59 protein-coding genes (2 of these 59 cut by a window edge) are annotated in these 57,671 nt (G+C 41.3%); 29 read left to right on the forward strand and 30 right to left on the reverse strand.

The genetic code is table 11. The features are described 5' to 3' along the window. From ACL9RF_RS14185 to ACL9RF_RS14225, 9 genes are all read left to right on the forward strand, one after another. Positions 1–505 carry the 3' portion of an MgtC/SapB family protein gene (locus tag ACL9RF_RS14185; protein WP_422801292.1) on the forward strand. It extends 197 nt beyond the left edge of the window, so 505 of the gene's 702 nt are visible here — the last part of the coding sequence; its start codon lies beyond the left edge, outside the window; the stop codon is at positions 503–505. Positions 506–559: 54 nt separating this feature from the next. Then, positions 560–3,262, forward strand: a complete 2,703-nt coding sequence (gene mgtA, locus ACL9RF_RS14190; RefSeq protein WP_422801293.1) for a magnesium-translocating P-type ATPase — start codon at positions 560–562, stop codon at positions 3,260–3,262. A gap of 130 nt (positions 3,263–3,392) precedes the next feature. Beyond that, a complete protein-coding gene (locus ACL9RF_RS14195; RefSeq protein WP_422801294.1) occupies positions 3,393–4,529 on the forward strand; it encodes an efflux RND transporter periplasmic adaptor subunit in 1,137 nt (378 codons plus the stop codon). Positions 4,530–4,563: 34 nt separating this feature from the next. Then, complete coding sequence (locus ACL9RF_RS14200; protein WP_422801295.1) at positions 4,564–7,674, forward strand: efflux RND transporter permease subunit; 3,111 nt, start codon at positions 4,564–4,566, stop codon at positions 7,672–7,674. Beyond that, entirely contained in the window at positions 7,661–8,959 is a 1,299-nt protein-coding gene (locus ACL9RF_RS14205) for a TolC family protein (RefSeq protein ID WP_422801296.1), read from the forward strand. Before ACL9RF_RS14200 ends, ACL9RF_RS14205 begins: the two co-directional genes overlap by 14 nt. 11 nt (positions 8,960–8,970) lie before the next feature. Then, entirely contained in the window at positions 8,971–9,705 is a 735-nt protein-coding gene (locus ACL9RF_RS14210; RefSeq protein WP_422801297.1) for an outer membrane beta-barrel protein, read from the forward strand. Between the two features lie 227 nt (positions 9,706–9,932). Then, entirely contained in the window at positions 9,933–10,991 is a 1,059-nt protein-coding gene (locus ACL9RF_RS14215) for a sensor histidine kinase (RefSeq protein ID WP_422801298.1), read from the forward strand. Continuing rightward, positions 10,972–11,742, forward strand: coding sequence for a LytR/AlgR family response regulator transcription factor (locus ACL9RF_RS14220; protein ID WP_422801299.1), 771 nt, complete (start codon positions 10,972–10,974; stop codon positions 11,740–11,742). The genes ACL9RF_RS14215 and ACL9RF_RS14220 overlap by 20 nt, the downstream gene beginning before the upstream one ends. Positions 11,743–12,081: 339 nt before the next feature. Further along, a complete protein-coding gene (locus tag ACL9RF_RS14225; protein WP_422801300.1) occupies positions 12,082–12,327 on the forward strand; it encodes a hypothetical protein in 246 nt (81 codons plus the stop codon). A 30-nt stretch (positions 12,328–12,357) separates the two neighbouring features. Here the strand turns inward: ACL9RF_RS14225 and ACL9RF_RS14230 are convergent, their stop codons facing one another. The 3 genes from ACL9RF_RS14230 to ACL9RF_RS14240 form a co-directional block, all read right to left on the reverse strand. Further along, on the reverse strand, positions 12,358–12,822 hold the full coding sequence (locus tag ACL9RF_RS14230; protein ID WP_422801301.1) for a hypothetical protein: 465 nt from the start codon (positions 12,820–12,822) through the stop codon (positions 12,358–12,360). 3 nt (positions 12,823–12,825) lie between these two features. Then, the gene (locus ACL9RF_RS14235; protein ID WP_422801302.1) at positions 12,826–13,386 is read right to left on the reverse strand and encodes a hypothetical protein; all 561 of its coding nucleotides are present in this window, start codon (positions 13,384–13,386) and stop codon (positions 12,826–12,828) included. Positions 13,387–13,644: 258 nt separating this feature from the next. Continuing rightward, the gene (locus tag ACL9RF_RS14240) at positions 13,645–14,514 is read right to left on the reverse strand and encodes an SDR family oxidoreductase (RefSeq protein ID WP_422801303.1); all 870 of its coding nucleotides are present in this window, start codon (positions 14,512–14,514) and stop codon (positions 13,645–13,647) included. 144 nt (positions 14,515–14,658) lie between these two features. Between ACL9RF_RS14240 and ACL9RF_RS14245 the strand changes: the two genes are divergently transcribed. Both ACL9RF_RS14245 and ybaK read left to right on the forward strand, forming a co-directional pair. After that, positions 14,659–15,012: a winged helix-turn-helix transcriptional regulator gene (locus ACL9RF_RS14245; protein ID WP_422801304.1), complete on the forward strand. Its 354-nt coding sequence runs from the start codon at positions 14,659–14,661 to the stop codon at positions 15,010–15,012. A 2-nt stretch (positions 15,013–15,014) separates the two neighbouring features. Further along, the gene (gene ybaK, locus ACL9RF_RS14250; RefSeq protein WP_422801305.1) at positions 15,015–15,488 is read left to right on the forward strand and encodes a Cys-tRNA(Pro) deacylase; all 474 of its coding nucleotides are present in this window, start codon (positions 15,015–15,017) and stop codon (positions 15,486–15,488) included. A gap of 15 nt (positions 15,489–15,503) precedes the next feature. Here ybaK and ACL9RF_RS14255 read toward each other — a convergent pair whose 3' ends face one another. Continuing rightward, positions 15,504–15,974: a DUF6097 family protein gene (locus ACL9RF_RS14255; RefSeq protein WP_422801306.1), complete on the reverse strand. Its 471-nt coding sequence runs from the start codon at positions 15,972–15,974 to the stop codon at positions 15,504–15,506. Between the two features lie 205 nt (positions 15,975–16,179). On the opposite strand from ACL9RF_RS14255, the gene ACL9RF_RS14260 reads away from it, so the two are divergent. Beyond that, positions 16,180–16,968, forward strand: a complete 789-nt coding sequence (locus tag ACL9RF_RS14260; RefSeq protein ID WP_422801307.1) for a hypothetical protein — start codon at positions 16,180–16,182, stop codon at positions 16,966–16,968. Positions 16,969–17,001: 33 nt separating this feature from the next. Here the strand turns inward: ACL9RF_RS14260 and ACL9RF_RS14265 are convergent, their stop codons facing one another. The 4 genes from ACL9RF_RS14265 to ACL9RF_RS14280 all read right to left on the reverse strand — a co-directional run bounded on the left by ACL9RF_RS14265 (position 17,002) and on the right by ACL9RF_RS14280 (position 21,012). After that, positions 17,002–17,469, reverse strand: a complete 468-nt coding sequence (locus ACL9RF_RS14265; RefSeq protein WP_422801308.1) for a hypothetical protein — start codon at positions 17,467–17,469, stop codon at positions 17,002–17,004. A 113-nt stretch (positions 17,470–17,582) separates the two neighbouring features. Further along, positions 17,583–17,804 (reverse strand): hypothetical protein, encoded by a 222-nt coding sequence (locus ACL9RF_RS14270; protein ID WP_422801309.1) that lies wholly within the window; start codon positions 17,802–17,804, stop codon positions 17,583–17,585. A gap of 328 nt (positions 17,805–18,132) precedes the next feature. Further along, the gene (locus ACL9RF_RS14275) at positions 18,133–18,762 is read right to left on the reverse strand and encodes a response regulator (protein ID WP_422801310.1); all 630 of its coding nucleotides are present in this window, start codon (positions 18,760–18,762) and stop codon (positions 18,133–18,135) included. 3 nt (positions 18,763–18,765) lie between these two features. After that, positions 18,766–21,012, reverse strand: a complete 2,247-nt coding sequence (locus ACL9RF_RS14280) for an ATP-binding protein (RefSeq protein ID WP_422801311.1) — start codon at positions 21,010–21,012, stop codon at positions 18,766–18,768. Between the two features lie 286 nt (positions 21,013–21,298). Here ACL9RF_RS14280 and ACL9RF_RS14285 point away from each other — a divergent pair, with 286 nt between their 5' ends. The 3 genes from ACL9RF_RS14285 to ACL9RF_RS14295 are packed head-to-tail and all read left to right on the forward strand — an operon-like array spanning position 21,299 to position 23,184. Next, positions 21,299–21,949: a FadR/GntR family transcriptional regulator gene (locus ACL9RF_RS14285; protein WP_422801312.1), complete on the forward strand. Its 651-nt coding sequence runs from the start codon at positions 21,299–21,301 to the stop codon at positions 21,947–21,949. 2 nt (positions 21,950–21,951) lie between these two features. Continuing rightward, a complete protein-coding gene (locus ACL9RF_RS14290) occupies positions 21,952–22,785 on the forward strand; it encodes a sulfite exporter TauE/SafE family protein (protein WP_422801313.1) in 834 nt (277 codons plus the stop codon). A 6-nt stretch (positions 22,786–22,791) separates the two neighbouring features. After that, positions 22,792–23,184, forward strand: a complete 393-nt coding sequence (locus ACL9RF_RS14295) for a DUF1634 domain-containing protein (RefSeq protein ID WP_422801314.1) — start codon at positions 22,792–22,794, stop codon at positions 23,182–23,184. Positions 23,185–23,301: 117 nt separating this feature from the next. Here the strand turns inward: ACL9RF_RS14295 and ACL9RF_RS14300 are convergent, their stop codons facing one another. The 4 genes from ACL9RF_RS14300 to ACL9RF_RS14315 form a co-directional block, all read right to left on the reverse strand. Then, positions 23,302–23,946, reverse strand: a complete 645-nt coding sequence (locus tag ACL9RF_RS14300; RefSeq protein ID WP_422801315.1) for an OB-fold nucleic acid binding domain-containing protein — start codon at positions 23,944–23,946, stop codon at positions 23,302–23,304. 187 nt (positions 23,947–24,133) lie between these two features. Continuing rightward, positions 24,134–24,508 (reverse strand): DUF1304 domain-containing protein, encoded by a 375-nt coding sequence (locus ACL9RF_RS14305; protein WP_422801316.1) that lies wholly within the window; start codon positions 24,506–24,508, stop codon positions 24,134–24,136. A 57-nt stretch (positions 24,509–24,565) separates the two neighbouring features. Next, positions 24,566–25,018 (reverse strand): GNAT family N-acetyltransferase, encoded by a 453-nt coding sequence (locus ACL9RF_RS14310; protein ID WP_422801317.1) that lies wholly within the window; start codon positions 25,016–25,018, stop codon positions 24,566–24,568. Positions 25,019–25,215: 197 nt separating this feature from the next. After that, positions 25,216–26,418 carry a CynX/NimT family MFS transporter gene (locus ACL9RF_RS14315; protein WP_422801318.1) on the reverse strand — a complete coding sequence of 401 codons (1,203 nt, stop codon included), beginning with the start codon at positions 26,416–26,418 and terminating at the stop codon, positions 25,216–25,218. Positions 26,419–26,477: 59 nt separating this feature from the next. Between ACL9RF_RS14315 and ACL9RF_RS14320 the strand changes: the two genes are divergently transcribed. Then, positions 26,478–27,269: a helix-turn-helix domain-containing protein gene (locus ACL9RF_RS14320; RefSeq protein ID WP_422801319.1), complete on the forward strand. Its 792-nt coding sequence runs from the start codon at positions 26,478–26,480 to the stop codon at positions 27,267–27,269. 3 nt (positions 27,270–27,272) lie between these two features. On the opposite strand, the gene ACL9RF_RS14325 is transcribed toward ACL9RF_RS14320, so the two are convergent. Next, positions 27,273–27,743 (reverse strand): Lrp/AsnC family transcriptional regulator, encoded by a 471-nt coding sequence (locus tag ACL9RF_RS14325; RefSeq protein WP_422801320.1) that lies wholly within the window; start codon positions 27,741–27,743, stop codon positions 27,273–27,275. Between the two features lie 150 nt (positions 27,744–27,893). On the opposite strand from ACL9RF_RS14325, the gene ACL9RF_RS14330 reads away from it, so the two are divergent. After that, positions 27,894–29,264, forward strand: a complete 1,371-nt coding sequence (locus tag ACL9RF_RS14330; RefSeq protein ID WP_422801321.1) for an MFS transporter — start codon at positions 27,894–27,896, stop codon at positions 29,262–29,264. 81 nt (positions 29,265–29,345) lie between these two features. Here ACL9RF_RS14330 and ACL9RF_RS14335 read toward each other — a convergent pair whose 3' ends face one another. Further along, on the reverse strand, positions 29,346–30,452 hold the full coding sequence (locus tag ACL9RF_RS14335) for a DNA alkylation repair protein (RefSeq protein ID WP_422801322.1): 1,107 nt from the start codon (positions 30,450–30,452) through the stop codon (positions 29,346–29,348). A gap of 229 nt (positions 30,453–30,681) precedes the next feature. Here ACL9RF_RS14335 and ACL9RF_RS14340 point away from each other — a divergent pair, with 229 nt between their 5' ends. The 6 genes from ACL9RF_RS14340 to ACL9RF_RS14365 all read left to right on the forward strand — a co-directional run bounded on the left by ACL9RF_RS14340 (position 30,682) and on the right by ACL9RF_RS14365 (position 35,001). Further along, positions 30,682–31,569: an AraC family transcriptional regulator gene (locus tag ACL9RF_RS14340; RefSeq protein ID WP_422801323.1), complete on the forward strand. Its 888-nt coding sequence runs from the start codon at positions 30,682–30,684 to the stop codon at positions 31,567–31,569. 125 nt (positions 31,570–31,694) lie between these two features. Then, positions 31,695–32,141: a VOC family protein gene (locus ACL9RF_RS14345; protein WP_422801324.1), complete on the forward strand. Its 447-nt coding sequence runs from the start codon at positions 31,695–31,697 to the stop codon at positions 32,139–32,141. Between the two features lie 69 nt (positions 32,142–32,210). Beyond that, positions 32,211–32,549 carry a YnfA family protein gene (locus ACL9RF_RS14350; RefSeq protein ID WP_422801325.1) on the forward strand — a complete coding sequence of 113 codons (339 nt, stop codon included), beginning with the start codon at positions 32,211–32,213 and terminating at the stop codon, positions 32,547–32,549. A gap of 17 nt (positions 32,550–32,566) precedes the next feature. Further along, positions 32,567–33,046 carry a GNAT family N-acetyltransferase gene (locus ACL9RF_RS14355; protein WP_422801326.1) on the forward strand — a complete coding sequence of 160 codons (480 nt, stop codon included), beginning with the start codon at positions 32,567–32,569 and terminating at the stop codon, positions 33,044–33,046. A gap of 21 nt (positions 33,047–33,067) precedes the next feature. Further along, entirely contained in the window at positions 33,068–33,979 is a 912-nt protein-coding gene (locus ACL9RF_RS14360; RefSeq protein ID WP_422801327.1) for an NAD(P)/FAD-dependent oxidoreductase, read from the forward strand. Between the two features lie 95 nt (positions 33,980–34,074). After that, positions 34,075–35,001: an NAD-dependent epimerase/dehydratase family protein gene (locus tag ACL9RF_RS14365; protein ID WP_422801328.1), complete on the forward strand. Its 927-nt coding sequence runs from the start codon at positions 34,075–34,077 to the stop codon at positions 34,999–35,001. 11 nt (positions 35,002–35,012) lie between these two features. On the opposite strand, the gene ACL9RF_RS14370 is transcribed toward ACL9RF_RS14365, so the two are convergent. From ACL9RF_RS14370 to ACL9RF_RS14390, 5 genes are read right to left on the reverse strand one after another with little or no spacing between them, the layout of a single operon-like run. Beyond that, positions 35,013–35,441 carry a DUF2147 domain-containing protein gene (locus tag ACL9RF_RS14370; protein ID WP_422801329.1) on the reverse strand — a complete coding sequence of 143 codons (429 nt, stop codon included), beginning with the start codon at positions 35,439–35,441 and terminating at the stop codon, positions 35,013–35,015. Positions 35,442–35,454: 13 nt separating this feature from the next. After that, positions 35,455–38,502, reverse strand: a complete 3,048-nt coding sequence (locus ACL9RF_RS14375; protein ID WP_422801330.1) for an efflux RND transporter permease subunit — start codon at positions 38,500–38,502, stop codon at positions 35,455–35,457. 4 nt (positions 38,503–38,506) lie between these two features. Then, positions 38,507–39,565, reverse strand: coding sequence for an efflux RND transporter periplasmic adaptor subunit (locus ACL9RF_RS14380; protein WP_422801331.1), 1,059 nt, complete (start codon positions 39,563–39,565; stop codon positions 38,507–38,509). Positions 39,566–39,581: 16 nt separating this feature from the next. After that, positions 39,582–40,943: a TolC family protein gene (locus ACL9RF_RS14385; RefSeq protein WP_422801332.1), complete on the reverse strand. Its 1,362-nt coding sequence runs from the start codon at positions 40,941–40,943 to the stop codon at positions 39,582–39,584. Positions 40,944–40,981: 38 nt separating this feature from the next. Then, a complete protein-coding gene (locus ACL9RF_RS14390; protein WP_422801333.1) occupies positions 40,982–41,620 on the reverse strand; it encodes a TetR/AcrR family transcriptional regulator in 639 nt (212 codons plus the stop codon). 406 nt (positions 41,621–42,026) lie between these two features. Between ACL9RF_RS14390 and ACL9RF_RS14395 the strand changes: the two genes are divergently transcribed. Then, positions 42,027–43,040 (forward strand): hypothetical protein, encoded by a 1,014-nt coding sequence (locus tag ACL9RF_RS14395; protein WP_422801334.1) that lies wholly within the window; start codon positions 42,027–42,029, stop codon positions 43,038–43,040. Positions 43,041–43,204: 164 nt separating this feature from the next. Here the strand turns inward: ACL9RF_RS14395 and ACL9RF_RS14400 are convergent, their stop codons facing one another. The 9 genes from ACL9RF_RS14400 to ACL9RF_RS14440 all read right to left on the reverse strand — a co-directional run bounded on the left by ACL9RF_RS14400 (position 43,205) and on the right by ACL9RF_RS14440 (position 53,478). Next, a complete protein-coding gene (locus tag ACL9RF_RS14400; protein WP_422801335.1) occupies positions 43,205–43,888 on the reverse strand; it encodes a hypothetical protein in 684 nt (227 codons plus the stop codon). Positions 43,889–43,897: 9 nt separating this feature from the next. Beyond that, positions 43,898–45,733, reverse strand: coding sequence for a phospholipase effector Tle1 domain-containing protein (locus ACL9RF_RS14405; RefSeq protein ID WP_422801336.1), 1,836 nt, complete (start codon positions 45,731–45,733; stop codon positions 43,898–43,900). Positions 45,734–45,738: 5 nt separating this feature from the next. Next, positions 45,739–47,031, reverse strand: a complete 1,293-nt coding sequence (locus ACL9RF_RS14410; protein ID WP_422801337.1) for a DUF2931 family protein — start codon at positions 47,029–47,031, stop codon at positions 45,739–45,741. 349 nt (positions 47,032–47,380) lie between these two features. Beyond that, complete coding sequence (locus ACL9RF_RS14415; RefSeq protein ID WP_422801338.1) at positions 47,381–48,673, reverse strand: DUF2931 family protein; 1,293 nt, start codon at positions 48,671–48,673, stop codon at positions 47,381–47,383. A 368-nt stretch (positions 48,674–49,041) separates the two neighbouring features. Next, on the reverse strand, positions 49,042–49,527 hold the full coding sequence (locus ACL9RF_RS14420) for a hypothetical protein (RefSeq protein WP_422801339.1): 486 nt from the start codon (positions 49,525–49,527) through the stop codon (positions 49,042–49,044). A 54-nt stretch (positions 49,528–49,581) separates the two neighbouring features. Next, positions 49,582–49,995 (reverse strand): Dabb family protein, encoded by a 414-nt coding sequence (locus ACL9RF_RS14425; protein WP_422801340.1) that lies wholly within the window; start codon positions 49,993–49,995, stop codon positions 49,582–49,584. Positions 49,996–50,003: 8 nt separating this feature from the next. Next, positions 50,004–51,329, reverse strand: a complete 1,326-nt coding sequence (locus tag ACL9RF_RS14430; RefSeq protein WP_422801341.1) for a hypothetical protein — start codon at positions 51,327–51,329, stop codon at positions 50,004–50,006. Positions 51,330–51,427: 98 nt separating this feature from the next. Continuing rightward, positions 51,428–52,801, reverse strand: coding sequence for an ATP-binding protein (locus ACL9RF_RS14435; RefSeq protein WP_422801342.1), 1,374 nt, complete (start codon positions 52,799–52,801; stop codon positions 51,428–51,430). After that, the gene (locus tag ACL9RF_RS14440; RefSeq protein ID WP_422801343.1) at positions 52,798–53,478 is read right to left on the reverse strand and encodes a response regulator transcription factor; all 681 of its coding nucleotides are present in this window, start codon (positions 53,476–53,478) and stop codon (positions 52,798–52,800) included. The genes ACL9RF_RS14435 and ACL9RF_RS14440 overlap by 4 nt, the downstream gene beginning before the upstream one ends. Positions 53,479–53,594: 116 nt before the next feature. On the opposite strand from ACL9RF_RS14440, the gene ACL9RF_RS14445 reads away from it, so the two are divergent. The 5 genes from ACL9RF_RS14445 (at position 53,595) to ACL9RF_RS14465 (ending at position 56,597) form a co-directional block, all read left to right on the forward strand. Further along, complete coding sequence (locus ACL9RF_RS14445) at positions 53,595–54,143, forward strand: DNA-3-methyladenine glycosylase I (RefSeq protein WP_422801344.1); 549 nt, start codon at positions 53,595–53,597, stop codon at positions 54,141–54,143. Between the two features lie 51 nt (positions 54,144–54,194). After that, positions 54,195–54,905 (forward strand): helix-turn-helix transcriptional regulator, encoded by a 711-nt coding sequence (locus tag ACL9RF_RS14450; RefSeq protein ID WP_422801345.1) that lies wholly within the window; start codon positions 54,195–54,197, stop codon positions 54,903–54,905. Positions 54,906–55,125: 220 nt separating this feature from the next. Next, positions 55,126–55,584, forward strand: a complete 459-nt coding sequence (locus ACL9RF_RS14455; RefSeq protein WP_422801346.1) for a GyrI-like domain-containing protein — start codon at positions 55,126–55,128, stop codon at positions 55,582–55,584. Positions 55,585–55,587: 3 nt separating this feature from the next. Next, positions 55,588–56,121, forward strand: coding sequence for a dihydrofolate reductase family protein (locus ACL9RF_RS14460; protein ID WP_422801347.1), 534 nt, complete (start codon positions 55,588–55,590; stop codon positions 56,119–56,121). Positions 56,122–56,216: 95 nt separating this feature from the next. Further along, positions 56,217–56,597, forward strand: coding sequence for a VOC family protein (locus tag ACL9RF_RS14465; RefSeq protein WP_422801348.1), 381 nt, complete (start codon positions 56,217–56,219; stop codon positions 56,595–56,597). 109 nt (positions 56,598–56,706) lie between these two features. Here the strand turns inward: ACL9RF_RS14465 and ACL9RF_RS14470 are convergent, their stop codons facing one another. After that, positions 56,707–57,444 carry a dienelactone hydrolase family protein gene (locus ACL9RF_RS14470; RefSeq protein WP_422801349.1) on the reverse strand — a complete coding sequence of 246 codons (738 nt, stop codon included), beginning with the start codon at positions 57,442–57,444 and terminating at the stop codon, positions 56,707–56,709. Between the two features lie 168 nt (positions 57,445–57,612). Next, positions 57,613–57,671, reverse strand: the final stretch of a protein-coding gene (locus ACL9RF_RS14475; RefSeq protein ID WP_422801350.1) for a carboxypeptidase-like regulatory domain-containing protein. 2,614 nt of this gene lie beyond the right edge of the window; the window shows 59 of its 2,673 coding nt (coding positions 2,615–2,673); its start codon lies off the right edge, out of view; its stop codon occupies positions 57,613–57,615.

Consider the following 57,671-nt stretch of genomic DNA (forward strand, 5'->3'; position numbering starts at 1 on the left):
TAGTGGTATAGGCTTTTTAGGTGCTGGTGTTATTATGAAAGATGGCCCCTCTGTGAAAGGCTTAAATACTGCAGCAACAATTTGGTGCTCCGCAGCTGTCGGCGCCCTATCGGGAATGGGGCTTTTTCAAGAGGCTTTTATCCTTACAGGTTTCATAACATTTACGCATTTTATTCTGCGCCCTTTGGGCACCTATATCCATCAGCAAACATTCGACAAGACGAATGCCGCCACAGATTACCGCTTAGTATTAGTATGTAAAATAGAGGTCGAAAACCATATTCGGGTGTCATTATTACATATGTTGGAGGTAGAGGACAAAATTTTACTGCAGTCTTTAGCGAGCGACGATAACTTAGATAAAACACAAGTGACCATTTCTGCGTTGATAAAGAGTGTGTCTCCTCAAGATAGTCTGATTGAACGTATAGCTAGCAGACTAACTTTAGATGAAAATGTTACTAAGGTTAGCTGGGAAATTGTCGCTACGCAGTCGGAAATGTAAAAAAACCAAGTATTACCAAGAAAGCTGGATCGCAAACTTAAAAATATTGATCTTATGTTGAGGTTAAGAAAAAATATCAAAAACCCATTTCACAACAGCATCAGTTCGGGTGTAAATGATGCTAACGTAACAAAATTACGTAATGTGGCCAAGCTTGACAAAAGATTGACCTACGCCCTTTTGGAAAGTAATGAAGAGGGACTATCGGAATGGACTGCCCAAGATCGCAGGCAAAAATATGGCCCCAATGAGGTGCAATACCAAAAGGCATCTAGCTGGTATATGCAGCTTTTACAGGCTTTTGTAAACCCTTTTATATTTATCCTTTTAACGATTGCTGTTATTTCCTTTATGCTGGATGTCGCCTTGGTAACAGCGGAGGAACGGGATTATAAAACGGTAATGGTGGTATCTATAATGGTATTAGTTAGTGCGCTACTTCGTTTTACACAGGAGTATCGTAGCAACCGTGCGGCCGAAAAATTAAAAGGTATGGTAAAAACTACCGCTACCGTACAGCGCAAATCCAAAGGTAAAATGGAGCTGCCTATTGCCGAGCTTGTTCCCGGGGATACCATCTTCTTGTCGGCAGGAGATATGGTTCCTGCCGACTGCCGGGTATTACATAGCAAGGATTTATTTATCAGCGAGAGTATGCTTACCGGTGAAGCCCTGCCTGTAGAAAAATCGTTCTTGCCCTTGCGCGATACGGATAACCTGCAACCGCTGGCGCTGAACAACCTTTGCTTTATGGGTACCAATGTCGTTTCTGGATCTGCTACCGCTATTGTTATCGCGACAGGTAACGACACTTATTTTGGCAATATCAGCAAAAGTATTACCAAAGATCGTCCGGAAACAAATTTCGATAAGGGGATCAATAAAATCAGTTACCTATTAATCCGCTATATGTTGGTTATGGTGCCGATTATCTTTTTGGTAAATGGGCTGCTGAAACAGGATTGGCTCGAAGCTTTGCTTTTTGCTATTGCAGTGACGGTAGGACTAACGCCGGAAATGTTGCCTATGATTGTTACGGCTAATTTAGCCAAGGGCGCTGTAAATATGAGTAAACGTAAGGTAATCGTAAAGCGACTGAATTCCATTCAAAATATTGGTGCTATGGATATCTTATGTACCGATAAAACAGGAACGTTAACCTTAGATAAAATTGTTTTGGAGAAGCACCTTAATGTTTTCGGACAGGAGGATGATGAGGTACTAAAATGGGCGTATCTTAATAGTTTTCATCAAACAGGATTAAAAAACTTGATGGACAAAGCGGTATTAGAGCATTTTGAACTCGACGACTACCTGAAAGTTGATGAGAAGTATATTAAGGTGGATGAAATACCATTCGATTTTGAACGTCGCCGAATGTCGGTAATCTTAAAAATGCAGAATGGCAAACATTTGCTGATCTGTAAAGGTGCCGTGGAAGAAATGCTTGAGCTTTGTAGTAGTAGCTTTTTGCCTGGAGAAAACCGCTATGTTCATCTTGAAAACGATCAAACGGTAAAAATGGACGACCGTATGCGCCAGATTGTATTGGATACCTCAAAAAAAATGAACGCTGAGGGTCTCCGTGTTTTAATCGTGGCAATACGTGAGTTTGATGCGGCTCACCCGCTTACCTACAGTCTGGCTGATGAAAATAACCTTACCTTAACGGGGTTTATTGGTTTCTTAGATCCTGCAAAACCTTCGGCAAAACCCGCTATACAAGCGCTGCAAAATCTTGGCGTGGGTATTAAGGTGGTTACCGGCGACAATGAAATTGTAACGCAGAAGATATGTAATGATGTGGGTATTCCGGTGCAGGACATCGTAAACGGCAACGAGCTGGAGCATATGTCGGAAGAAGAACTCTTAAACTGCATCGACCGTGTATCGGTATTTGCCAAACTCAATCCGCTGCAAAAAGTTCGCGTAGTGGAGGCCTTACGCAGTAAGGGCCATACCGTAGGGTTTATGGGCGATGGCATAAACGATGCTGCAGCGCTAAAAGCTTCTGATGTCGGCATTAGTGTAGATACAGCTGTAGATATCGCTAAAGAGAGTGCGGATATTATTCTGCTGGAGAAGGATCTTATGGTGCTGCGTAAGGGCGTGATTTATGGCCGTAGAACTTTCGGTAATATTATAAAATATATTAAAATGACGGCCAGCAGCAATTTTGGAAACATGTTTAGCATGTTGGGGGCGAGTGCATTTTTGCCTTTCTTACCGATGTTACCGGTACATCTTTTAATACAGAATTTATTGTATGATATCTCACAAATCGCTATACCTTGGGATAAAATGGATGAGGAATTCCTGGCCAAACCTAAAAAATGGGATGCTTCTTCGGTATCGCGATTCATGTTATACATAGGCCCCATAAGCTCCATTTTCGACTTTGCAACCTTTGCGCTCTTGTACTTTGTATTCAAAGCAAATACGGTAGAGCATCAGGCGCTGTTCCAAACGGGTTGGTTTGTGGAGGGCTTGCTATCACAGACCTTAATTATACATATGATACGTACCCGTAAAATACCTTTTGTACAGAGCTGGGCCGCCGCTCCGGTGCTGGCGTTAACCTCGCTCATTATGCTGATCGGCATCTTGATTCCGTTTTCACCCTTTGCGGCAGCATTGAAAATGGAACCTCTTCCGCTGGCATTTTTCCCTTGGTTAGTTGCTATTCTCGTGGGCTATTGCTGGATGACACAAGGGGTGAAAAACTGGTTTATAAAACGGTTCCATACTTGGCTATAAATGCACCAACAGCATGGTAACCCCAGCCTATTAGATCGGCAACAGCTGGGGTTGCTATTTTTTGATAAACAGACCTTGGTTTACTGCTTACAGCCTGCTGGCTGCAGCTGATATTATTAATATTTTTATTATGAATAACAAAATCTACAAACAACAAATTCGACAGCTTTTTGCATGTGCAACAGCGCTACTGGTTTTAGTATGCTCCTGCCATGCGCCAGCGCCAGAAACAGAGATCCCCTCGTATACGTTTAAGGATAGCATTATTACCCTCGCCGATAGTAGTCCTATCGTATCTAAGATACATGTACACCCGGTAGAAGAGAAGTCTTTCTCGCAACAGTTGGTAACGGCAGGTATTGTCAAAACTATACCGAATAGCTATGCGGAAATTGCACCTCCCTTTGCGGGGCGTGTCTTACGCTCCTTTATAAAACTTGGACAGACGGTGCAAATCGGAACGCCGATTTTTGAGATGAGCTCGCCAGCTTATTTCGCCGCACAGAAAGAGTATGCCGATGCACAACAGGAGTATAAACAGGCTGAACTTAACTGGCGCCGACAACAGGACCTGATCAAGCATGGTGTTGGGGTGCAGCGGGAGCTGGAGGAAGCGGAAACGCTTTTTCAAATGCAAAAAGCGGCTTTATCTAATGCCAGTGCGGCCTTAAAAATATTTCAGGTTGACCCGAAGCAGGTGCAACTGGGGCAACCGCTGATTATCCGCTCGCCCATAGCTGGGGAGATTGTAACCAACAATATTGTAATCGGCCAATATGTCAAAGAGGATGCGGATGCTTTAGCTGTCGTTGCCGAACTTTCTAAGGTTTGGATCGCAGGGCAGGTTAAAGAAAAGGATCTGCCACGACTTGCTGGCCTCTTGGAGGTGCAAATACAGGTGCCGGCATTTCCGAATGAACAAATTAAAGGTCAGATTTTCCATATTAACGAGAACGTCGATGAGGATACCCGTAGTGTGGAGGTGCTCGTAGCCTGTGAAAATAATAAGCGGGTATTGCGCCCCGGAATGTATGTGTCTTCTATCTTCGGGAGCCAGCCTAAAAATACGCTGTTAATACCAACAAAAGCCATTATGCAGAAAGATAATACGCAGTATGTGTTTGTGCAGGTGGGCGATAAAAAATTTAAAAAACGAATCGTTACAACCGACGGCACGCACAATGACATGTCTATTATCGAATCTGGCTTGAAGGCTGGAGAACATATCGTTAGTGACGGAGCAACGCTATTATTACAGGCTTTATAAAAGGGCCTCTTTCGAACACTTTAAGACATAAGAAATGAACAATATCATAAAATTATGCCTACAGAAGCGCTGGGTAATGGTTACCTTGTTTTTACTACTCGCCTTCTTTGGCTTTTATTCATGGAAACAGCTTTCTGTGGAGGCTTACCCGGATATTGCGGATGTTACCTCGCAGGTGGTAACGCAGATTCCTGGCCTTGCTGCAGAGGAGGTTGAGCAGCAGATTACGGTTCCGTTGGAACGCGCTATAAATGGCTTGCCGGGTATGCATGTGATGCGTAGTAAAAGTACATTTGGCCTTTCCATGATTACCCTGGTATTTCAGGATGGGGTCGACGATTACTGGGCGCGTATGCGTATTCAGGAGCGCTTGGATGAAATCGACTTGCCCTATAATGCTAAACCGGGGCTGGACCCCTTAACCTCTCCCATTGGCGAAATTTACCGCTATATTATCGAAGGTGACCAACATGACCTGCGGGCCTTAACGGATTTACAGAATTTTACAATTATTCCGCGCATAAAACAGGTGTCGGGTGTGGCGGATGTCACTAACTTCGGCGGTATTACCACACAATTTCAGATTGAAATTGACCCTTTAAAGTTAGAACAGTACCAGCTCACGCTAAGCGATGTTATCGCCACTGTGGAGGAGAATAATGTGAATGCCGGTGGTAGTGTCTTAACGCGTGGCGACCTTGGTTATGTGGTTCGGGGTATTGGTCTGATCAAAAATTTGAAGGACCTCGAAAAAATTGTCGTGAAAAGCGAAAAGGGTGTTCCTATCTTCTTGAATGATCTTGGAAAAATAAAATATGGTAGCCTGGAGCGTAAAGGTGTTTTGGGTTATACCGATAGGAATCGTAACTATTCGGAAAGCATTGAAGGGATTGTTCTTTTGTTGAAAGGACAAAACCCGTCGGCCGTATTGGAGGGGATAAAGGAGGCTGTAGATGAGCTGAATAACGGTGGTTTGCCTCCTGGTGTGAAGATTCATACTTTCTTAGACCGTACAGATCTGGTAAATACCACTTTAACAACGGTGTCTCATACTCTTATGGAGGGAATGGGTTTGGTTATTATCGTGCTTATTGTCTTCCTTGGCAGCTGGCGTGGTGCTTTATTGGTTGCCATTACCATTCCGCTATCTTTACTTACGGCCTTTATATTAATGCATTTCACCGATATCCCCGCCAATCTTTTATCCTTAGGGGCCATAGATTTTGGAATTATTGTCGATGGTGCCATCGTTATGTTGGAAACGATCCTTAAAGAACGTGAGGAGGATCCGCTCAGGGAGTTTCAGGAAAAAACTATTGCCATACGTGCTGCGGAGGTTGCAAAGCCTATTTTCTTTGCTACGCTTATTATTATCACAGCGTACCTTCCTTTATTTGCTTTTGAACGCGTAGAAAAGAAATTGTTTACACCAATGGCATTTACCATAGGTTATGCCTTGTTTGGCGCCCTTGCGGCGGCGCTTTTGCTAATACCGGGGTTAGCCTTTGTTATTTACCGTAAACCGCAGAAGATATTCCACAACAAATGGCTGGAAAAATTGGGCCATGCTTACCACAACCGTATTGAGCGTATTATGCGGAAGCCCAAGCAGATTTTTATGCCTATTATTTTGGTGCTAACGGCAACGGGTTTTTTAACGCATTTTGTGGGTAAGGATTTCTTGCCGCCTTTGGATGAAGGATCTATCTGGCTGCAGGTACAGTTGCCTCCTGGGATATCGGTAGAAAAGTCGAAGGAACTTAGCGATACACTGCGCAACCGCACCATGCGGCATGCGGAAGTAACGTATATCATGGTGCAGGCGGGTAGAAACGACGACGGAACGGACCCTTGGACTGCCTCTCACTTTGAGGTGTCTGTGGGCATAAAACCGTATAAGGAATGGCCGCGTGGTAAAAAGAAACAGGACTTAATTGAGGAGCTTGCAAAAGAGTATGATGATCTGCCGGGCTTTACTGTTGGGTTTTCACAGCCTATGATTGATGGCGTAATGGACAAAATTTCTGGCGCACATAGTGAGCTGGTTGTTAAGGTGTATGGGGATGACTTTAAGGAAACACGACGTATTGCTGAGGAGGTGCTTTCAACACTGAAAACGGTGCCTGGGGCCGTAGACTTAGCCATCGACCAGGAACCTCCGTTGCCGCAGTTGCAGATTCATGCTGACCGTGATAAAATTGCGCAGTATGGCCTTAATGTATCGGATGTTGCCCAGTTAATCGAGGTCGCAATTGGTGGTAAGGCTATCTCGCAAATTTTTATCGATAATAAGGTGTATGATATTAACTGCCGTTTTATTGAAGATCGTAGAAATAGTCCGGAAAAAATTGCTAACCTCATGCTGACATCGAGCTCGGGTGCCAAAATTCCGCTGTCGCAGGTTGCGGAGGTGCAGTTAAATACGGGCGAGAGTACCATTACGCGGGAGATGAACAAACGCCACCTTACCGTAAAGCTAAATGTGCGTAACCGTGATTTACAATCTTTACTGACGGAGGCGCAGCAGAAAATTGAAAAACAGGTGAGATATGACCACGAAAAATATACTATTAAATGGGGGGGGCAGTTTGAAAACCAAAATAGAGCGTATTCGAGACTTGCGTTTATTGTGCCGCTCGCACTGGCGATTATGTTTATCTTGCTGTATGCTGCGTTTGGATCATTTAGACAGGCTGCACTGCTGATTAGTATTGTTCCACTGGCTTTATTTGGTGGTATGCTGGCCTTAAATATCCGTGGCATGACGTTGAATGTCTCCTCAGCAGTAGGTTTTATCGCTTTATTTGGTGTCGCCATACAGAATGGCGTGATTATGATATCACATATTAATCACCTCCGTCAAACGGGCCTCCCCTTAGGGCCTGCTGTACTTCAAGGTGCGCAGCACCGTTTCCGCCCGATTTTAATGACGGCAACCGTAGCCGTATTGGGCTTGTTTCCTGCGTCTTTAGCAACCGGCATTGGATCGGATGTGCAACGCCCTCTCGCTACTGTTATTGTCTATGGTTTATTGTTTTCTACAATCATTACTTTATTTGCACTTCCTGCATTATACTATATGATCGAGAAAAAATGGGCCAAACCTGTTACACCTCAAAATACAATATCCGATGAGAATATTTAATGCATTATACATGGCCTTGCTATGTATTGCTTTGCTTACGCAGCAGGCTTTCGCCCAGGGTTTACCGGCAAACCCTGCAGAAAAACAAGGGCCGCTGGACTTTAACAGCTTCCTGCAGGCGGTTTTACAGCATAATATCGCGTATGCCGCCGAAAAGTTTAACGTTAATATTGCCGAAGCTGAGGTAATGGCGGCACGGGTTTTTCCGGACCCTGAAATTAGTATGGGCTGGTTTGATAACGGCGAGCGTAGGCTAAATATGGGCTACGGCTTTAGCTCTGAGCTTACGTGGACCTTAGCGCTTGGTGGCAAAAGAAAGGCTCGTATTGATCTGGCGAAAAACCAGGCTTCTCTGGTGCAGCTGTTGCTTGCAGATTACTTGCGCAATATGCGGGCTGATGCGACATTATCTTTTCTTCAAGCTATGCAAAACCAGCGCCTTTTGGAGGTATTACGCCAATCGCATCAGAATATGCTTGAAATTGCAAATGCGGACAGTATACGTTTTAAATTGGGCGCAATTTCTGAAGTTGATGCCCGCCAAAGTAAATTAGAGGCTGCAAGTTTGTACAATGAGATTATACAAGCTGAAGCGGATTGGAGAACCAGCCTTACCGACCTCTCGGTTTGGCTAGGCCAGAATCCGGATAGCTATATTTTGCCGGCAACACAGGAGCTTACGGGCTTTGTACGGCAATGGCCCCTAGCAGAGCTTATTGTTGAAGCGCAAAATAATCGGGTGGATTTAAAGGCTGCTCTTCAACAAAAATCTATTGCCGAGAGTACATTGCGCCTGGCGAAAGCAAATAGAGCCTTGGATTTAGGCCTTTCTGTGGCTGTGGAACAGAATGCTTATGCGCGCAATATTATTGCGCCTACGCCTGCCTTCACCAAGGTCTCTGCCGGACTGTCGGTACCTTTAAAGTTTTCAAATAGAAACAAGGGGGAATTGCTGGCTGTAAATTATGAAATTGTACAAAATGAAAAGCAGTACCTACAGCTGGAGTTGGAGGTTTCTGCTCAGGTTACACAGGCGCACCAACGCTATCTTGCTGCACAAAAACAACTGCAGCATTTTGACCATGGCATGTTGCAGAATGCCAAAGCTATATTGGATGGTAAAATTTACAGCTACAACCGTGGGGAGTCTTCTCTTTTAGAGGTGTTAAATGCGCAGCGTACTTACAACGAGCTGCAGTTAACGTATTATCAAACTCGCTATCTACAGGCCATGACTTTAGTGGAGCTCGAGCGTGCTGCGGGTATCTGGGATATTAACTTTTAATTGGGGGAAACATGAAAACAGTAAAAATAGCATTTTTTATCGCATTCGTATTCAACACATTACGTGTTTACGCACAGCAGCATACTGCCAACGATTCGCTTTTTCTGGCTTACGATGTACAACAGCGTACGTATTGGGGCTTACAGGCGGGATTAAATTATACTTCGCTTTATGGTAAGGATATTTCATCGCTATTTGCAGATGCCAAATCGCCGTATAAACCTGCTGCACAGGTGGGCCTATTCATGGAAAATGTATTGTATAAAAATTGGCGCCTACGCCACGAGCTTAACTTGATCTACAATCGTGCTGGTGTTCATCTTAAAGACGAGCAGGATGGAATTTTTAAATCGCGAATTGCGCGTCTTGAGGTTGAGGTGCTGCCTGTTGTGGCGGTGTATCAATTCCAGAGGGTACAGGTGCAGCTGGGCCCTTATTTCAGAACACTTGCGGCGGCCAATATTTTACGACAAGATGGCAACGGTAGCGTTTATAGGGATAAAGATATATATGGTACCGCAGACAATAACGAGACGACAGCCTTATACTTGCAAAAGTTTGATTTCGGCGCTCAGGCTGCAGTACAAGTTAACATCGCGAAAAACTATGCGCTGGCCTTTAAGTATAGCCGTGGTTTTACCGATATTTTTCAGCATGCCAACAGCCTCACAGAAGGGTCTCCTTTTCCGCAAAAGGTCTATATTTTCAACCATAGCTGGCAAATCGCTATTGCCTATAGCTTATAGCCTGTGATATATATACGCTGTAGGCTGCAGCCTGCAGTGTATATTCCGCAATACCTACTCTGCTTTATTGCTCCGTTGTTGGCGGGCTTGGTTTCATTTGGTTTGGCCTTGTATCTTCTACACCTAAAGCTATACACTTTACAGGCAGTGGGCAGTGCCTTCGCCTATTGTCAAAATGTGGATTAATACGTACCTTAACAGCCTGAATATTTTAAGTGTGCCAAGCTATGTGCAAAGAAAAACATTGTTATCCCTGTAATATTTGGTTAAAACAGAGTATTGTTTTTGCCACTGCAGCAACGACATTACTGGGCTTAGCATCTATTACCAGCGGCGATTTCAGAACGGGCTTACTTGCACAGCTAACCTTATCGTTTTTTATTGTACTCAGTATTTCCTTAATCAATATTTTACTGCATGTTTCCTTTAAGGTTGAAGACCCTATTAAGTCTCCATTCTACGTGAAGTTTATAAGTTTCTCCGTAACGCTCGCTATTATTGTCGCCTTCCATTTTCTGGGCAAAGCGTTGCATATTCAGGATCCTCACTATAAAGAAATGTCGCAGGGCTTCTGGAACAACTTATTTATGATGAGTATTCAGGCTATACTCCTCAATACCATTGTATTGCTGTGGTTATATTTCATTATGTCGGAACACGCCAAGGTACAGAACCAATTGGAAAGGTCTCGCCTGGAGAAGGCGCATGAGAAGGCCTTAAATTTAATGTTACGCCAACAGATACAGCCGCACTTTCTTTTTAATGCACTTACCACATTGAAATCCTTAATACGAAAGGACCCCAATCTTGCGGAAACTTATTTGGTGCAGTTATCTAGCTTTTTACGGCAGTCTATAGCCTCGGTAAAGGATGGCGAATTGGCGAATATAGCGCAGGAAATTCGGGTGTGTGAAGATTATATAAGCATGCAGCAGATGCGCTTCGGTGAGGCCTTGCATTTTACGATCGCTATTCCACAGGAGCTGTATCAGCAATCGTTGCCTATATTTTCGTTACAGCCTTTGGTAGATAATGCGTTAAAACACAACAACTTTACAATCGACAGGCCACTAAAAATTGAAATCGAAGAGGATCAGGGGTGGATTGTCGTAAAAAATAATAAAAATAGTAAAAACACCCCGGTAGAGTCGAACGGTAGCGGGTTAAAAAACCTTCAGGACCGCTATAAAAACCTTATTAAACAGAGTATAGAAATTGAAGAAACCGAGCGTTATTTTAGGGTAAAGATTAAAATTGTTGATGTCCATGAAAGTGCTTATAATTGAAGATGAACCTTTAGTTGCTGAAGATCTTATAGCCACACTAAGCCGTGTAATGCCAGATTGTGAGGTTTTAAAACACCTACAGTCGGTAGAAGAAAGTGTAAACTATCTGCAGGAAAATAAAGTCGATATTGATCTTATTTTCTCCGATATCCAACTTGGTGATGGCATTAGCTTTCAGATATTTAATACGGTGCCTATTGAGACTCCCATTGTCTTTTGTACAGCCTATGACAATTATGTATTGGATGCCTTTAAAACCAACGGCATTGACTACCTGCTAAAGCCTATTTCGGAAGCCGCTGTGCAGGCTACGCTACAGAAGTATTATACCCTGCAAAAGCAATTGGGCAGAAAACAGGCATCGCCGACGCCTGCCGGCACCGACTATGATACCTTGTTAACGGCTATGCAGCCCAAGCTGGCTAGCATTTTAGTGCATCAGCAGGATCGTATTATTCCATTAGCAACCGACGAAATTGCGCTCTGCTATATTGAGCTGGAGAATGTGTTTATAAAAACCTTTAAGGGGAAAGACTTTATGCTTCAAAAATCTTTGGATGAGCTTGAAAAATCATTGGGCAATAACTTCTACCGTGCCAATAGGCAGCATTTATTGGCTAGAAAAGCACTTAAACATGCCAGCTATACTTTATCGCGTAAATTGCTTTTAGATATTCATGTCGACTATAAACCTAAGGTTTATGTAAGTCGCGAAAAGGCTACGCATTTCTTGCGTTGGCTGGCGGGTTAGCGTCGTACCTGTATGCCTTAGACCCTATTATGAAGGGGTGCAGTGCCTATCGTCTTTGGCTTGTGTTTTACAGGATAGCAATACCTTCAAACTGGTCACGATTTTCTATTCATAGAGCTTAAAAAGTAGCCTTGCATTAACCTTGTGGGTCGGCTGTGGCCCTGGGCTTAATAAATTGGCACAGGCCCCGGCAAAAGTTAGGCGTATGGAGGCTTACCATGCTGTTTATCTCCCATTACAGGGTTCCGCTTCACCCTGATATTTGTCCGATTCAGGTCGAAAAGCGCTGTACTTTTGTTTAAGGTTATGCAAGTTTGTACAGATTAAAAAAACAGCGTTATGTATAAATTTGTAAACATTTTTAAAACGACGATTTTGTCTACTCAAGATATGAAGTTGGCTCTCGATACCTTGTATGCTTTCAATATACCTTTACAAGCCACTGTTGATTTATTAGATGAGGATAAAGTACTCCGTGTAGCGTCGGACTTTAACCTTACAGATCGGGTGCAACAGCAACTTGAGGAACGTAATTTTCTATGTGAGGTGATGGAAACTTATCACCTGGGCGAACCGCTTGTCTAGGGTTGCTTGATTTACTAGATTTAGCCAGGATTAGTTAGGATTATCCTGGTTTCTTTTTGTTTTTCTTTTAAATGCTAAACGCCTTAACTGCAGTAAACCTACAGTAAGCTTACGTTTGGATTTAAAATGTGGTATCGCCAATACGACCAGCAGTGAAATGCAGGCCGAGGTACCCAAAGCACCACCATATCCGGTAAAAAAGTGGCTGGTATTGAGATATATTGACGTAAATATCAACCCTGCAATACTTATGCCCATATAGGTGCTCATCTGCTGCGCCGATACCATTCCAATAAATGAAGCTCCAATAAATACCACCGGTATATGTTGAGTTAAATATAGGGGCAAAACATCTGGAAAGAGGTACAAAACCCCTGCAACAAGCAGGGTTAGTCCTGCCGAGGATCGTACAGGCCCTTGGTTGAGTTTTACATTTACATAAAATGTAGCACAGGCACCGATAATTCCTGTAAGTAATAATAGAAGGATTGCCATATTTTACTTCAGCAGATAGATTAAAAAATAGGTTATTGCCACGCCTAAAAAGGCTAGGGTACCCAACTTCCCTCCCACACCTTTTAAAAGACTTTTAGAAACAATAAGCAGTACAGCAGTAAAAAAACTGGCCACCAGCACAAAGGTGAAATCGGATGCTACACGTGTGCTCGACATCCCGATAAATGCGCCGCAGTAAAGCGGAGTAGGTAGGTTGATAAGATAATCTGACTTTTTATGCAGTTGGGGAATAAAGGAGGCTACTGTACCCACAATCGAGGCCCCCAAAACTGGCCCCAAGCCCAACCGTTGGTTTAGGTAGTACGAACATACGGCACCTACCGGTACCCAGGCCGCGATTTTATACGACTCAAACTCGTGGACATCATGGTGTAAATCGGTAGACCACCGATAGGTATATAGCGTAAGCAATACGACCGATATAATAAACACCAATACCAGGTACGAATTGGTATTCTCTTTAAATATGGCGAGTAAAAAGAATATCTGTATTAAAAACAGTAACACAATAGTTCCATACCGAAAGAGCAATATTTTATTCATGCGGCAAAAGAAATATAAAATTGAAAGATAGAAGCCATTTCCATACATGGCCTTTGTAATACAGGCAAAGGTAGGTAATAATCGTGGTATCAAAAACGCAAAAAAGTAAGAATAAAGGAATTATAGCTCCCCTATTCTTACTTTTTTGTCGCCTTATGTTATGGCCTTAAAATCTATGACTCCGGTATAACATCAATGGTGTCTATAAACGCCATGTATACTAACGCCCTCATACCGATAATGCTTGTAACTTTGTTCTTAATTATGCTGGATAATCGTCTGTAAAAACTCGGCAACGGTTTGTGGTTTACGCCCCAAAATATGCTGTAGATCGCCCGTTGTTTTACTAAATTCCCCCGCTTTAATACTGGCAATTATACCGGCAAATAGGCCTACAACTGCCGCAGGAAGACCTGCTGCTGCTAAAGCCTGTTGGTATTCGGCGCTGCTGGGATCGACAAACTTTACGTCTGCATCAATAATATCTGATAGTATATGCGCGATTTGCGGGAAATTTACCGTTTCAGCGTTTGTTAAATCAATGGTTTGCCGACTATAATCTTCCGATAATAATACCTTAACGGCGGCCTCAGCTAGGTCATTTCGGGAGGTAAATGCTACTTGCGTATCGCCTGCCGGGGCAAATAAGGTTTTGTTACTACGTATCTCCGTACCGATTATATCGAGTAATAAATTCATATAGATACCGTTGCGTAGGATCACATAATCCAAGCCACTATCTTTCAAGAAGTTTTCTGAAGCCACATATACCGGCATTAAACCATTTGGCGAATCTGCAGCCGTGGAGGTATATTGAAAACTGGTGAACAGCAATTGTTTAACCCCGGCCTCTTTCGCCGCTTTAATAACATTTTTATGGTGTAGCTCGCGATTTTCCAGATCATTTGAGGATACAAATAATATTTTTTCTATTCCTGCAAAAGCCTTGACCAAAGAGGCATAGTCGCCATAATCACCGATACGCAATTCAGCGCCTTTATCGGTAAGATCTTTCACCTTAGCTGCCGACCGACTTAATACGGCTAATGGCTGATCAGTGTTTTGTTGCAAATATAGTTCGGCTGCAACCTTTCCTAAATTTCCGGATGTTCCTGTAATTAAGTTCATTTTTTATCGTTTTAAATATTATACTTACTTTTGGTAAGTCAAAGGTAAAAAGTAAGTGGTCTTTAGACAAGAACTTACAAGAAAGTAACACACTTACCTAGGCGTTTGTTTTGCTGATTATCAGCATTTTAATTTTTACTTTTTATGAAAGATTTTTCAAATACCGAAAACTGCCCGGTCCGAAATGTGCTCGACAGGCTGTCGGACAAGTGGACAACTTTGGTTATTCTTGTATTAGGCGAGCAGGGGAAGATGCGTTTTAATGAGTTGCATAAAAACATCGGCGACGTATCCGAAAAAATGTTAACTGTTTCCCTCCGTAAACTAGAGGCCGATGGTTTGATTGCACGGCAGGTATTTCCGGTTATTCCGCCACGGGTAGAATACCAACTTACAGATTTAGGGAAAGATTTTTTACCGCTGATTCACCGTATATCGGATTGGGCACATGCCAATATGCAACAGATATTAACCAACCGTAGTCGATTTAAACGTTAAAGATGTCTCAGAAAACCAATGCTGTACGGCTTTTAGATACGGCAAAAATAGATTATGAACTCCGGGAGTATGTGGTAGACGATCACGATGTTAGTGCCGAACATGTTGCCTTATCGCTGGGGTTAAACCCGGAGCTGCTCTATAAGACCTTAGTTTTAAAAGGTACTAAAGACCCTTATTTGGTTGCTGTTATTCCAGGAAATGCGCACTTAGACCTCAAAAAAATAGCCCGGGTTTCCGGAAATAAGTACTGTGAAATGTTGCCCATGAAAGACCTGCTCTCCGTTACGGGCTATATTCGTGGGGGCTGTTCGCCGATAGCGATGAAGAAACCCTTTCCGACTTTTATAGAGGAGCTGGCACAACTGGAAGATCATATTTCGGTCAGCGCTGGCAAAAGAGGACTTCAGATTGTTCTGAATCCCCATTCGCTAGCAACAATTACGCAAGCAAGCTTCTGCGACTTGCTGGGCTGATGTCCTGCACAAAAATTAGGCAATCTTTTGCTGAATATTTTTCCATGTTTCGTAATACAGTTTACCGCCATACAATTGTTGTTCTAAACGCTTACGTTGTAGAACAGCGATTAAAATAACAAGAAATAATGCCAATAATATACCGCAGCCTAAGAGCATATGATGAAAAAGCCAATCCATAAGGTTTGTAAATATTTGCTTTTCGGGCATAAACTTGTTGGCCACAAAAATACCCCCGAATAGAAGCCCCGTTACAATAGATAAAGCCAGAGTAACCTGCTGCCAAACTTTAGCCTGCCGTACACCGTCGGTAAAAATAGGGGTACCACTCCACTTTTCTAATGCCATCATTTGCGCATCTAGATCGTCTTCGACTTTAGCCACCGGAAGCTGATGTTGATCTATAAAGGCATGCGTTTTTGTTAATTCTTTCTTCACAAAATCTATCCTTAATAAGGCATTTCCTACGTTGTTTAATACATTCATTTACCTAAAAAATTTATTCCATTATTGATTTCTACAGCCCCTATAGAAGTAATGTATTAACGACCAATAGATTGCAATATATCACTGATTATAGGGGTTGACAGGCTCTTCTTAACAAAAAACATACCCTTTTTATTTGCTTTACAATTGTTTTGAATTTTGTTTATTCCCTAAAAACATATCTTTACTCCTTAATCCATATGATATGAAAAATTTTATGTCTGTTGCCGTGGGTATGTTACTCTTTGGAGCATGTACATTTAATGCGCAAAATAACGAATCCTTTACTGATACAGCAAATACCATAACCATCAAGGAGCAGGCTGAACATATGCCAAATACCGAGGAATCGACTTTTACACGTACACCTGCATTTGGAAGTACGGAAAGTGTAAAAAAAACATTCTCACATTTTGTAGCGCAAGGTTATATTGATACCATAGATGCAAAGAAACGCCCTTTGCTAAGCGGGAATCTTCAAAAATTGTTACCCAAAGAATATAAAATTCTGGCTTCAACGCAAGGTGATATCTTTCAAAACCAGGAGTCGGATGAGGCATTAATAACCTATAACACAGAAAAACAACAGGTTTGCATTGTCTTATACGATAGGATATTAAATAAATTGGGCCTGTTATACCAGGATTATAAAGTGGTAAATGGTCTATCGAAAGCAGATTGCAGTTTTAGCTTTGCTGGTACCGTAGATTATTTACTGATGCAGGAGCTTGCAGAAAATGAAGATGAAATTAAGTTTAATGGGGATAGTTATTTGGCGGATGAGGGAAATGCTGGCCTCCAGGTTACCGATTTGGCCGCACACAAAAATATAGAACTCGCTGCTGGTTGTTTCGCCCCTAACACCGATAAAAGTAACTTAAAAAATAGCCTAGTGATAGCAGTAAGCGCGGTATATGCGGATTATTTGGCCTTTAAATTCCATAAAAATGCAGGCTATTTTGAACTGTTTTATGGGCAGGCATTTGCGGACTAAGTTTCCTGTTAAGGCATAGGGCTTGGGTTAGCCTTATAGCAAATGACGTATGGATTTTGAATAGTACCTGCTGCGTATCCAATATTGCCCATACCAATAACCTAGGCTAGGGAATACTACGGAAGCAATCGTAGACAGGGAAAGGAGTTCAAATTCATTTAAGGATAAAAAATTGGCAAAAGGCATCCAATGCAAATTAAAGCCAAACATAGCCACATATAACAAGAAGAAGTTTGTATCGTCTTGTAGAAAATTACTATCCTGTATGCCTTTGTTAAACATAATAAAACATAACAGCAGAAACAGGTTAATACCAAAAATCCAGCACAAGGAGCGGTAAGGCTGTTTGTATTTGGCATTTAAAAACCCGCCGATACAGCTGATTATTATGGCCGCAGCCAAGGTTACAACATCCGCGACAAAAGAACGATCTGGCATATGTGCTAGCGTTATTATACCTAGTGGTGTACACATCAATGCCAGAAGAAAAGAGTAATTCATAGTACATTTAATTTTAAATAGAAAAGCGTAATACAGGACTACGCTTTTCAACAGAACAGTTAAAAATCAGCAATATAGCCTACCGCTAAAATCTTTCTTTACAAAAAGGTGTATTATTTATTATCAAAGTCCTGCTCGGCAGCCTCGGTATCATCGGCACTTTTTCCGAGCCACCATAGTATGGTACCGACAATTACTAAACTTACCTTTATGCCCCACGCTACGCTATCGCCCCAATTGTAAATCCATACCAGCAGGCGAGGTACAGCATTAAAAAAGTCCAAAACAATGGCCATAACGCCAAATAATAACAGTATAGATCCAATTCTTTTCATAGCGTTGTATTTGTTTATCGTATTAAATTGTTTACCTCTTGTTGCCTACAAAATTGCTGCATTTCAGGCTACCAAAAAATCCCCAATTTCAGCCAATTTTCATACAGACAAAACTAAAGCGCTATAAAACAATACGTTACATCATAAAATAAAAATCGCTTCTGGATACCCTCGAGTTCCCTGAAGCGATTCGCATTAATGTATTATGCACACGATAACAATAGTAAACATTACCAAATGAGCATTGTTACGGCATGAATACCTTTATTAAAGTTTGGAAAAATTATAAAAACTAAAAACCCCTATTATTAGCCATATTTCACGCCTGTTATTTTATAATCAATCCATATTCAATAGCTTTCGTAATCACAGAACTTAAATTGGAGGTCTGAAACTTCTCAATCAAATTCTTGCGGTGGCTATCTACAGTATGGGTGCTTATAAACAACTTGTCGGCGATCTGCTGCGTAGTCAGTCCCAAAGCTGCTACAGCCAATATTTCCTTCTCTCGGCGCGTTAGTTTTGGAATGGTATTTAACCCTTCTTTTTCTTTTTTATTAAAAATCTGTTGCGTCTGCATACATAAAAACTGTTTTCCCTCATATACCACCTGTATGCCCTGCACAATCTCATCTACAGAAGCATTTTTCTGGATGTACCCTGCGGCACCTTCTTTTAATGCACTATTTATGACCGCAAACTCATTATGCACACTTAGCATAATAATCTTCATCGCAGGCTGTTTTTTGCGTAGCGGTTTGATAAGCTCCAAGCTGTTTATATCCGTTAGATTTATATCTAACAGTAAAATATCGATAGCCGTATTTTTTAATGCCGTTTGCAAGCTCATGGCGCTGGAAAAGCATCCTACGATGGCAATATCGTCCTTTTTTTCCAGGATATTTTTCAGTCCCTCCATCAAAAGCGGATGGTCGTCGGTAATCGCAACATTAATCATATATTATATTTTAGGAAATTGAAACTCTATGCTTGTGCCGAGATTTACTTCGGAATGTACAGTCATTGTACCGTTTAAAAATTGAACCCTAGATTCAATATTATGCATTCCTGCAGACTTATTTAAGGCTACATTTGCGGTATCGAAGCCTTTTCCATCATCTTCAACAAGTACGGTATAGTTTGTTTCAGCCTCTACAAGCTGAATAATAATCTCTGTTGCATTGGCGTGCTTTATAGCATTATTTACCAACTCCTGGACAATACGATACAGCAACAACTCTTTTTCCTTCGACAAGGACTGCGTATAACTCAAGAACTGAACATCAATATCCAGCAGATCATTCGACATCCGGATAGCATATTCATTTAAAGCCTCTTGAAGACCATATTTTACGAGTAAATCGGGCATAAGGTTATGCGCTACACGCCTCAACTCATCCACGGCACCATCCAACTGCGCAATAGACTTTTCCATTTCAGACTGCTCTATACCCGTTATTTTGTCGTACAGATGGGTCAATTGAAGTTTTGTTCCCGACAATAAACCGCCCAAACCATCGTGTAAGTCGCGCGCCAAGCGTCCACGTTCCTGCTCCTGCCCCTTTAAGAGCGCTGTAAGGGTTAAAATATTAGAATTCTGCTTTTCTTTTTCCATTTCCAGGTTATGCACACGCTCGCGTTGTCGTAAGCTACTTTTCGTTTGCCGATAGGCATAGACCATCAGCCCTAAAAAGATAGCAAATGCCGATATCAGCAAGACATAGAATTTATTGATCCGTTCTTTGTACAACAATTCATTTTTATAACTCTGAATATCTTTTTCTTTATTTTGAGTCTCCAACCGTGAGAGCTGAAGTTCTTGAGCTCTTTTTTCCGACTCCAGCTCGGCAAGCTCCAATTTATTACGTTGGTATTTTTCATTAAGTTTCAAGTTTACCAACTCCTGGTCCTGCTGTATACCCAGTATCTCCATTAACTTAATCTGCTGCTCTCTTTTATCCGCCTCCAACTGTAAACGCAGCATTTTCTGCTCCTGCCGCTCCTTTTCAAACTGTGACTCCAGGCGCTTGCTCATCGACATTTTATCCTGATCGTAAATGGCCTTATAGATTTCGGATGCATGTTTACTGAAACCCAAAGCCTCCCAATAATTTCCCTCCATTTCACTAACGCGGCTCAGACTTTGGTAAATAGACAACGCAATATTTTGGTCTACAATACTGCTCTCATTAATCTTGCTAAGCGCCAACAACAAATACATTTTGGCCCCCTTAGCATCGTTCTTCTCCAATGCCATCTCGGCCATAATACCATAGGCCGATGCCACATGGTTTACTTCGTTGGTTTCTATCCCGATATCTTTAGCCATATTCGCATAAAACATCGCCTTATCCCTGTAGCTATCCGGATAAAAACGGAAGTATAGATTTGCTAGGTTATTAGCAACAAAAGAAAGGTTTGAGGGTATAGCAATATTGTTTACATTTTTTTGATAGGTTTGAATGGCCTGCAGATAATACTTCTCCGCTAAATCACGTAGAGACTGCTGGTCGGGCTTTTCTACAAACTGTTGCTCATACATATACCCCATACCCATATAGGCCTCGAATATCGCATTCGCATCCCCCTGTTTAATCGCTACATGCAAGGTTAGCTTACTGTATTTTACATGCAGCTCAGCATCGTCCCAATTGGCATAAATGCTACTCAACTCCTTATAAACAACCGATAAACGGCTTAATAATGTCGCTGAAGGGGGCGCCTGTTCATAATATTTTGCGGCATTTAAAAAGGCCTGTACCGCCGTTGGCTCTCGGCTATTACGCACATGCAGCCAACCTTGGCAATAACTTACGTACCCCTTTATCTCCAAATCCTTGGTCTGTTCGCTGAAGGATATAGCTTTGCGGATGGCATCTGCAGAAGCATGCTGGTCTTCCTGTAACCGATAATTCATAGCCAAGATGCTATACAAGTATGCCGCATATTTGCCGTCAGATGCTACCTTTGCCGTCTCAATATTATCCTGTAGAATGGTGAAAGCTTTAGCCTTTTGGTCGTTAAAAAATAATATTTGTGCATATTTCCCAGCGACCTCATAACGCTTATTGGTCCCGGGGAAGGTATTTTCATATTGGTTTTGAAGATTTACAAGCATCTCTTGGCCAACTAGCACATAGGGGAATAGCCATAAGCACAGCAGCGCAGTTATTTTTACCAAGAATTTGCTAAAACCATCACAAGTCATAGACACAAAATTAAATACTTCGCAACTGAAGTGAGGAAATAGAATGAAAACTTTAGTTCTAGCTTTCGCATTAGCGAGCTAACAGTTTCCTTTATTTCTACCGCAGCAGCATCAAACTGCTAAAATAACCTTTTACAACTATTCAAAAAATCCCTAAATATCATGATTTAAAATCAATCTCAAAGGATAACGTTAACAAGCTAAAGAAATTAAGGAAAAGAAATAAAAAAATAAATCATCTGATGTTTGATATAAACATCTTACCTTTGGTTAAAATAAATGCCCTATGGTACATCGAGAACGACTTTCCGATAAGATTGCAAAGCAGCTAGAACATGATATCCAAAGCGGGGTATTCAAGGAGGGACATAAACTACCAACCGAACCCGAGTTAATGCAACGCTTCCGTGTGGGGCGAAGCACCGTACGCGAAGCCATAAAATCGCTCAGTAATGCGAAGGTACTACGAGTTCAACAAGGCTCGGGGACTTTTGTACGCACAAGCGCACCTGCAAGGGCAAGCCAAGACATAAAGGCCGCGAAGTTTGAAGAAATTAACGGCGCCCGTCGCCTCTTAGAGGGCGAAATTATTCGCAAGGCCTGTAAGACAGCGACAAGCTTGCAACTACACGCAATAGAACAGTGCCTTCAGGATAAGAAGACCGCAATTATAAATAACCAACGCGAACAGTGTATTCAGGCTGATATTCGCTTTCACCTAACTATAGCACAGGCCGCCAACCAACAGGTATTGCTGGCGATGTACCAAAATCTAACGGCACTGATGACTGATTTTTTTGAAGAACGCGAGCCGCGAGGCATACAGTTTTTTGCGTTGAATTTTCACCTTCATGAAAAACTATTTCAGGCCATCAAAAACAAAAACGAAATTCAAGCACTTCATATACTGGAGGATATTTTACATACAAATTTTTAAAAATGACCATACTACTTTTTACATTTATCCTTTTGGTTGGCGCTTACCTCGCCGGTCTTTTAGGTTCTTTAACTGGCCTTGGCGGTGGTGTTATTGTTATCCCGATGCTTACACTGATGTTTCATGTTGACCTTCGTTATGCGATTGGCACAGCTTTATTGGCATCTATAGCGACCTCTTCGGGTGCCGCATCGGCCTATGTAAAGGAGGGCATTACCAATATTCGTTTAGGTATGTTGCTAGAGATTGCCACCACACTAGGTGCTGTAATTGGTGCTATGATTGCCATCTTTATGCCAACCAATACCATTGCCATTATCTTCGGTGTTGTTTTGATATTTTCGGCATTAATGACGGTACGTAAGAAAAATGAACAGCCCGAATTAGTAGGCAGCCCCTTGGCCGAAAAATTAAAACTGAACAGCAGCTACCCTGTGAATGGTGAAAAAATACCGTATAAGTTAAGTAACGTAACGGGTGGATTTTCTTTAATGACCGTAGCAGGAATGCTATCTGGATTATTGGGTATCGGTTCTGGATCTTTAAAGGTGCTCGCGATGGATACCATGATGAAAATCCCATTTAAGGTTAGTACAACCACCAGCAACTTTATGATTGGCGTCACCGCTGCCGCCTCCGCCGTCGTATACCTGCAACGTGGTTATATGGATCCGGGCATTGCTTTTCCAGTTATTATTGGTGTTTTAGGAGGTGCCCTTACGGGGGCTAAAATACTGCCTAAAATAAACCCTAAAACCTTACGTATAATATTCGCGGTAGCGATTACCCTGGTAGCTATTCAAATGATGGTTAATGGTGTACAACAGAAATTCTAAATAAAGATGAAAAAATATGCTTCCTCCGCCTATTGGCAAGACAAAGATATAGAGATAATTGTAGGCAACATTTTACGTATTGGTGTGGTTATAGCCTCTATAACCGTTGCTTTAGGCGGTATTATTTATCTCCTATTGCATGGTCGTGAGCACATTCCAGATTATACTACTTTTATTGCTGAAGGCAGCAACAACACCAGCATTTCGGGAATTATAAACGGTGTTAAGGCTTTTAATGCGCCTCAGATTATTCAACTGGGGGTGGTATTCCTGATTGCTACGCCAATTTTACGTATACTCTTTTCGCTGTTTGGATTTATCCTTGAACGCGACAAAATGTATGTTTTTATTACGCTGATTGTATTGGCGATTATCGTAGTCAGTATCTTCACGAAATAATAGAACCCCTGTTTCGCATCAGGGGGATATTGCAGCAAAGCGGTGCCTCAGATTTTACAATCTCAGCACCGCTTTGCTCGCTTTGGTATAGCCATTAAATACCCCTCTTTATTGGCTTTATTCGGCGTCTTTTAATTCTTTAACGGTAATATACTTTGCCCCCGTTGGATCTTCCCATACAGAGCCTTTAATCCATATCGTATCACCTACGTCATAGCGTTTAAACGTTCCGCCATACTTCTGTAAATTAACCATGCTTATGGTTGCCTTATACGTAGTACCTGAGGCATCTTTCAGGGTCGCCGTGTAGCCATCCTTACCCTTTTCAATCGCCGTAATTTTACCCTTAACGGCATGCTCCTTTTCCGTATTAATATCTCCCAAAATATCCTTGACCGTAACATAGGTCTGCCCTTCCTGATCATGCCAGAAAGATCCTTTTACCGAAACGTCATCCCCCACCTCAAAGCGTTTATAGGGCGTACTGGATTGCTGCAGGTTAACGGCACTTATTGTCGCATGGTAGTGATTACCATTACCGTCTTTTATTGTGGCTGTATACCCATCTTTACCGGTTTTTACTTGAAGCACCTTTCCCGATACACTCAGGTCCTGTATTTCCGAGATTTTAATGTTCGGATTTATACCTTTCGAATTTTTTAACACCCCGGACTGTGTTTTATCGGCCGATTTTGACTGCGAGCCGCAAGCTAGGGTCAACATAAACAGCGCGACTGCTGCAGTTAATAGTACTAATCTCATCCCTATAAATTAATCTTTTAAACCATATTATTTTAAATACCGTGCCTTTAGCAGCTGTAAAGATGCCACCATGAAGTATAGCACGGAAATTATAACTGCATCTTCTATCCCACCATCAAACAATCAAAGCCCATACCACTTTTTTGCTCACAGCGATGGTATAGGTTAAATACGCGTCAATAGTACCTTATAAAACTGTTTGCAAAAGCAGAAGAATAATACCGATAATAGCGGGAAGCGCCTGTACAAAAAAGATTTTTACCGATGCAGTAACCGCGCCAAATAACCCTGCAATAGCCACACAGCTTAAAAAGAAGAGGGCTACATGCTGTTGCCATAATGGATCTGAAATAAAAAAAGACCAGATTAACCCAGCCGCTAAAAACCCATTGTATAAGCCTTGGTTTGCCGCTAAACCTTTGGTGGGTTTAAATAGCTCTGCTGGTAAGGCATCCTTAAAAATTTCTTTGCCTTTACTTTCCCAAGCAAACATTTCAAACCATAGGATATAAAGGTGCTCTAATGCCACAATGCCGATTACAATTTTTGCTACTAATTCCATTTTCTGTAGGTTTATATTTTTATGTTTATATAATACGGTAAAACCTACCTTATAGTTTTAGACTTTCATTTTAAAGCCTTCATGGCTGGCTTCAAAACCGATTTTAGTATAAAAACGGATCGCATCGTTGCGTCTTTTATCCGATGTTAGTTGTAGGTAGGTCGCCCCCTGTGCTCGTGCTCGATCTACGGCTAAGGAGAACATAAGCTCGCCAAGGCCTTTACCGCGGTAATCCGCATGAATACGCACGGACTCTATAAGCGCTCGTTTGGTGCCTCTGTTATTTAAAAATTGGATATAGGTAATCTGCATGGTGCCCATTATCGTATCCTCCTGATCTACCAATACCAACAATTCCTGGTTTGGGTTGGCATTGATAACATCAAATGCTGTATAATACGCAGGATCTAACGGTACGGTATACAACTCGCGCGTTTGTCCTAACACATCGTCTGCGTACATCTGTATCACTTGGGGCAACTCATCTCTAGAAGCTATTCGTAATTTCATCTTTAAAGCTTAAATTTAAAATTCCGACTAAATATAGTCGGCAGGCAAATCAATGCAATTTTGAGCATATGTACAACTAAATGCAAATGTTTTGCATGGCCGATATCCAGTTGACCCCCAAGGTTTCGACCTAAATTAAGGCGTATCTTTCCTATTTTTGCCTTTCATAACCCTACAGATGCCGGGTAATACAGCTTTTAATCTTCTACAAATTTTTTACCCGCAGCACGCATTCCAAAGAAAAATAGACATACAACAGCTAGTGCTAAAAAGTAAAAGGAACACTTCCAACTGGCATCCCAATCGTGCAACTTTCCAAAAATTGGAGGCCCAAAAGCTGCAATTAAATAACCTATAGACTGTGCCATACCTGACAATTTAATTGCTGTAGCACTGGATTTCGTACGCAGCGAAAAAAATAAAATCGATAAACTAAAGGATAGTCCATTGGAAAGCCCTAGTAATATGGCGGTAAGGTATATGAATCTGGACTGTAAAAAGGCAAACATAAAAACTGATGCCAACATCAACATACATACAAATATAATCATGGCCCGTTGATCCTTCATTTTGTTCGCCAGGATGGGGCCAACAAATGTAATGGGTAACATAGCAAATTGAATGGTAAACAACACCCAGCCGGGCTCCCCTGCCTGCATACCAAAATCGACCAAGACTGCCGGCAACCAAGACACTATGCTATAGAATATTAAAGACTGCAAACCCATAAAGATGGAGATATTCCAAGCCTGTGCAGATTTAAAAACATGGATACTCGATTGCGCAAGGGTAGCTATGTCTTCCCTCCTGCTCCGTTTAGTAAGGAGTAGCTCTACACCAACCACCAGAAGTGCAAACAAAGCACCTATAGTCCACAATCCTAAGGAACCCTGCCATCCAAGACCGGTGGCTTTACCAATGCCGGCACTAAAACCCGATGCCAATGCTGCGGTAAGATTCATGGCCACGGCAAAAATACCGGTCATGATTCCCAACTGTTTTGGAAAATTATTCTTTATATACCCGGGAGTGATTACATTACCTATACAAATTCCTAAGCCTATAAGTACCGATCCTAAAAACAACATAGCCACCGACCCGGAGACCCGCAATAAGAGACCCAAGGTTAATACAAGCATTCCATATCCTAAAAAACGATTAATGCTTATTTTCAACGACATGCGACTAACCAATACCGAGCAGGTAGCAAACATAAATAAGGGTATGGAAGTCAATAAGCTGCTTTGGAAATTGCTTAACTGCAGGCTTTCACTTAATTGACTTAATACCGGGCCTACCGATGTAATGGGCGATCGTAAATTACTCGATACCATAATTACCACCAACACTTGAATACTAATCAAGGCCAGCGAGGCATTTTTTTTCTCTAAATCTTTCATGCGTATACAACATTATAGGGTACAAAGATAAATCTGTAATTTTATTTACATTTGTCATTATGTTAATCCAAAACGACAGCCCCAGTGTGAAAGGATCTTTAGAGGTCGATCGTATTAAAAAGCCCTATTTCGTTTGGTTTGAAGAGAATTGGCAGCACGATGATGTATTACATCAGCATGAAAAGGCACAGTTGGTTTATGTAGAAAGTGGATTTCAATACCTTACTGTTGCAGGGAAAATATACCTATTGCCGCAGGGGCATGCTGCCTGGATCCCCCCAAATGCCACGCATAAGACCAATTCTCACTCCGAGAAGATTAAGCTGATGGTTATCTTTTTCGACGTAGATAAGGAGCTCCCGTTTTACCAGCGGGTGGGCATATTTTCCGCTCCTCCGGTCTTGCAGGAAATGATTAAATATGCCGAAAAATGGTCTCAAATTAAAGAAGAGTCGCCAACAGAGACTTTATTTTTAGGTGCCTTATACAACGAACTGCCTCAGTTTGCTGCACAGGCTCTCCCCTTATATTTAGTGCTTCCTGAGGATAAACGCGTACGCAAGGCTATCGATTACTTACATACACATTATACGCGAAATATCGGGATGGAGGAGCTTAGTTTACAGGCCGCAGTATCCCTGCGTACGTTGGAAAGAATATTCAAAAAAGAAACAGGACTAACCTTAAGTAAGTACCAACAGATGTTACGGATTATTAAAAGTATCGAGCTATTAAGCGATCCACAGCTAACGGTTTCTGAAATCGCCTATAAGGTGGGCTATAAAAGCCTTCAGGCTTATACCAATAGTTTTTATAGTATTATGAAAAATAGACCCAGCGCCTTCAAATAAAGACTAAACAACCTCGGTAGTCTCCTTTATACTGCTCATGACGAATATACTTTTGGTTTGCCCTATACCATCGATTTCCGAAAGTTTGTTCACAAAGAAAGAATGAAACTCGTCCATATTTGGCGCTAAAATCTTAAGCATAAAATCAAAATCGCCACTGATATTATAAAACTCCACTACCTCCTTCAATTTACAAACCTCTTTTATAAATTTTGTCGCGACTTTTTTATTATGCGCATTCAAGGCAATCATACAGATCACCGTCATGCCTTTATTTACCTTCTTTCGGTCGATAATTGTCGTATAGCTTTGGATAACACCTAAACGCTCCATACGTTTTATACGTTCGTGTGTTGGCGTAGCACTGAGGTTAATTCGGGTGGCTATGTCGCGCACACTTAACTTGGCATCCTTTTGCAATAACCGTAAAATTGCCAGGTCTTTTTCATCAAGGCTGTAATTTTCTGGATTCATCTGTTCTGTTTTATACCCATCCATCGCCCTCAATAGGGACATATAACATTTGAAAAACAAATATAATAGTCATTTGTTCTAAAAGTGGGCTTTAATTTGAACAAATGTACTACAAAGACTAACTTTGCCCGAAATTTTTTTATACCTTATATGCAGTCACGTAGAAATTTAATATTAATCCTGGCATCGGTTGGAACTTTTGTAGAAGCATTAGATATTGCCATTATTAATTTGACTATTCCTTCCATTCAGGCACAATTTAATATCGGAGCAGAAAGTGTACAGTGGTTACAGACCCTTTACGTGTTATTTTTCGGTGGTTTTATTATTATTGGCGGAAAACTTACCGATCAGATCGGCCGTAGAAAAATATTCCTTTGGGGATCGCTACTATTTATGTTAACATCCTTAGGTGCTGGCCTGGCACCATCTTTTGAAGCCCTCGCCGTATTTCGTGCATTACAGGGCCTTGGCGCCGCATTAATTATGCCGGCAGCATTGTCGATAGTTTCCAATACCTTCCGGGAATCGCAGGAACGTAGCCGTGCTTTAGGAATCTTTAGCTCCTTTGCCGCTATAGGCTCTGGCAGTGGGCTGTCTATAGGTGGTTTATTAAGCACATACCTAAGCTGGCACTGGGTATTTTTGATTAATGTTCCTATCCTATTGGTTACTTTGGTACTGGCCTATTTCTATTTACCACAAGATGAAAAAGATGAAAATATACCCAAAACGGATACCCTATCCGGGATATTGCTGGTTTTCGGCTTATTAAGTCTTACCTATGGCACCCATGAACTGATGCATATTAAAGAACAACCGCTAGTAGTGGGCAGTTCCTTAGTGCTGGCACTCGTATTATTGGGTATTGTTTTTTATAGACTGAAAACGGTTACGGAACCTTTATTCGATTTAGGCTTATTTAAACACACTTCATTAGTTGTATCTAATATTGCATTTTTTGCATTAGGATCGTTTTTTATAGGCTTTTTATTTTTGATTTCGCTCATGCTACAAAAAGACATGGGCCATACTGCGGCTACAGCGGGCCTTTTATTAGTACCCTTCAGCATTCTGTCGGCATTGGTATCCAAGTTTGCTTTGCCCCTTATTTTAAAACGCCTGAATCCGACTCAAATTGGTATTCTTGGCTGGTCTTGTATGTTTGTTGGCGGCCTTTCCTTGTTTCTTGCCGTATTTCTTAACCACCCATTAACCTTAGTGTTGTTTGGTGCTGCCTGCATCTCTGGCGTAGGAATGACCTTTTGTTTTACGAGCCTTTCATTTTTGGGCGTTCGTGATGTAGACCCGGCAAACTATGGCATTGCCTCTAGCTTAACAAGTACAACCTATTTTTTAGGCGCCGGGATAGGTTTATCGTTTATGACTTTATTAAGCCAGCTATTTCCATCCGACTGGGCCGTTGGTGGTCTTAGTGTGCTTATCCTAATCGGTTATGCCCTTTGTGGTATGGCAACAATACTCTATATGGCATACGACGGTAAAAAAGCCGTCGCTTAAAAACCAAAGGAGGTGTCTTTGCGCAAAGATTCCTCCTTTGGTTTTTTGATACCATGCGCACCAATTTTATGCCAGCAATGGTTAATCTGCTTCACCAAGTACAAAGACTCCTGCCTCCTGTTCTACACCATTTACAATTACCGCAACCCGATGCTCGCCGGGGTAATATACACGTGTTGTAATGGCTTTAAATGACTGCCTTCGGCTGATATTAATTTTTTCTGCAGCAGCTACTGTTCGCTCGCTAATCTTGAAGACTTTTTTTGTTAAAGTACCATTTGCTTTGCGGTAATACATGGCATACTCCAAGCGCAACAAAACGGCGTTGGAAGATTTATTCTGCACATCAAACGTAAATACAACCGCATTACCCCAATCTACTACCGGGCTTTCTATTGCAAAATTTGAAAAAGAAAATGCCGTTTGATTTAAGGCAAATAAGGCAACCACCTCGGGATGTGCTTGTTTTAACAATGTACGCGAAGCATGTTTTATTAAGGCATCAATATCTTTAGATCGCCCCTTCCATTCTTTTACGAAGGCCAAAAATACATTGGGGTTATCTTTGGATATATCGTTTAAATGATTGGCTACACTCTTCCGAACCCAGGCTGACTCATCTTCCATTAAAAGATGTAACAACGGCAACACCGGTGTAGGGTCTTTCTTTAATAGGGGTAGCGCCATCGCCCATGGCAACCGAGGGCGACTACCTTCACTTGCAAGTCGACGTACTTTATAATTTGGATGTTGTGCCCAACGCGTCATCTGTGCCAACATCTGCTCCGGATATTTTACCATAAATGGACGCACCGCAAATTCGCAACTTATAAATTGCGTTATATGCTCCATAGCGTTAATGGAAGCCTCAAAATCGTCCAGTCCATAGACTGCTATAAAGTTCGGAAAGATAACATACGCCAGTTTTTCCTCGTCGGGGTAATCGGCCTGAATCGCTGCGGTAATTTGTAAGATAACCGATACCGCCGTTTTATATTCAGGAGGCAGAACGTGCCGTAAAACGGAGGTGGAATGTTCAACTCTTTCTTTCCACTCCATCTCCTCGAAAGTAGGCACATAGATTGCCTTTAAAAATAATTGTGCATTAAAATCAGGTATATAGCGTGCGAAATAGCCGGCTAGGTGATTATAGAAAGCTGGGTTATAAATATTCTTGATTAATGACATTTAATATAACGATTAAGCAGGCAAGATAGCAAAAAATAAATCCGAAAAAATCAGGCCAGGGTCAACACTTTTTTACCAACTTCACACGGATTTTTTCCTTTTTTCAGGCCAAGCAAATTATTGTTGCCCATAAAAATTAAAGAACAAAATAAACTTTTGTCAAATTATCGCCCAGTATTGCCGTTAACTAGATAGATTTTATACTTTTGGTTTTCTACGGTAATTTAAAATGCAATCTTTACAGCGCCTTACTTTAGCACTGCTTACCACATCCGGCATACTGCCAAAGACCACAAAACGGCTGGACGGCATTATGTTTTTTAACTGGGATAATGGGGTGGAGCTTTTTTCCTTAATACCTACGCAGGTACAGTTTTACGTTGTTATATTGGGTAAGTCTGGACGCTGCCGAATTAATGTTGGCGGACATAAGTTTGTTATCAAACCCAATACCGTAAGCATCATCCCCGACATGTGCTGGGTCGCGGCGCATAGTCCTGAGCCGGACTTCCAAGCGAAGGTTTTGCTTTTTGAAAGTAGCTTCTTAAAAATGGCATGGACAAAAGCTTCGGTCTTGGACGACCTTTTGTTTATTAACCCCAACTATCCGCCTGTTTTTCCGCTTTTGCGCTCAAAATACAGGGATTTTATGTATAAATTCGACAAAATATCCCAAGAAATTGAAGATAACTCTGCCTTTGGCATAGATATGATACGCCTATACCTGCTGCAAATGCTGTATGATTATAATCGTATTTGTGAGCTATGCTTGCTTAACTCGGAGACACGGATAAATCGTAAATTTCAGGTTATGCACCAGTTTCGGCAATTGGTGGAACAGCAGTTTCGCATCCATAAAACTGTGGCGGCTTATGCTGACCAGCTTTTTATATCGCCGAAATACCTGAGCGAATGTGTAGTTGAACAGTTAGGCTATCCAGCCCTAAAATTTATTCATAACCGTATTATGCAGGAAGCAGAATACCTCTTAAAATATACTCACAAAAGTATTAAGGAAATTGCTACGGAATTGAATTTCGATACACCGACGCATTTTTCCCGATTCTTTGCCCAGCATAATGGTGTACGCCCTTATACATATAGAACGCTTCCATAATCCTAGAAAGATGTTGCTATACAACCAATCTTAAACCGTAAAATTGGTCTTTTTTTCACCCAAATAGCCCTTTTTCAAGGGTGTAAACGTCACTATCTTTGGGTATATATTTTATACATATTGGTATGATAAAAGGACTATATGAGACGCATATTCAAGTAAGTGACTTATCCGATTCTATACGATTTTACACGGAGGTTTTAGGACTTACCTTTGCACATAAGGACGAAAACCGTCCGATTGCCTTCTTTTGGATTGGCGATAATAAGCAGGCTATGCTGGGCTTATGGGAGCAGAAAGAAAATTTGCAAACGCGGCATTTTGCCTTCTCCAGCACGAAGGAGTATATCTTAAACCATGCGATAGATTTTTTACAAAATAATAGCCTCCAGCCCTATAATTTCTTAAAAGATGGCAGTACTAAACCTATGGTATTTGCTTGGATGCCTGCTTTAACCATTTATTTCAACGACCCTGATGGAAATAGCCTCGAATTTATAGCGCTTCTTGAAGGAGATGGGAAGCCCGAATTAGGGGTTATCTCTTATGAAGATTGGATGTCAAAAAAGTAGAAAACATCGCTTTTAGGCTTTTTTCTACAGAAAAAACACCAATTTTATGGTTTATTAATACGATAAATAATGGCAATTATAAAATCTTTAGGCATTTTTATGTTAGCTGGGTTATGTGAAATCGGTGGTGGATATTTGATGTGGATATGGTTAAAAAATGATAAACCTTGGTGGTATGGCCTTATCGGCGCTTTAATTCTTGTAGCCTATGGTGTTGTGGCCACCTGGCAGGAGGTAAATTTTGCGCGCACCTATGCTACCTATGGCGGTATATTTATTGTCATGTCAATTTTGTGGGCCATGAAGTTTGATGATTACTCCCCCGATCGCTTTGATATTATCGGTGCTGTAGTGGCCTTGATTGGTGTGGGTATAATCTGCTATGCGCCACGAGGGATGGGCGTTTAACAGTAAAACATAAGGAGATGGAAATAGTTAAAATTAATAGCCGTAACAAACAGCAGATTATAGCTTATTTTATAAAAAATTGGTCTACAGATTTTATGGTCACTCGTGGCAAGAAGCATTATATACAAAATCTGGAAGGCTACTTTGTATACGAAGACAATTGCATTATTGGCTTGCTTACGTATCATAAAATAGGAAATGAAATCGAACTTGTATCCTTAGATAGCGCCAAAGAAAACCGTGGGGTAGGAAGTCTTTTGATGGCAACATTTTTAAAAGAAATTGATTATAATACAATTGCTAAGGTATGGTTGGTCACAACAAACGATAACCTGCGGGCCTTAAAGTTTTATCAGAAAAGAAACTGGGAAATAATAGGTTTGCATCTTTATGCTGTAAAGGAGGCGCGAAAAATTAAGGATTCTATTCCGCTCTTGGGTTATGATAATATTCCCATTTTACATGAAATAGAATTAGCCTTAATATTAGACAGATAATACTAAAATAACTCGATGCATATGGAACAATCTTATGATGTTATTGTGATTGGCGGCAGTTATGCCGGCCTTTCTGCAGCAATGTCGCTGGCTCGTTTTTCACATCGGATTTTAATAATCGATGCTGGAAAGCCCTGCAATCGGCAGACGCCGGAATCGCACAACTTTATAACGCACGACGGACAAGCTCCTGCTGTTATTGCGGCTCAAGCAAAAACGCAGGTTGCCCAATATCCTACCGTAACATTTTACAACGCAAAGGCAACAAAGGCTAGGTATAAGGCGGATGCTATCTCCATACAAACGGATACTAAACAGACTTTTTATGCTAAAAAACTAATTTTAGCCAATGGTATATTGGATATTTTACCCCCAATAAAAGGCGCCGAGGCTTGCTGGGGCATCAGCCTGTTACACTGTCCGTATTGCCATGGCTACGAATTTAAAGGCCAGGAATTGGCTGTGATGGCGCAAGGTGAAATGGCCATGCATTTGCTCCCTTTACTACGCCTTTTATCAGCGAAGGTTACTTTGCTTACAAATGGGCCATCCGGACTTTCGACGGATGAGGTACAGCTTCTACAGGCTAAAGATATCCGTATTATTGAAACGCCTGTTTCAGAATTTATCCATCAAAATGGCCATATTCAAGAGGTTCGCTTTGCCGATAGCTATAGCCTACCTTTTGATGCGGTATATGCTAAAGTTGGATTTTCATTAAACGGCTCTTTTGTGGAAGATTTAGCCTTAGCAACGAATGCTGCCGGATATATTGCCGTCAATAACATGCAGCAAACCAACATCCCTGCAGTTTTTGCCTGTGGCGATAATACCTCGCCACAACGATCCGTTGCCAACGCTGTAGCCGCAGGAAATTTTACGGGTGCTGCGGTAAATAAGGAGCTTGCGGCTTTATATTTTTCAACGTCTTAGGTAAAAGCGCCTTGTTTTTTGCTTTATTTACCTAAACATGAAAACAAGGTGGCCTATTAAATTGTAAATTAGGTATACTATCCTTTACACTATTTATGAAACAAACCATATTAGGTAGCAATGGGCAAATTGCCGAAGAACTAGCACGGGAGCTACGCAAAAAATATACAACAGATTTACGTTTGGTAAGCCGAAAACCCAAACAGATAAACGGTGACGATGAGCTTTTTGCCGCCAACCTTTTGGATGCCCAAAAAACTAGCGAAGCGGTAGCTGGGAGCGCAATAGTTTACCTTACCGTTGGCCTTCCCATGGATACGGCTATGATGGAAGAGCAGTTTCCTGTTATGATGCAACATGTAATCGCTGCCTGTAAACAGCATCAAGCAAAGCTGGTATTCTTTGACAATACGTATATGTATGCGCAAAACAATATACCACAGACGGAGGAGTCGGCTTTCGAACCGGTAGGAAGAAAAGGACGGGTTCGGGCACAGGTGGCGCAACTGCTGCTAAACGAAATTAATGCTAAAACCCTGGAAGCAGTAATTTGTAGAGCGCCCGAATTTTACGGCCCCGGTAAGACGCAAAGCATTACCAATACCACCATTTTTGAGGCACTTAAGCAGCATAAAAAGTTGCGTGTTTTTATAAATGATAATGTTCTACGCACTTTGATATGGACGCCCGACGCCAGTAAAGCTACAGCATTAATCGGCAACACGGCATCGGCTTATAACCAAACCTGGCATTTGCCTTGCGACGATAACCGACTGACCTACAAACAGTTTATTGAACAGGTTGGTCTTGTCTACAACAAAAAAATTACGTATACGGTGCTGCCGAAATGGCTGTTAATTTTAGGAGGATTGTTTAATTCGAGGGCTAAGGAAATACAAGAACTGCTGCCGAGGTATGCAACGGATAATATTTTTGACTCAACGAAATTCAAAGCTAATTTTCCTCAGTTTAGGGTAACAACTTATGCCGAAGGTATACGCCTTATAGCTGAGGAAAATTAGTATACTGGGCTTTAGGCTTTTGTAAATACCATGGTCTTGCCCAGCATTGGGGTACCTATATATCCACGTACCTCCAGCTTACCCTTATTGAGGGTAAATTTGCCGCTAAAGGTTTTACCCGATTTAGGGTCATAAATTTTGCCTTCTACCCAGGTATTATCCTTAAAAACAAAACCCGAAAAGACAATTAAGCCCTGTATCGTTCTATCACGCAACGCTGCATCTTCGTTTTTACGGTCTTTACGTGGGGTTTTACCATCCGTTTCGAAAGGTGATTTTATCCATATAATCTTGGCATAAATCTTTCCTGATGATTCATAGACTTCTATTTTACCGTCTTTATCCGGATTTAACCATACCCCATTTGCAGCCGTAATAGACTGTCCAAATGCGGTTAATGTAGCACATAAAAAGGTGCATAGGAAAAGATAATATTTCATTTGTAATGGTGTTTTATGCTTGAATTTGTGGTGGAATTAATTTATAAACAACAGGCGTTACAATACGCGATAGCAAGGTAGAACTTATTAAACCCCCAATCATAACAATCGCCAACGGCGATATCAGCGGATTTGAAGACCAAGCAATAGGAAGTAGTCCGCCGATTGCGGTCATAGACGTAAGGATTATCGGCAAAAAACGTACCTCACCAGCCTTCTCTATAGCTTCATCCAGCGCCATTCCTTCTTTACGCAGCTGATTGGTAAAATCGACCAATAAAATTGTATTTTTCACCTCTATACCTGCCAATGCGACGATACCTACAGTCGCTACAAACGACAGGGTATTGCCGGTGATAAATAAGGCCAGCACTGCGCCTACTACTCCCAATGGTATTACAGATAGAACAATAAGTGTACTTTTGAAGGTCTTAAACTCCAGAATTAAGACGGCAACAAATAGAAAAACCGTTATTAAAATTATGGTACCAAAGCCTCCAAATGTAGCCTCCTTACTTTCGATAGCTCCGCCCATTGTATAACGATAACCTGCAGGAAAATGAAACTTATCCATCTCCTTAACCACGGCGTCTAAAACGTTGCTTTCTGTAAATCCTTTTTGTATAAAAGCATTTACGGCTGCCATGCGTTCTTTATTGTAATGGTACACCTGAGAAGGTGATGCTTCAAAGGTCAACGTTGCCAGCTGTGCCAATGGAATTGCTGTCCCCGCGGCATTATTCACATACAGATTTTCCAGCGATTTTAGCGTTGCTGTAGGGCCTCCGGCTGTGGTAATAAGAATTGAATAGTCGTTATTGTCGGTGCTCGGATCGGCATATGTTCCGGCTTTTAAGCCAACCAATGCCAGGCGGATGGTTTGATCAATAGCCTTTGGAGCAACCCCTAATGCCAACGCCTTATCTCTGTTTATACAAACCTTAAGGTCTGTTTTATTATTTTTAATGGGGTTATTTACATACGCCGTACCGGGAATATTTTTCAATATAGCCTCCACTTTTGCAGTTAATACCTGTAAAGTATCTAGGTTATCACCAAACAGCCGTACCTCTACTGGTGAGGCTACCGGTACGCCCTGTTCAAAATTTCGAACCTCAACTTTAGCCCCTAAATAGGAACTCCATTGCGCACGTAAACGCTCAATAAGTTCAATTTTATCTTTCGATTTTACCTGCTCATGCAGCTGTACAAAGATATCGGCATTAGATTCGTTTTCTGGTGATTGCTGCATATTGTAATAGATCCGCGGATTCCCCTTACCCACATTACTGGTAAAATATTTTACTGCCGCAATTTTTTTTAATTCGCCTTCAATTTCTTGCGTTATCCGATTGGTTGTTTCCCGGTTTCCTTGTAAAGCTGAAGAGATATAAATCATAAACTGCGGCTTCTCGGAAGGCGGAAATAAGCTAAATCCAATAACAGGAATTAATCCTACTGAGGCAACAAAAACGGTGAAGGCTATTATTAAAGTTGTGCGCGGTTTATGCAGGGCTTTATCCAAAATAACACCATAAGATTTATGGATTAACGCTTGCATCTTTCGCAGCACCACATTACCACCTTCGTGTGCGTGGGGCTTTAATAATTTGCTGGACAGAAATGGAACGATAAGTAAGGCGACCAACATAGACCCCAACACCGATAAAATAACCGCCATCGGTAAGCTGCGGATAAAGTCGCCGGCCATCTCGGGCATAAAAACCAAAGGTAAAAAGGCTATTATTAAAGTCGCTGTACAGCCTACTACCGCCAAAGCAATCTGTTCGGTTCCTTTTATCGCAGCCTCCATGCGTGAATACCCATCGCGCATCCATCGTTCAATATTCTCAACGACCACGATACTATCGTCTACAACCAGGCCCAATGCTACGACAAAACCAACAATACTGAGCTGATTTAAGGAGTACCCCAAGGCATTCATTGCGATAACACCAATAGCCAAAGATAATGGAATGGCCACCATCACCACGGCGGAAGCGCGAATCCCCAAAGGGATTAAAGTAAATAATACCAAACCAATGGCAATCGCAAAATCAATTCCTAAGCCACTTAAACGCGCATTAACATTGCTTGCCTGGTCGAAAGTAACCACCATATCGATATTGGAAGGAAGCTTTTTCTTAAAATCGTTTAGTACCTTCAGGTACTGTTCTTGAGATTTGGAAATATTCAATCCCTCTTTCTGTGCAGCATTTACTAAAACACTGTGGTAACCATTTAATCGGGTAATGTGGGTACGCTCGCCAAAAGCTGGGTATACATTGGCAACATCGTCTAGGAGGATATTCTTGCCATCGGCACTACCAATAATAGTCTGCTTTATTTGTTCGATATGCTGGTAGTTGCCGCTGGTATTCACACTAAAAACCTTTTCGCCAGCATTTACGCTACCTCCAGGGATATTCATACTTTCGCTTTGCACTGCCTGAACCACCCTACTGGTTGGAATATGTAGGGCTGCTAAGCGCGCTTGATCCAATTCTATACGTACCTGCTGTTCTGGAAGGCCTGAAATTGTTACATTCTTCAAAGCTTTAACCTTCTGAAGGTCCTCTTTAAGACGGTCAGCAACTTTTTTCATGCCTGCCTGTGACACATTCTCAGAAACAAGTGCAATCTGGAGCACATTTACATTCGAAGGGTCAAATTTTAAAACCTCCATGCTATAAATATTTTCGGGCAACTCGGACCGTACATCACTCATCTCACGGATAATCTCCTGGTATTTGCTGTCGTAGTCGGAGCCATAATCAAACTCAACAAACAAAGAGGCGACACTGTTATTTATGGTCGTTTTAATTTTCTTTACATGGTCTAAAGCATAGAAACGTGCTTCCATAGGTTTTACAACCAACTGCTCCATATCTTTAGGGTTTGCCCCCGGATAAACAACAACAATAGGAAAGCTAGCGGGTTTTGTATCAGGATCTTCCGCACGTGGCATGCGCAATAGGGTCGTTATTCCTAAACCTACAACCATCAGTAACATAATCATTGTAAACTGATAGTTCTTTATTGGATACTTTATTAAACTCATCTGGTTAATTCTTTATAGGATTTTGTATACGAATTGGTGAACCATCTACCAAGTAGGCGCTTCCCGAAACCAAGAGGGCTTGCGCATGCTCCAAACCCTGCTGTACAATTACAGCGTCGTTTTCAATGCGCGCGATATGAACCTTTTGTTTTTTCGCTGTTTTACCATCCTCCGTAATAAAAACGTAGCCTTCCTTGCCATTGCCATCCAACAAAGCTTCAAAAGGAATATGCCAAACCTGCTCCTCTTCGCTACTTCCGCTATGAATCACAGCCCTAGCGAAAACACCGGCAGCAAGTTTAGGTTCCTTTGTCTGGAGTTTTAAAAATACAGCAAATGTTCCCGCACGCGGATCTAATCCTTCCGCCTTTTTATACACGACAGCAGAAAGTGGAGCTGCAGGAAAGGCATCGGTATACACGGTTGCAGCATCTCCAATCTTCAACCCTGCCCACTGCGTATCGCTAACACCAACTTTCAGCAGCCATGGTTTATCGAGCGCACCGTTTACCTGTAACACCGGCGTACCAGGCCCCACGACCTGCCCTTCATGGGCGAGTTTTGCGAGCACATATCCATTTGCTGGTGCTATTATCTTGGAATAGGTTTTGTTGAATGTTGTTGTATGCTCATCCTGACGCGCTAAGTCTAATGCCGTTTTTGCATTCTGTACCTGCTCTAGCGTGGCCACGCTATCTTTGTATAAACGTTGCACACGTTGATAATCGCGGGTAGCCTTTTCTATAGACAAGCTAACCTGGCCAGCTTTAGCATCAATTTCTGCCGTCAATACCGAAGCTAACAGCTGCCCTTTTGCCACTTTATCACCTTCTTTAACAAAAATTCGGTCTATTATACCGCCATTTTTAAATCCTAATACCGTTTCATCTTCGGTCGTGAAAGTGCCTGTCGCGGTAAATTGATTGCCCGCATCCCTATGATGAAGCTGAATTACGGTTACCGGTACAGTATCTTGAATTGTTAGAGTTGACTGTTGTACGCCCGAACGGCAGCCTCCAATAACAAAAAGGACTCCAAGGTAATACAATTTATAGATTTTCATAGTGTTATGTTTTGGATTATTGTAAAGGATAAGATGAAGTTTCACGTTCTAAATGCGCTTGTGCCGTAAGCACCTTGTAAGCCGCTACCTGATACGCTAGCTGTGCATTGGTGTACTGTGTGCGCGCATCTACAGTTTCGATATAGGTATTTACCCCTTCTTGAAACCCGCGTAGAATAAGTCTTTGATAGGTTCCTGCCGCAGCTAATTGCGTGCCTGCACTTTCGTAATTTTTATACTGGGCAATAAGGTCATTCTTGGCCATTTCTGCAGACAGGTTGATTTTTTGTTGCATGTTTTGCATGGTATTCTGTGCCATTTTTATGGCAATACGGCTTTCTTCAACTTTTAATCGGTTCCGCCCCGATGTAAAAATGGGAACGTTAAGTTGCGCGCCAACCATATAATAGGACGAATTTTTATTGACCTTTAATCCTTCGGCTTGCGAACCAAGGTCTAAAAAGGCACTTAACTTGGGCCATGAAACCTGTTTATTCATTTTCAAGACCTTTTCCTGTATTTCAATTGCCGTAGCTAAGGATGCAATTTCTTCCCTGTTTACTATACTAACAGTGCTGCTCTGTAACAAATCTTGTAGGTGGAGTGCCTTCTCATCCTCTAACCGAATTTCAGCATGTTCATCCCGGTTTAGCAACATATTAAAATACAGCAGGGCATTTTTCTGTTGCTGTAACCCCTGTGCAAGTTTTGCCTCGCCTTCCGCAATTTCAGCGTTAGCACGTATAACATAGGCGGGTAACCCTTTGCCCGCCTCTAAAAGCTTTTGATTGACACGTTTACCTTCGGTAGCTAGCTGAATTGCATTTTCATAAATCGCTACAGCGGCTGTTGCGCTAAGGTAATTGTAGTATGCTGTTTTAATTTCTTTTACCAGTTCTCGGCGGTAAATTTCTAATTCGTTTTCGGAAAGGACCTTTTTCTTTTCCTGGATTTCTTTGTTATTACGGATGTCGGTATTATACACAGGCATGCTCGTTCTTATCTTTGCATCGTAGTAATTATGGGGTAAAAAACGAATCTTTTGATTATCAATTGCTGGAAAGGCTTGTGTTTGGGTGAGCTGGTTTAAGGTTTGGTACACGGGGTTTAACATATCGCCCACAGGAAGATCGATCGAGCGCCCCCCAACGGCGGTTGAATACATAAGGTCAAAACCTATGGTTGGTAAATACAGTCGCTTCGCATAGGCTAGTGCATTTGCAGATTGCGCTATGGATAGCCCCTTTTGGGTTACGAGTAGATTATTGGATAGCCCTTCTTTCACATAGGAATCCAATATGGACTCTTGGGCATTAAGCTTGTTGTTTTTGCTGATGGAAAGGATCAAAACCCAGCATAAAATTAATACTGTTCTCATTATTAACACTGTTAAGTATTGGGTTGTTTTTTTTATTGTTATTTTGTTTTTTCTAAAAAATAAACGTAAGATTGAAACACATGATTCACCAAATCCACCACTTCAATATCGGGATTTAATTTGGTAGAGAGCTTTATCAAGTGCCTAGAAATATAAGCACATACTAAACCGTGAACAAGCAACCAGGCCTGTAAGGCTAAAACTTGTGCTGGCATCCCCTTAAAATAGCCCATCTCCTGACAATCGGAAATTGTTTGTTCTAAAAAATCAAACACCCGCTGTCCTTCCGGCCATTCATCTTCTGCGCAGTTGGAATCGATAAAAGCCATGGGTTCTTTCATAATAAACATAACTTCATAAAACTCTGGATTATGTAAACCAAACTCGATATAGGTTTTTCCTATTGCTTTCAATCGTTCGTATGGATGCTCTACGCTCATTAATACCTGAAACTTCTCGCGCAACATCGTAAACCCCTCTTTATGTAGGGCATACATAATATCATTTTTATCTTTATAGTACAGGTAGATTGTAGTCGGGCTAAACTCAATTTCCTTAGCAATTTTACGTATCGATGTAGCCTCATAGCCTTCTTGTACAAAAAGTTTCTTTGCCGCTTCTAAAATACGCATACGAAGATCTTCTTTATGCCGTTGTTTACGTTCTACTATTCCCATGATTATGCAAATATAGTAAACACTGTTAAGTTTAAAAAAAGTAAATAAAAAATGTAGCAAGTTAAGGACTGACATTAAGCCGCATACAAGCGTTCAGCCCTGCTGAAATCTAAGGGAGACCAGGACAGGATATATTAACTATAAGTTTTATTTCAAAGGTTAGGCAACTGTAGAATATACTATCATAATACCAAAACATACAATTACTTATGAAAGTAAACAGGTTTAAACAGTTTAAAAATAGATTTGTTGTTAATTTTTTATCGCATAAACACGATATAATTTAACTATTTAAAAACATTATTCCATAAAATAAAACTAAAGCCGTATGATTTGTGTTCTAATACTGTGATCACGACTAAATTTATTAGACTTAATTATTAGTATTTACCCTAATTATTTTTTTATGGAAACAACATACAGACAAGAAAAAAACAGGCTCTCGCGTTATTTAAACCGAATATCTTGGGGAGCAATTATTGCTGGAGTAATTGTGGCAATTATCGTTCAACTATTACTGTCTTTATTAGGTATTGGTATCGGTTTTGTTAACTTCACTCCTACATCGGATTCTCAACCTTTCAGCGGATTAGGTACCGGTGTAATGATTTGGTGGATTGTAACGGTCTTAATATCCCTGTTTGCCGGTGGCTGGGTGAGTGGATGGTTAGCAACGACAACCAATAAAATTGACCGTCTATTACATGGAATATTAACCTGGAGCATCTTCGCACTGTTTAGTTTATATGTAGTGACTACATCCGTAGGATCAATTATTGGTGGGGTAGGAAATGTTATCGGTAAAAGTTTCTCTGCAGCTGGGGGAGCTATTAAGGATTCCGCACCTGATGTTTCAAATGTTTTAGGGAGCCAGTTGGGTATTGAAAATGAAGACTTGAAAAAACTTAAAGATGAGGCAACAACGCTTCTACGTCAAACCGGTAAAAAAGAACTTCAACCTGAAAACTTAAAAAATAAAGCTGACGAGATAGCGAAAGATGCTAAACAGGCGGGAAAAGAAGTAGGCGAAAATCCTAAAAATGCAGACGATCAAGCGGATAAATTAATAAATAAGCTTTTTAATATTAAAGATGAAGTTTTATCTGAGGTAGATCGTGATGCTTTAGCAAATATCGTTGCAGAACGCTCGGGTAAGTCTAAAGCCGAGTCCAGAGAAACGGTAGATAACTGGGTAAATACTGCTGAAGAGGTTAAGCAAAAGGTTAAAAAATGGTCTGAAGAGGCCGAGCAGAAAGCAAAAGTGGTGGGTGAAGATGTTACAGATGCTCTAGGTAAATTTGCCATATTTAGTTTCTTTGCTTTATTATTAGGAGCCGGCAGTGCAGTTGGAGGCAGCTTATTGAGCAGCAATAAATCTCAATACGATGATGCTGTTAATTCTAATACAGCATCCTATTAAGGCTGAATAATATATTTTTAATCTTCAAACCTACAGCTGGCGCCATTCTAGTGCGCCAGCTTTTTAATTTAACATATAACCTATTTGTAAAGCCTGTATAGCATAGGTTCTCGTAAGCATACTTTTACCTTGGCGGATGCCTGCTGTTGTATAAACTGTATCCATTATCTTTTTAAACCTAGACATAACACTTCATTTTGTAATGTATCGACTATTTTCAAAGATTCCATTGGCCAACCCTTTTCGAAGACAAATTGTTCATAGGCTGCAGTACCTGCAGTACCGCTGCACAGCATGATTTTATGTGCCGCATGTTGTACCTTATACATGGATCGCTCCTCAATATTATCACATAATCGAAGACTTTGAAAGAAAAGTCCATACATAGTATCGCTTTCTAAAAAGGCTATCAACTTTTCTTCGACATAGACACGTTCATCCAGCATGCCTACATACTGTTCAAAAGCATCACCAGCGTGATTTTTTCGAAATATTTCTCGTTGTCGTTCCCACTTTCGCTGTATTTCAGCGATGTTTTTGATGGCGATAATTCGATGCATTACATCCATATCTAAGTGTAAACAGTCAAAAACATAAGCCGTATTTCGGATTATCGCGGAGATCTCCGAATCATCGAAAAAAAACTTCTTACATAACAGCAGGTATTGCAGGCCATTGTTTTTAAACTGTAGTTGATGAACCGACACCTCCCGAATATGACGCTTAAATCGTTTTTCACCTGGGCCTGGCAGCATAGTTACAAACCTAAACAATCCGCATAACAGTTGGTTTGCAGCTTCATTTGCTTTGTCTGGACTTGTAACTGTATTAAAATACCTCAACATCATCTTCTCCACTTAATATTTCTTTCTCTGCCAATCCGCAGTGGGTTTCATGCCTAAAGCGCCTATATTTGCAGACCAATGCAGAAATCGATTCCTGAGCTGTCGTAATAAAACCTGTTCAGGATAGGCCGAGACAACAACCTCGGGAATATGGTACATCAGGTGTCCCGTTTCTTTATAGGTAATTTCATTTTCCATATCCGCTATACCTGGGGATGGATGACCAATTGACAGCGGCAAAAAAGAACGACGCTTAGCTGGCCCAAGATGATCGGTCTTAACCACGCTGAGTTTTTTGAGCAGCTTCTGTGGATCAGCCTCTTTTAAAAACCGTAAAAGATCTTTTCGTTGTTGCTCTTCCAGCAATGTAGCATCACTTCGAAATAACCATGCTTTACCATCCCCAAATACATAGTTTCGCAAATATTGCTGGGCTTTAATTAGTATAGGATCATTAATACTATATTTCAATAATGAATCTTGTGTTTTCGGGAGAAAATGTATTTGGTCCTTTTTACTAAGCACACTTCTAAAAAATTCCTCCATAAAACTTAAAGTTATAAAACTATATTCCTTTCGAAGTTCTCTTTTACCAATTAGGATACCTGGTTTTTTTTTAATTAATTGCTCCTCCTGAAACCAGCATTCCTCTATCAGTTTATTTTTTAAACCTTTAAATTTCACCGGGCAAAGATTCTGCTCGATTATAACCTCTTCCAAACCATTGGAATAACTACCACCAATATCGCTATGCACCCCAGGAAGATACTTTTCTATAGCGCCAGGAAGTTTTGTTAATGCAAAATTAAGCCGGTGTTCATCCATGGCGACAAAATGTACAGCTTTACCAAATGTCCCCAAATTATTGAGCTGTAAGCTATCTATACCACTGTCAAACCCTATATCCATTTTATTTTTAATATAGTTTTCACTCACCTTGCCAATCATTTTTATCTTATCGTTATAAACGTCATCATAAGCAGATACCGTATCGTATAAGCCTATAAATCGTACATTAATCAGCAGCTCATTCAGGTTATTTGCCGACAGGATTCCTGCTTCAAGCAGACAATAGCCAAGGTAACCATAGCTGGGCATCTTTCCATCTTGTAGATATGCCGGGTTTACCTCGGTTTGACTCTGGTTTACATATATGGTCTTATATCGAGGTACCTGTCTAGTTGTTTCAAAATCATTTCCATAGTTCGGTACTGTCTGGACCAGCTCATAGCCATCCTGAACCTCTATAGCTTGAATAAAATCATCCGAAGGCCGCTTTTTTCCATTGACTTCAAAGATAAAATGACGCGCCGCCGCCGCCCCACGGCTGAAACCGAAAACATCTAAGGTCAGGCATTTGAGTGTTAGGTCTAGCGCACCATCCATCTGATCTTTAATTTTTTCCACCAATAATCTACAGCCTTTTCTTACCTTTCCTAATACCCCTGTATCCCCCGAGCCTAAAGCAAGCCCTTCAATTGTATCCCCCTTGTTGTCTTCTGTACCGATTCCTTCCACATATACAGTATACTTTTCTTCCGTGCAAAAAGATAATCTAGCCACATTGGTAAAATCGTTCGCGAAGCTATTATCGGCCTCCCGACGCTGTAACCACAGGGTTTTCCAGCTTCTTTTCATTCCCTTGGCTCTGTATATTTTATGTTCCTCTGCGGTTGCGATATTGGCATCAATTGTTTGATCCTCATATTCATCAACTTTCTGCACTTTTTTCCGTATTTCGGTATTATTTCGGTTATTGCTGGTACCATCGAAGAAAATACCGAAGCTTAGGTGTTTTGCCTCTTTTGAATGCAACGGCACACCACTGTTATACACAAAAGTACCCATACCCTCTAATCTTTCAATTTAAAAAATGTTGCCTCTTCATGGCGATGCAGCCATACTTCCTTACCATTACTGCCCTGCAGCAGTATGGATGCATAACTGTTGCTCAGGTTCACCCGCACCTGCAGTTCCAGCTTCACATCCTTATCCTGCTCACATATCGCCGTGAAGGCATCTTGAATTTCGGACTCTAGAAATTCAAAATCCCCATGATACCGGCGCCCATCCTTTGCTTTCCAGTTGAAGATAATCTCCCGTGGAATAGCGTATCCGCCATCCTGATCGACCTTATAATAAAATACTTCCGGGTCTTTTTCGTCCTGTAAACTCCACTCCTGGAAATAACGATTACGCTCCCCATTTACATGCAATATAATACAATCACCAAGTATAGCCTTATTCTGCAGCTTAAAAACAACCTTTAAGGCATAACGACGACGGTAAAGGTCCCATAATCCATAGGGAATAGCCTTCCCCGCATTGGCCTGCTGAACCGCTAATGGAACTATTCCAGGATCTTTCATTACTTTGGGTCTATACGTACTATCAAATAAAACCTTATCGGGGTAATCTAAAGCCTGGATTTCAGACTGCGGGATTTCAATTTTATAGCCCTGATAACGACCAATTTCCTGCTGCACACCAGGACCTGCAACCCAAACCACCACCACAGCACCCGGAGCAAAACCTGCAAGAATACGTGTATATTCTTCATGGCACAAGTTTCCTTCCGCTCTACGACGTTGGATACCCTTTCGAAAGTAGCTTGCGATCTTCTCTTTATCTAGCGCAGCATCCACCTCAAAAATAGCATCCTCAGCATAAGACAACCACTGCACATATAACCTGTCGGGCAGCAGTTTGGCTTCATGAGACATGCCATTTCCACCGTCTCCCCAATTCCGGGTACCAGCGGTAATACCGCTATACAAACTCACGAAGTCACCGTTCACATTACTAAAACCGCCCCTATAAACCTCTATGGGATAGCCTAATGGGCAACTTTTGCCCTCCTCCCATGAATATTTTTCATCCATATCCTTTTCCTTTCTGATATCAACACAGCTTAAAACCGCGAGAAATAGCGGCAAAAAAACAGCATAAGTTAAAAGCCTCCTTTGAAAAAACAGGCTTACAGCAGCAGCAACAGATAGCAACCTAACCAACCTAACCCGACAGCTACCCCATGTAGATAGCATGGCCGCGCTGAAGCGTACAAATTCATTACCCATAAACCTATAGTTATACTTTTCCTCGGATTTAATATTCCATACAACGCGGGGATCGTTCCTTCTATTCATAATGGTTATGTATTTAACACATCGCTCTGAGACGGAGAAATGCTGTTCGCAAAAAATAAGGGCTAAATATATTGCGGGTGCCCCTTAACATACAACAGCACCGTTATGCTGTTGATAACAAAGCTATTAAAGCTTTTACTATATGCAAGAAAAAATTAGTAAGACGAGGAAGGATTCTTAATTTCAGAACAACATAAAAGCGGAAAAAAAGCGTTAAAAAGTTGTTTTAACAACGGTTTAGACACCTGATGAAAAGCATTCGATACGGTATCGTATAAAAAAATAAAACCCTCCTTTGTCACAAAAAAGAAACCATAAAAAACTATGTTTTCCATGGTGCTCATACCCTCTAATCTTTCAATTTAAAAAATGTTGCCTCTTCATGGCGATGCAGCCATACTTCCTTACCATTACTTCCCTGCAGCAGTATGGATGCATAACTGTTGCTCAGGTTCACCCGCACCTGCAGTTCCAGCTTCACATCCTTATCCTGCTCACATATCGCCGTGAAGGCATCTTGAATTTCGGACTCTAGAAATTCAAAATCCCCATGATACCGGCACCCATCCTTTCCTTTCCAGTTGAACATAATCTCCCGTGGAATAGCGTATCCGCCATCCTGATCGACCTTATAATAAAATACTTCCGGGTCTTTTTCGTCCTGCAAACTCCACTCCTGGAAATAATGATTACGCTCCCCATTTACATGCAATATAATACAATCACCAAGTATAGCCTTATTCTGCAGCTTAAAAACAACCTTTAAGGCATAACGACGACGGTAAAGGTCCCATAATCCATAGGGAATAGCCTTCCCCGCATTGGCCTTTTGCACCTCTAAAGGCACCACGTTATTTTGAGAAAAAAGTTTTTTTCGATACGCCGTATCAAACAACATTTTATCGGGGTAATCTAAAGCCTGGATTTCAGACTGGGGGATTTCAATCTTACGCCCCTGATAACGACCAATTTCCTGTTGCACACCAGGCCCTGCAACCCAGACCACCACCACTGCACCCGGGGCAAAACCCGCAAGAATACGGTTATAATTATCGTCCCACAGCATTCCATCCGCGGCACGGCGCTGGCAGCCCTTGCGAAAGTAGGCCGCGATCTTCTCCCGATCTATAGCCGCATCCACCTCAAAAATAGCGTCTTCAGCATAAGACAACCACTGCACATGAAGCCGGTCGGGCAAGCGCTTCGCTCCATGGGACATGCCATTTCCTCCGTCTCCCCAATAACTTGTACCGGCTGTAATACCACTATATAGACTAACAAAACCACCCTCGGCATTGCTAAATCCGCCCCTATAAACCTCGATGGGGTACCCTAATGGGCAACTTTTGCCCTCCTCCCATCTAAACTTTTCTTCCGTTTTCATTTTCTTTCCTCTATTACCACAACTTAACACCGCCAGAAATAGCGATAAAAAAACAGCATAAGTTATACGCCTCCTTTGAAAAAACATGCTTACAGCAGCAGCAACAGATAGCAACCTAACCAAGCTAACCCTACAGCTACCCCATGTAGATAGCATGGCCGCGCTTAAGCGTACAAATTCATTACCCATAAACCTATAGTTATACTTTTTCTCGGATTTAATATTCCATACAACGCGGGGATCGTTCCTTCTATTCATAATGGTTATGTATTTAACACATCGCTCTGAGACGGAGAAATGCTGTTCGCAAAAAATAAGGGCTAAATATATTGCGGGTGGCCCTTAACATACAACAGCACCGTTATGCTGTGGATAACAAAGCTATTAAAGCTTTTACTATATGCAAGAAAAAATTAGGAAAACGAGGAAGGCTTCTTAATTTCAGAACAACATATAAGCGGAAAACAGCGTTAAAAAGTTGTTTTAACAACGGTTTAGACACCTGATGAAAAGCATTCGATACGGTATCGTATAAAAAAATAAAAAACACCTTTGTCACAAAAAAGAAACTATAAAAATAGAGGCTTACTTTGGAAGCCTCTATTTTTATGGTATGAATAAAAGAATTATTTAGCCTGTGGTACGAACATATCATCAGCACCATCAGCAAGAGGGATATATAAGCGTTCCCAGGTTTTTGTATTCACCATCTCCCAGCTATGACCTGTACCTTTTAAATCTTCAGCAAGCAAAATTACACCAGGTTCAATATCAAATGTCGAACCGTTGCTTACTTTAAAACGAATTTTCCCTTTAAGCGTTACGACATACTGACGACGTGGGGCCGGGTGCGCATTTTTTTCCCAATCTTCGGTTTTATTACTTGCCCAGAAGGTGGTAATATTGGCGTGTTTAAGTGTTGGAATAAAACCTTTTTCAAAACCACAGGTTCCATCCGGATTATTAATCAAGCGTACGGCAGGCATTCTGCCTTCTTTTTCTTCCTCCTTAACAATTACGTGTTTATCTTTCATTGTTGTTGCTGCTGATACTGGCGCTGTTCCTAGAGCCAATAATGACAATGCTACGTAAAATTTTGATATTGTTTTCATGATTATTATGATAATTTTTTTGTTATCCGTTATTAACTATTAATTTTTAATGCTTTACTTCACCTCATACACCGAATCATGCACCATCATACGGTCGAAATAAGGTTTATATTTTGCTACTAAGGCCAAGTGCCCCGGAAGCTTACCATAGGCTTCTAGATCTTCCAAACTATCAAATTCCATAGAAGCATTATAGCTAAAGCTATTATCCATAACGGGTCTAGGTGTTGATGCTGCCGGGCCACCATAACGCAAATTTTTAACATACGGAAGCTTCTTTAATCCCTCAAAAAACTGTTTAAAATCTTCTATCTCCTGCTCCGTTAATGATGGCTTAAGCCAGAACAGCAAATAATGAAAATAAATCTGTTTACCTTTTTTTGTTAAAGGTGCTGCTAGAAGACTGCCCGATACGGTAGTGGCTAATCCAACAGCTCCAATTGTCTGGATAAAATCTTTTCTTTTCATGATTATAATTAATTAAAGTCTATTCTATATTTAAGGACAAACGCCCATTTGTGGTCAGACACAACGGCCTCATTTGCGGCATTGTTTGTATATATAGGTCTATTTTGGGCATCGAATGTTAAACGGGAACTATTTCCATGAAACAATAAAGAAACACCCGCATCATAAATGGCACTCGTTTGATTTAAACCCTTATAGTCGCCCAACTGCACCGACACCGCAGGTTGCAGCTGTAGGTTGTGGTTTTTCGCACTGAAATAAGGCAATGTACCACCAACCTGTGCATAAAAGGTATTCCCAGTTCCTGCGGTTGGCAATGCGTTGCCACTACCATTTAAACTTGCTCCAGTGGCTACCACGCCTGTACCAGGATTGTTAGTACCTGAGAATCGTACATAATTAGGCCCATAATCATTATGCATAGCCATACCATAAGCACTGATAGAGGTTCCTTTTTCTTTGTTTAACGGGGCATCGTAAAAGATATCGGCCGCAAAGCTGCGCATATCATCATGCTGCACCGTTTTATCCAAATCCAAATGCGCAAGGGCATTATGCATATATTCAAAACCACCACCCACGGCCAACACTTTTTTCTTACCTAAGTAAGTTCCTGCATTAAACGGTGTTTCATTGCTTTCTTTATCAAAAAATTCGTAACGGAAGTATCCAGAAACATCTTTATTGCCACGTGTTTTACCAAAGTTGGCCTTATTAAGCACAGGATCTGCAGTAACACCAGTATACGGATCGCCAACCACCAACCTATAATCAAAACGCCCTAATTGTCCTTTAATATAAGCGCTCATTTCACGAACCGTGATATCGGTAATACCACTATTCGAGGTAGCATATAAAGGCAAATCATACAATAAAGTTGCCTGAGGGCCTGTTGTAAAGCGTGAAAGTCCGCGCCAGGTAGACCGACCGGCACCAAATGCCAATTTCGGACTGAAACTATATTCAGCATACGCATCTAACAAATCCATGTAGGTATTTGTTTTACTGTTAACATTGACATTTGTAGGCCCCATCTGCAATACAAAGTATAACTTCTCTGTAGGCTTATAGGTCATCTTTGCACGGATACGACGTAAAGATAAATCAGAAACCCCATTTACAGGATCATTGTTTATCGTGGTACCCGGGTTTAATTGGCTATAACGTGCCCATAATTCCGCGTATCCACTGAAACTAATATAACGTGTATGCTCCTGATTTAGGAAATGTGTAAGTTTAGGGTTGCCAAAGTCATTGGTTTGTGCTTTTACCCCCTGTGTACCCAAGAAGGTTAAACCCAATAAAATTGCTGCGGTAAGATTTTTTCTGTTCATGATCTCTCTAATTATTTGATCTTTTGATAGGTCAAAATTAGAGGCAATAAGCAGGTAGAATTATTAGAAAAGTATTAGAATACAAAAGAATTAAAATATTAATTCCCCAACAATGGCAAACATACCCTGAACGTGCTCCCCTCCTGCGGCACCGAGCTTACGGAAATCTCCCCTTGGTGCATCTGTATAATACGCTGCACAATAGAAAGACCTATGCCATTCCCTTGTTGTTTGCCCACCGACTCCGATCGGAAAAATAAATCGAAAATATGCGGTATATCTTCAGGACTGATTCCTATTCCTTTATCTTGAAAGAGTAAAATAGCCGACCTTCCTTCTGTACGTATCTCCACCTTACAGTTACCATCACTATACTTACACGCGTTAACCATAAGGTTCATAAAAGCAACTTTCAGCAGATACGCATTGCCATACACCAACATTTCATTATCCGCATCGCTGTTGATTAAACCACTTTGATCAAAGGCTACTGCAATTCGATAATCCTTCTCCGCATCCCGAACCAGCAGCTTAGCATCAATAACCAACTCATCCAAGCGCTGTTCGCTAAAAGTAACCTGCGAGCTATCGTAATTTGCACGCGCAAAATCTAATAATGCCGTCGATAAGGTGGTGGCTTCCTTGGCATCCTCCAAGGCACGGTCAATGGTTTTTCTATATTCTTCTACCGTGCTGTTTAATTCCTTGGCGAGCTCCAGCTCAGCCATCATCGCTGTAAGCGGTGTTCGGAATTCGTGTGAGATGATGGAAACAAAATGTCGCTGGTTGTTGAAAGATGTTTCCAGACGATGAAACGTGGTATTAAACGTTTGTATTAACTCGGAAAGCTCATCTTTGGCCTTGCGGTAATAAACACGCTTACTGAGATTATGCTCCGAGACATCCCGTATTTCATGGATTATATGCTTTATCGGTTGAAGAATATAACGTGCAAAAAGAAAGGAGGTGAAAAATATAAAAACAACCGCAACGAGATAGATTATAATCAACATACGTGTCAACTGCTTAATATGCTCGTGACCTGTATTATCGTAGGCGTGGCCTATAATATTATACGTTTTATTTTCGTAGGTATATTGCATGCCCATATAAAGCTCATCCCCTTCCTCCCATGTAAAACGCTTCCCCGATCGAACGGATTCTAATTTCTCTGGTGGATACTGTGCCTCGCCAATATCGGTAAAAACGGGATACAAGTCGGCATCGTATACCGTAATTTGGGCTTCGTTGATTAATTTTTTATTCTGATCGTGCAACTGTCGTAGTTTTTGCTCGCTCAGCTGTGCATCGAAAATAAACTCTGCCCTCCAGGTAATTTTATAGCCCAGTCGATCGACAAACTCTTCCTGCCTGTTCAGTTCGGAAAAATAGTATATGCTAAAGGCAAAAAGCAATAATATTGCGGCCGAAAACAACGTAAATACAAGAGAGGTTCGGGTTACAATTTTCATTCTTCTATAGATAATATAAAGCCATGCCCAGATTTGGTATGAATAAGTTTTTTATCAAAATCCTTATCGATTTTTTTACGCAGGTAATTAATGTAAACGTCGATATAATTTGTTCCCGTATCAAAATTCTTGCCCCAAACATTGCGTGCTATTTCATCACGACTTAACAGAGTTTCCGCATGTCGAATGAAAAAGGCTAAAAGGTCAAATTCCTTTGGCGTAAGTTGTATGGCCATATCAGCACGGAATACCGTCTTCGAACGTAGATCCATGCGTAAATCACTATACTGTAAGGAATCCAGGTCCAGGCTTTGTTCTTTCCTGCGGTTTAGCAGCGCTGCAACGCGCGCATAGAGCTCCCTAAAATCAAAAGGTTTAACCATATAGTCGTCAGCTCCAGAGTCAAACCCTGCAAGCTTCTCATCGATTTGCCCCAGGGCGGTAAGCATCATAATCGGGAGCTTAGGAAACAACGCCTTCGACCGTTTGCTAAATTCTGTACCCCGCATCCGCGGCAGCATCACGTCCACCAACAACAAATCATAATCCAATAGTTGAATCGCTTTGAAGGCCTGTTCCGCATCGGCAGACACATCCACCCGATATCCTTGGCTCTCCAAGCCTTTTTTTATGGCTGAAGATACCTTCTCATTATCCTCTACTACAAGTATTTTCATTAGAACAAAAGTATATAATAGACATGAATACTGTATAAGTAAAAAAAAGACATTATACTAGTAATGCATAAATTGCTTATTTTGTTTTCTATTCGCAAATCTTTAAAAATAAAACCATGAGTTACTGTTCGGTAATAGATATGCTGACACCGGAGGCACGTAAGGCCTTGCATAAAAACTATCACGACAATTATTACGGTTTTCCCATACAGGATGACAATGAACTCTTCGCGCGGCTGGTGCTAGAAATAAACCAAGCAGGCCTGAGCTGGGAGACCATTTTGAAAAAGGAAACATCCTTTCGCTGCGCCTATGCCAATTTTGATATCGCCACCGTGGCAGCATTCACGGATGATGACCGACAACGATTAATGCAAGATAGCGGAATAATACGCAACCGACTAAAAATAAATGCTGCCATTGAAAATGCCAAAACAATTGTACAGTTGCAGCAGGAACATGGCTCTTTTAAAAATTGGTTAACAAAAAATCATCCCAAAACAAAAGAAGAATGGGTAAAGCTTTTTAAGAAAACATTCCGGTTTACTGGTGGAGAAATTGTAAATGAATTTCTAATGAGTACGGGTTTTCTTCCTGGCGCCCACAGCACCGACTGTCCGATATATCTAAAGGTTTTGGCGCAAAACCCGCTGTGGAATTCCTGATTTTCAGAATTTATTAATGGCGTTTACAAAAAGAGATAATAGCTACAGCACATGAAGGAGCAGGATTTAAAACGTATAAGCAGGCTAACGGCAATACAAACACAACTGCAGGCAAAACGTTTGGTAACAGCGCCGCAACTTGCCGAGAGGTTTCAGGTATCCGTACGGACAATTTACCGCGATCTTAAAACTTTGGAGCAGGCGGGTGTACCTATCCGGGTACACGAAGGAAAGGGCTTTGGTATAATGGAAGGATATAAACTCCCGCCGATAATGTTTTCTGAAGACGAGGCCAATGCCTTGATTACAGCAGAAAAATTAGTCTATCAAAATAAAGATGCCTCTTTTATAAAACACTATACGGAGGCCATCACGAAAATTAAAGCTGTATTAGGCGATAAATTAAGAGATAAAGTAGATATGTTGGGCAGCAGAACCTATTTTGGCTTCAACCAGCAGCAACAGCGTAGCAGCGACTTACTGTCGACCTTGCAACAGGCACTGACCCACCACAGGCTTACAAAAATTGACTATAAGGACGAAAAAGCGAATTGTACACAGCGCTTGGTAGAACCCTTTGCCTTATTACATACCGATGAGAATTGGCTGCTTTTGGGCTATTGTCGTTTACGGCAGGCCTACCGCTTTTTCCGCTTAGACAGAATAGCGAAATTTACCCTACTGGACGAACGTTTTGAGTCGCATAATATGACCCTGGAGCAGTATTTTAATAAATTCCATCCCGATTCGTTAAACCCCTGACACGCCCTTGTCAATAACTACCCTACCTTTGTGCTACACTAAAAGATGATAACACGGCTATTTGAGTAGTTTTTACTGCATTCTATACCATAACAAGGCAAATTTGGGATGGATATTACCTATTAATGGGCCATACGTTGGTCGACCATTGGAAAATTTAGGTATGGAAAATGATTATCCGTTGTTACATTTCGTATGTACCTCTTAAACGACACATAATATGACAACCGTAAAGGCTTTAACAATAATGGGCATTGCCGTACGAACAACAAACCAAAACAACCAGGCGGCGCAAGATATGGCAGCGCTATGGACCCGTTTTGTAACGGAGAACATTGCCGAGAAGATCCCTCATGTACAAAGTGGAGTTATATTTTCGATCTATACAGATTACGAAAAAGACTTTACAGGGCCATACACGGCTATTTTGGGGATGGAAGTCTCTAGTTTGTGCGATGTTCCTGAAGGCCTTATTGCCCGGCAGTTTCCGGAAGAAAACTTTGAAGTGTTTACCGCGAAAGGAAAAATGCCTGATGCTGTGGTAGAAACGTGGCAGGGAATCTGGAGAAATGATGCGGCATTAAATAGAAAATATACCTATGATTTTGAACGATATTCCGAAAAGTCGCAACTCGAATCGAATGCTGAAGTTACAATTTATATAGCTTTAGAAAATTAAACTATGAAAAATAGAAACCTTATCGTATATATTGCCTGCTCCTTAGACGGGTATATAGCTTTTGAAAATGATGATCTCAGCTTTTTAGAACGGGTAGAGCGTGAGGGAGAAGACTATGGCTACCAAGATTTTATGACCCGTGTAGATACGGTTATTGTCGGTAAACGGACCTATGATTGGGTGCAAAAAAATGCCCCTGGAGTTCAGCACCCGGATAAAGAGTTATTTGTAATTACACATACCGAAAGACCACAAGAAGGAAACGCCGTATTTTATACGGGCGACTTAAAAACAGGGGTACAGCAGCTGAAAGAAAAACCCGGAAAGACAATATTTTGCGATGGTGGTGCCCAGGTAATAACGCAGTTACTGCAGGAAAAATTGGTCGACGAAATTATAGTATCCCTGATTCCGGTGTTGCTTGGCAAAGGTATCCGATTATTTCAAGACCAACGCCCACAGCAAGACCTTACCTTGCGCAATACTAAAACCTTTGAAAGTGGCCTCGTGCAGCTACATTACCGCGTTAATAGCTGATGGTATTTCGGGCTATATTTTTAGTAAGCATTTCTTGTGTGCTGTTGATGGGATGCCAGCAGCAAGCACAAAACCTCGTGCAAAAACAAACAATAATGGAACAAAAAGCGAACCCAGTTGTGTATTTCGAAATTCCGGTAAACGATATAAACCGGGCGATACGTTTTTATAATACTGTTTTTGGTTTTGCCTTCGAAAAGGAGCAAATTGATGGCAACGCGATGGCACACTTCCCTTTTGAAGACAGCATACGGGGAATCAGTGGTTCTTTAGCCAAAGGCGATAGCTATATACCGTCAACGAGGGGTGTTCTTTTATATTTTTATACCGCGTCAATCGAGGAAACGGTAAAAAAGGCAATCGAAAATGGCGCTGCGCTAGTATACCCTATTACTGAAAACAAAGATCTTGGTTTTGCTATTGCCGAGATTCAAGATAGCGAGGGAAATAGAATCGGTTTACACCAGAAATTATAAAGTACTAACTTACGCTTTCAACCCTTTTTTTATAAAAAAAAGCTTCCAGTAGATGCGTTGTACCTACTGGAAGCTTTGGCTTTATCCTATTGACCGATTTATCGTTGCCTTATTTTAAAACTTCTGCTAAAAATAATAAGGTATGCTGCCAGGCTCTTTTGGCCATTACCGCATTATACTCTGGCGATTCTGGGTTTGTAAAGGTGTGTCCTGTATTGGCGTAGGTTATTATTTGCCAATCGGCTTTACCGGCATCCATTTCCAGGATCAGGTTATCATAATCGGCCTTACTAACGGATTTATCGGCTGCCGGATGTTCTACTAATATTTTCGTAGAAAAAGCAGTCTGTGCACGGTCGGCAGCTTTGCCTAAACTGCCATGTATACACACCACTCCTGCTACCGGAAGGTTGCCCCTCGCGGCCTCTAAAGCCCCTGTTCCCCCAAAACAGTAACCTATAACTGCTACCTGTGTAGCGCCAGCTTTTTTAAGCTGCTCCAATGCCAAGGTAATACGATGCTGATAGGCCTTATAATCGTTTTTATATTGCCCTGCGATTTGTGCGGCGCCGGCATTATCTACAGGTATATTTCCTTCACCATAAATATCGGCAATAAAGGCTATATAGCCTGCTTTCTCCAAGTCCAAAGCTGCCTGCTTGGCTTCGTTATCGATACCCTTCCAGGCTGGGAGAATCAACACACCGGGGAGTTTTTTTCCGGAGTTTTCGGTAACGAGACCCTTTAATTGTTGTTTGCCATCGGTGTAAACCACCTTTTTTAGTTGCTGTGCGTGAACCACTAGGGCACCGACAATGCAGCATAGCGTTAATGATAACTTTTTCATCGTAACAAGATATTTGTTTATTAAAGCTACATTTTTTTATGCATACCTTACTATGTCGTTCAGGCTAAACCATAAGTATGCGGCTAGCAATGGCAATAATACCCCAATATCTGCCAAAAAAAGGGCACCAACTTTTTCCTTGGCACCCAATTAACTAAACAAAACGAATTACTTAAAATTAAACACCGCCTTGAATACAGCCATCCTACCGCGAAGCTCATACCGGT

The sequence above is a fragment of the Sphingobacterium sp. Mn56C genome (assembly GCF_049319645.1).
GTDB lineage: Bacteria > Bacteroidota > Bacteroidia > Sphingobacteriales > Sphingobacteriaceae > Sphingobacterium.

Bases quoted from the DNA above. Each gene is read 5' to 3' on its own strand.
- mgtA (WP_422801293.1), top strand. From the start codon at position 560: ATGTTGAGGTTAAGAAAAAATATCAAAAACCCATTTCACAACAGCATC.
- ACL9RF_RS14195 (WP_422801294.1), top strand. From the start codon at position 3,393: ATGAATAACAAAATCTACAAACAACAAATTCGACAGCTTTTTGCATGT.
- ACL9RF_RS14200 (WP_422801295.1), top strand. From the start codon at position 4,564: ATGAACAATATCATAAAATTATGCCTACAGAAGCGCTGGGTAATGGTT.
- ACL9RF_RS14205 (WP_422801296.1), top strand. From the start codon at position 7,661: ATGAGAATATTTAATGCATTATACATGGCCTTGCTATGTATTGCTTTG.
- ACL9RF_RS14210 (WP_422801297.1), top strand. From the start codon at position 8,971: ATGAAAACAGTAAAAATAGCATTTTTTATCGCATTCGTATTCAACACA.
- ACL9RF_RS14215 (WP_422801298.1), top strand. From the start codon at position 9,933: ATGTGCAAAGAAAAACATTGTTATCCCTGTAATATTTGGTTAAAACAG.
- ACL9RF_RS14220 (WP_422801299.1), top strand. From the start codon at position 10,972: ATGAAAGTGCTTATAATTGAAGATGAACCTTTAGTTGCTGAAGATCTT.
- ACL9RF_RS14225 (WP_422801300.1), top strand. From the start codon at position 12,082: ATGTATAAATTTGTAAACATTTTTAAAACGACGATTTTGTCTACTCAA.
- ACL9RF_RS14230 (WP_422801301.1), bottom strand. From the start codon at position 12,822: ATGGCAATCCTTCTATTATTACTTACAGGAATTATCGGTGCCTGTGCT.
- ACL9RF_RS14235 (WP_422801302.1), bottom strand. From the start codon at position 13,386: ATGAATAAAATATTGCTCTTTCGGTATGGAACTATTGTGTTACTGTTT.
- ACL9RF_RS14240 (WP_422801303.1), bottom strand. From the start codon at position 14,514: ATGAACTTAATTACAGGAACATCCGGAAATTTAGGAAAGGTTGCAGCC.
- ACL9RF_RS14245 (WP_422801304.1), top strand. From the start codon at position 14,659: ATGAAAGATTTTTCAAATACCGAAAACTGCCCGGTCCGAAATGTGCTC.
- ybaK (WP_422801305.1), top strand. From the start codon at position 15,015: ATGTCTCAGAAAACCAATGCTGTACGGCTTTTAGATACGGCAAAAATA.
- ACL9RF_RS14255 (WP_422801306.1), bottom strand. From the start codon at position 15,974: ATGAATGTATTAAACAACGTAGGAAATGCCTTATTAAGGATAGATTTT.
- ACL9RF_RS14260 (WP_422801307.1), top strand. From the start codon at position 16,180: ATGAAAAATTTTATGTCTGTTGCCGTGGGTATGTTACTCTTTGGAGCA.
- ACL9RF_RS14265 (WP_422801308.1), bottom strand. From the start codon at position 17,469: ATGAATTACTCTTTTCTTCTGGCATTGATGTGTACACCACTAGGTATA.
- ACL9RF_RS14270 (WP_422801309.1), bottom strand. From the start codon at position 17,804: ATGAAAAGAATTGGATCTATACTGTTATTATTTGGCGTTATGGCCATT.
- ACL9RF_RS14275 (WP_422801310.1), bottom strand. From the start codon at position 18,762: ATGATTAATGTTGCGATTACCGACGACCATCCGCTTTTGATGGAGGGA.
- ACL9RF_RS14280 (WP_422801311.1), bottom strand. From the start codon at position 21,012: ATGACTTGTGATGGTTTTAGCAAATTCTTGGTAAAAATAACTGCGCTG.
- ACL9RF_RS14285 (WP_422801312.1), top strand. From the start codon at position 21,299: ATGGTACATCGAGAACGACTTTCCGATAAGATTGCAAAGCAGCTAGAA.
- ACL9RF_RS14290 (WP_422801313.1), top strand. From the start codon at position 21,952: ATGACCATACTACTTTTTACATTTATCCTTTTGGTTGGCGCTTACCTC.
- ACL9RF_RS14295 (WP_422801314.1), top strand. From the start codon at position 22,792: ATGAAAAAATATGCTTCCTCCGCCTATTGGCAAGACAAAGATATAGAG.
- ACL9RF_RS14300 (WP_422801315.1), bottom strand. From the start codon at position 23,946: ATGAGATTAGTACTATTAACTGCAGCAGTCGCGCTGTTTATGTTGACC.
- ACL9RF_RS14305 (WP_422801316.1), bottom strand. From the start codon at position 24,508: ATGGAATTAGTAGCAAAAATTGTAATCGGCATTGTGGCATTAGAGCAC.
- ACL9RF_RS14310 (WP_422801317.1), bottom strand. From the start codon at position 25,018: ATGAAATTACGAATAGCTTCTAGAGATGAGTTGCCCCAAGTGATACAG.
- ACL9RF_RS14315 (WP_422801318.1), bottom strand. From the start codon at position 26,418: ATGAAAGATTTAGAGAAAAAAAATGCCTCGCTGGCCTTGATTAGTATT.
- ACL9RF_RS14320 (WP_422801319.1), top strand. From the start codon at position 26,478: ATGTTAATCCAAAACGACAGCCCCAGTGTGAAAGGATCTTTAGAGGTC.
- ACL9RF_RS14325 (WP_422801320.1), bottom strand. From the start codon at position 27,743: ATGAATCCAGAAAATTACAGCCTTGATGAAAAAGACCTGGCAATTTTA.
- ACL9RF_RS14330 (WP_422801321.1), top strand. From the start codon at position 27,894: ATGCAGTCACGTAGAAATTTAATATTAATCCTGGCATCGGTTGGAACT.
- ACL9RF_RS14335 (WP_422801322.1), bottom strand. From the start codon at position 30,452: ATGTCATTAATCAAGAATATTTATAACCCAGCTTTCTATAATCACCTA.
- ACL9RF_RS14340 (WP_422801323.1), top strand. From the start codon at position 30,682: ATGCAATCTTTACAGCGCCTTACTTTAGCACTGCTTACCACATCCGGC.
- ACL9RF_RS14345 (WP_422801324.1), top strand. From the start codon at position 31,695: ATGATAAAAGGACTATATGAGACGCATATTCAAGTAAGTGACTTATCC.
- ACL9RF_RS14350 (WP_422801325.1), top strand. From the start codon at position 32,211: ATGGCAATTATAAAATCTTTAGGCATTTTTATGTTAGCTGGGTTATGT.
- ACL9RF_RS14355 (WP_422801326.1), top strand. From the start codon at position 32,567: ATGGAAATAGTTAAAATTAATAGCCGTAACAAACAGCAGATTATAGCT.
- ACL9RF_RS14360 (WP_422801327.1), top strand. From the start codon at position 33,068: ATGGAACAATCTTATGATGTTATTGTGATTGGCGGCAGTTATGCCGGC.
- ACL9RF_RS14365 (WP_422801328.1), top strand. From the start codon at position 34,075: ATGAAACAAACCATATTAGGTAGCAATGGGCAAATTGCCGAAGAACTA.
- ACL9RF_RS14370 (WP_422801329.1), bottom strand. From the start codon at position 35,441: ATGAAATATTATCTTTTCCTATGCACCTTTTTATGTGCTACATTAACC.
- ACL9RF_RS14375 (WP_422801330.1), bottom strand. From the start codon at position 38,502: ATGAGTTTAATAAAGTATCCAATAAAGAACTATCAGTTTACAATGATT.
- ACL9RF_RS14380 (WP_422801331.1), bottom strand. From the start codon at position 39,565: ATGAAAATCTATAAATTGTATTACCTTGGAGTCCTTTTTGTTATTGGA.
- ACL9RF_RS14385 (WP_422801332.1), bottom strand. From the start codon at position 40,943: ATGAGAACAGTATTAATTTTATGCTGGGTTTTGATCCTTTCCATCAGC.
- ACL9RF_RS14390 (WP_422801333.1), bottom strand. From the start codon at position 41,620: ATGGGAATAGTAGAACGTAAACAACGGCATAAAGAAGATCTTCGTATG.
- ACL9RF_RS14395 (WP_422801334.1), top strand. From the start codon at position 42,027: ATGGAAACAACATACAGACAAGAAAAAAACAGGCTCTCGCGTTATTTA.
- ACL9RF_RS14400 (WP_422801335.1), bottom strand. From the start codon at position 43,888: ATGATGTTGAGGTATTTTAATACAGTTACAAGTCCAGACAAAGCAAAT.
- ACL9RF_RS14405 (WP_422801336.1), bottom strand. From the start codon at position 45,733: ATGGGTACTTTTGTGTATAACAGTGGTGTGCCGTTGCATTCAAAAGAG.
- ACL9RF_RS14410 (WP_422801337.1), bottom strand. From the start codon at position 47,031: ATGAATAGAAGGAACGATCCCCGCGTTGTATGGAATATTAAATCCGAG.
- ACL9RF_RS14415 (WP_422801338.1), bottom strand. From the start codon at position 48,673: ATGAATAGAAGGAACGATCCCCGCGTTGTATGGAATATTAAATCCGAG.
- ACL9RF_RS14420 (WP_422801339.1), bottom strand. From the start codon at position 49,527: ATGAAAACAATATCAAAATTTTACGTAGCATTGTCATTATTGGCTCTA.
- ACL9RF_RS14425 (WP_422801340.1), bottom strand. From the start codon at position 49,995: ATGAAAAGAAAAGATTTTATCCAGACAATTGGAGCTGTTGGATTAGCC.
- ACL9RF_RS14430 (WP_422801341.1), bottom strand. From the start codon at position 51,329: ATGAACAGAAAAAATCTTACCGCAGCAATTTTATTGGGTTTAACCTTC.
- ACL9RF_RS14435 (WP_422801342.1), bottom strand. From the start codon at position 52,801: ATGAAAATTGTAACCCGAACCTCTCTTGTATTTACGTTGTTTTCGGCC.
- ACL9RF_RS14440 (WP_422801343.1), bottom strand. From the start codon at position 53,478: ATGAAAATACTTGTAGTAGAGGATAATGAGAAGGTATCTTCAGCCATA.
- ACL9RF_RS14445 (WP_422801344.1), top strand. From the start codon at position 53,595: ATGAGTTACTGTTCGGTAATAGATATGCTGACACCGGAGGCACGTAAG.
- ACL9RF_RS14450 (WP_422801345.1), top strand. From the start codon at position 54,195: ATGAAGGAGCAGGATTTAAAACGTATAAGCAGGCTAACGGCAATACAA.
- ACL9RF_RS14455 (WP_422801346.1), top strand. From the start codon at position 55,126: ATGACAACCGTAAAGGCTTTAACAATAATGGGCATTGCCGTACGAACA.
- ACL9RF_RS14460 (WP_422801347.1), top strand. From the start codon at position 55,588: ATGAAAAATAGAAACCTTATCGTATATATTGCCTGCTCCTTAGACGGG.
- ACL9RF_RS14465 (WP_422801348.1), top strand. From the start codon at position 56,217: ATGGAACAAAAAGCGAACCCAGTTGTGTATTTCGAAATTCCGGTAAAC.
- ACL9RF_RS14470 (WP_422801349.1), bottom strand. From the start codon at position 57,444: ATGAAAAAGTTATCATTAACGCTATGCTGCATTGTCGGTGCCCTAGTG.